The organism is Acinetobacter sp. V116_7, assembly GCF_056735735.1.
Genome location: NZ_JBWZIF010000018.1, coordinates 1 through 49,193, shown reverse-complemented (window position 1 = coordinate 49,193; position 49,193 = coordinate 1). Strand labels below are relative to the sequence as shown.

The window sequence follows — 49,193 nt, the reverse complement described above, 5'->3', positions numbered from 1 at the left end:
GAATCAGAGTCGCTGTCAGAGTCAGAATCGCTGTCAGAGTCAGAATCGCTGTCAGAGTCTGAGTCGCTATCAGAGTCTGAGTCGCTGTCGGAATCAGAGTCGCTGTCAGAATCAGAGTCGCTATCAGAGTCTGAGTCGCTGTCAGAATCAGAGTCACTGTCAGAGTCTGAATCGCTGTCACTGTCAGAATCGCTGTCGCTATCAGAGTCAGAGTCAGAGTCAGAGTCGCTGTCGGAATCAGAGTCGTTATTTAAATTATTATTTTTATCATCACTATTATGTGCCCACCACAGAATTCCTGCTGCAGTTAATGGTACAGATAACCATGCCCATGGAGATGCAGCCCCATCATGATAAAGCAGCGGTTCGATACTATCGATATAATTATAAGTAATATGCTCTAATAATGCGCCATTATTGTCAGTAAACTGTACCCACAACAACTTATGATTATCATCTTCAAAAACTAAACTACTGTCGCTTGAATAGTTACTACCATTAAAGAAATCAATTATTACTATTTGTTCACCATTTTTTAAAGTAATAATTGCATTTCTACCGTCTTGTCTAATTTCAGAAACATCATCTTTATTTACTTTTATTAAAATAACTGATGCTTCGGAAAGAGAGACTGTATCCTTAGTCGTAGTTTCTAAGGTTTCATGACTTTCCTTAGAAACTACCCTTATTTCAGACATATTTATTCCCCTTCTCAGGATTATTTAATTAAACCAATCCAATTTAGAGCTCTTAAATTTTATGAAATAAGAAGAGCCCAAATTAAGGAATAAATTAGATAAAACAAAGGTCAACCTCAACACACAAAACAATTGTGAACATGAAATGCATCACAAAAAAAATAGCAAAAATAAGTTTATTTATTAACCAAAACAAAACTTTCAATATTAATTATTATTTTTCAAAGCATTAGAACTCAATTTAAATAAAAATATGATTTTAATATTTTTATGTTTTAAAACATAACCAATAAAAACCACATATTTAAAACAAGATATTATCTTTATTAATATCTATATGGCTTTAAATATTTTAAAACCATATAGATATATTTTTATTATCTTTCTCGTAACGCCTCTTTGGCTTTATTAAATGGTTTAAGTAAGTAATCCAGTACTGTTTTTTCACCCGTACGAATATCTACTGTTGCCACCATACCCGGTGTAATTCCAAATGCTTTACCTTCTTTATTATAAAGCTTGTCAGAATCAGTACGGATATAAACACGATAATAGAATTGGTCTTGTTTCACTTCATCACGAATTGTATCTGGTGAAATAACCGTAACCTTACCTTTTAAACCACCATAAATTGAATAGTCATAGGCAGTAATCTTAACCAATGCTTCTTGTCCCGGACGAATAAATGCAATGTCACGCGGCAAAATACGCGCTTCAATCAGCAACTGCTCATCAATCGGTACAATCGTCATCAATTTACCGTTTTGGGGAATAACACCACCATGAGTCGTAACTGCAATTTCTTTTACAACACCACGTACCGGTGCTTTAAACACCGCACGATCTAAACTGTCACTACGACCCAGCACGATTTGTTGTTGCGTTTCACTATCCGTATTTGCTTTCGATAACTCTTCACGAGCCTTAACATAATACTGGTTCTGCGCATCGTTCATTTTATTTTGCAAATCGTTTGCTTCACGACGTAAACGTAAAACTTCAACTTCACTTGCCGCACCTTTAGCAACTAACGGTTCTGTCATTGCTAGCTCTTGTTGCACCAGTTGCAAAGCCTGTTTTAAACCCGCAAGTGTTTGCTCAAGATTAGCTCTACGGGATGCATATAATGCTGTTTCTTCTTGTACAAGTTTTGGTTCTTTCATCACAATATCAGGAAAAACCAATGGCGTGCCGTTCACCTCGGCACGTAAGCGTGCTGACGTTGCCTGAGCCGAAGTAAGTAAAGATTTTGATTCACCCACATTCGATGCCAAACGGGTTGGATCTAGTTGCGCAAGAATTTCGCCTTTTTGAACAATGTCGCCTTCTTGTACATTGAGCTTGGTTAAAATACCGCCTTCTAAAGACTGAATCACCTGTTCTTTAGACGATGGAATCACTTTACCCGTACCGGTAGAAACTTCTTCAAGTTTAAATACCCATGCCCAGATAAAGAAAATAACCAAACCAATCCCCACAATCCAGATCACTAAGCTGGCACGTGGTAAAGGTGGCTCACTATAAGAGACATTCATTGAACGGGTGAGTTGTTGTTCTTGTTGTTGTTCGCTCATGAATTACCCCCTTGCACTTGTTTTTGTTGGGCTGTTGATTGATTAAGGACCTGATCTCTTGGACCGTCCATCACGATTTTGCCATCGTTAACGACAATAATACGGTCCACCAGTTCTAAAACAGCTCGGCGGTGAGTCGCAACGACCAAAGTACGATGCGCCAGCCATCCTTTTAAATGATCAATCAGTTGTTTCTCTGCCACATCATCAATGGCTGCTGTTGGTTCGTCTAACAATAAAATGTTAGGTTGACGAATCAATAGACGAGCCAATAACAATGCTTGTTTCTGACCACCCGAGAAACCAACGCCACCCTCTAAAATCAGGTGATCCAATCCTTCTTTTTTCTCTTGAACAAAAGGTAATGCGCCCGTCACCACTAAAGCCCGAAGAATTTCTTCATCGGTTGCAAGCGGAGCACCCAAAGTAAGGTTTTCACGAATCGTACCGTAGAAAAGATACGCATTCTGGTTGAGTAATCCCATATCACGACGTACATCAGATGGGTCAATTAAAGACAGATCCAAACCATCTAAATGCACCGAACCTTGAGTTGGGACTTGCATGCCAGATAGAAGCTGAAGCAGTGTCGATTTACCCGCACCATTACGCCCCAGAATTGCAATTTTTTCACCAGCGCGAATTTTTAAATGACGGATTGCCAAACTTGGTCTTGGGTCTTCTTCTCCATATTGGAACAAAGCATTTTTTAGTTCGTAATCACCATTTAAAGCAGCCTTATGTACCAGATGTGAACGGTCAGCCTGATCGATTGGACGTTGCATAAGCTCATCTAAACTTTGTTTTGCAACTTTCGCCTGCTGTAAACGTCCTAGAACACCTGTAATTTGTGCAATCGGCGCCAACATTCGTGAAGATAAAATTGAACAGGCTACTAACGCACCTGTAGTCATTTCACCATCCATCACCGCAAAACATCCCACCAAAACGACAAGTGCGTAGGTCAAACCTTGAATCTTTTGAGTCCATGCCATTAAGGTACCAACGATTTTACGTTGTCTCATACCAATGTCGGCTGAAACTTCATTCATATGGTTCCACTGGTTTTGGAAGCGTGATTCAGCACGTAAAAGCTTGATATCTTCAATACCCTGCACTGCTTCAACAAGAATGGCATTACGAATTGAAGATTCTCTCATACCCTCTTGTGCGAGTTGTGCTAGTTTTTTCTGCACGAGAACACCCGGCAAAAGCATAAGGGGTACAACCAGCAACATCACCCAAAACAATTTCCCGCCAATAATCGCAAAGATGGTCAGGAACAAGAAAAAGAATGGGAAATCGGCAATTGCACTAATGGTGGTTGAAGTCACCAGTTCACGAACACCTTCAAGCTCACGAATTTGGGAAATAAAACTACCTGTAGACTTTGAACGGTCTTTATTTCTGATGCGCAAGGCATGACCAAATACACGGTCAGAAACCCGTAAATCCGCACGTTTACCAATAATATCGGATAAATAAACTCTGGCTACACGTAAGGTAAATTCGAAAAGTGCCGCAATGAGTACACCGCCTGCAAGAACCCATAAAGTTGGAACAGACTGTGATGGAACAACGCGGTCATAGACCTGCATTGAGAAAACAATGGTTGCCAGCGCCAAGACATTGGCAATCAGTGAGGCAAACATAATATCAACGTAGCGCTTCCAGTCTCTCAGTACAATTGACCAGAACCAGCTTGCTTCATACGGTTTGATATATTCGTCAATACGCGCATCGGGAATAGAACTCTCAGGACGCAAGATATAAATATTTTTGAGCGTATCTTTTAAAGCACCTAAAGACACGTTCTGTGAAAGTCCCTGATCCCCACTAAACTGAATACTGACATTTCCTTGAGTATCAGCTTTATCAACAACACCGACCTGCCCGTCGTTAAACTCGACCATAACAGGCAGGCGCCACGGATTCAGCACATCTAATGAAAACGGTACTTTACGTAAGTTTAGTCCAACCTGACGCGTCATTAATTGCAAAACATCATCAAGGTTTTGATTCTGGTTCCAGTCAAGTTGTAAACGGATTCTTTCTTCTGAAGGCTCAATTCGATAATGTTTAGCAATCGTTAAGACCGCCTGTAACCAGGGCTGGTAGTTTATTTTTGTCATCATGGTTGTACTTCGAACCCCTGAATTGAAATATTATTTAAGCCATAAGCTTGGCGGGAACGTCCTGTTGCCGAAATATACTGAACAATACTGTTGTAGATGTCGTAACGTGCTGACTCAAGTTCTGAGTTGGCACTATGAATGGCCTGCTCCGCGTTCAGTAAGTCAACCAATGAACGCGTACCAAGCTTGTATTGCTCTTGATAAAGTTCACGTGTACGGACTGTAGTGGCTTGGCGATTGGCTAAAACCAACATTTGACGTTGTTTATTTTCAATTTGTTCACGGCTCGTTCTAATTTGATCCAGCACATCCAGATATACTGAATTGACCTGAGATTTAGCAGCCTCTTCAGCATAACTTGCCATTTTTACCTGAGAAGAAACGGCTCCACCTTGATAAAACTGACTGCTTGCTTCAAGCATGACTGAACTATATAGACCGTCGTCTTCATTATTGTTTGGGTTTCTGCCATTGATAGCTTGGCTCAAGGAACCTTTAACCGACAACGTTGGATAACGTGTTAAACGTGTCTGTTCCTTTTGTGCTTTAGCCACTTCAACACTGGCTTGAGCCGCGATCATTTTTGGGATGGTATTAAACTCAGGTTCGCTGTAGAGACCCGACTGTTTCACCAGATCATCAGGGATAACCCATATCTTATTAAAAACATCTACACCGACCAGAGTTCTTAGATGTTGCTGGTACTGACGCAATAAAGATTGTTGAGCAATTAGCGTCGATTGTGCAGATTCTAAATATGTTTGTGCCTGAACTGGATCAGCTTGGCTGCTAATACCGGCATTTGCACGCAAATTGGCAATTTCCTGAATTCGCTGAATACCTGCAATTTGCTGCTCGGCAATCTTATTTAATTGAAGATAGCGCTGAATATTGATAATCGACTGTGCAACATCAAGTGCAATATCATCAATACTGACCAGCACATTGGCCTGCTCGACTAGTACTTTGGCACGCTGAACCGAGACACCTGATTTGACTTTGCCAAAATCAAAAAGCATTTGAGTTGCGGATAACGTGAGTAATTGTCTTCCCCGCTCACCACTACTCAAGTCACCTGTAGTGATACCACCTGAAAGCTGTGGATAATAACCAGCCTTGGCATAATCAATACCTGCGTTTTGGCTCGCTAAAATTGAAATAGCTTGAGAAATATCAGGGTTTCGTTGAACTGCATATTGAATTGCATCAATTAAACTGACTTGATTGTTCCACATCGCAGTGGAAGTCGGTAAATAGTTCCCATCATTTCCTAGCCGTTGAAATTGGTTTTGATCGAACCCTAAATTACTTAATTTCTGGAAATCGACAGATCGGTAGCTTTCATCTGGCGTGGGCTTAAAGAGTTGAGAAACTTTTTTTGTTAAGCTTTTTCCCGAATTAACAGACGCGGTCTCTGCCTTTGTGATTGATATTGATACACCAGAAGCAATACAAAAATATAAAAAAAACTTCGTACCTGATTTGATTATAAGTTGTAAATCATTGTGGGGAAGAGGCAATTTACTCATTAGAAGATCTAATCTCTTGAAATATTTTAAAACAATCAAAAACTCATTTAAAATTATTAATTCCCATATCTTAAATAAATAATTTTCAGAATAATTTTCTTTGAAAAAAAATAAAGTGAAAAATAATTAATTTTCAAAAAAAACAACTAACTACTTAATTTTATTAAAATTTAAATTATTGAAATAGATTTAAAACACATAAATTTAAAACTTACCAAAACGATAAAACTCAACAACCAGAACAAAATTTTAAAATAAAAAAAACCTACCCCTTGGGGAAGTGGTAGGCTATAAACTCTAAAAAATCATATTATTAAAGATATATTATTTATTTAAAATCATCAATAATGATTAATTTAAATAAAATTAAAACATATGATTAAAAACATATAGAATTAATAAAAACCTTCTCTATCTCTTTTATAAAAAGAATACTTATCTTGCAAAAAAAAGGTGCCAATAGCAGCCCTTTTTCATATATGTATTCATAAAATGATGAGCTTTAAGTCAGATAGAAATATTCAAATACGGCCTTTTCAACTCGATGCTGTATAAAAAATAGAATAAATTCAAGATTATTAACATCTAAATCAATTAGTTTAGAAACAAAAAAATAATGAATCTATATTGTTAAAGCGTATTTAACAATAATCGAGATTCCAGATAGCAGTACAATGACATTAATAATTTTCAAGAATTGTTGTTTAGACAATTTGACTGTAATTCGCTTGCCAATGAATGCACCTATCAACATTGATGGGATAAACAGAAGCGCAAGTGAAAATAAGTTATCCGAAAAGTACACACCCGCTGTAGTAAATAGAATGACTCGAAAAACCGTACTGCACCCAATTAATGTAGTTTGAGTGACACGGATTTTTTCTGGGGTTTCGATTCGTCCATTGAGGTAAATCGCATATAAAAACCCACCGCTACCAAACATGGCTCCTAAGAAACCACCAGATAACCCAAAAGGAAAAACAAATTTTTTCTCTAGTTTTTTCTGTGGTTTAAAGCCGCTTAATGAGTAAATAGCATATAAAAGCGTAAATATGCCAAATGCTAGAAGTGCGTAACTTGCATTCACTCTCATCAGCAGTATAAAACCAAGAAAACTACCGACAAACATAAGTGGTATTAGGAATTTTAATTCAGAAAAGTCTGCCTTCTTACCATCTTTAATAACATTCGAAATGGCAGCGAACATATCTAGTAAGGCTAAAAGGGGAATAATTTGAGAGAGAGGTAAAAAGTTAAGTAATACAGGACTCGCAATTAACGCAGTTCCAAAACCCACCATTCCAAAAATAATATAAGAAAAAACTATTGTTATTAACATTATTGAAATTTGCAGCACTGAAAAATATTCTAAAAGATACATTTAAAATTCCATTTCTAATTTTTAAAAAATTCAAACTATACTAAAATATAAATTATCACATGAATATTAGACAATTTGATCAAATATTAAAATGTTTAAAACTCTTTGTTTGATTATTTCTTTGTTATGAAAATTTCGCTGTAAAGATAAATTTTATTATAAAAGGAAATTCAAGCAGGCTCCTGAAGTTCCTTGTTATAACTTATGCTTTGCATTTCCTGTAATCGTGAGTAAGTTCTTTGAAATTCAAATTTAAGCCTCTCACCTTTATATAATTGATTTAGTGGCTGTGAGGCAACAAAGTAGAGTTTGATTTTTTGATCATAAAGCTCATCAATCAAATAAATAAAACGTCTCACGGTATCATAAATTCTATCTGTTAGATCACCAATTCCACTGATTAGAACATAGTCATATTGCGTAGCGATCTCAATATAATCAGCTGGGCTTCTGGCTTCTCGGCAAATGGCTTCAAAGTCGAACCAAATCACGTTCTCATGACAAGATTTAACATCTACTGATCTGTGGTTGATCGTGATGCTCGTCTTGAGTTCTTTCTGGTTATTTGTAAGTTGCTGGTAAACCGAATGAAGCCATTGTTCTGATTCTTCATTTAATGGAAATCTATAGAACTCATCATTGGAGTTGCTTTCTTTTATAGTTCTATAATCTAGCTGATTACCGATCTTCAAGACTGTGCAATTCTTATTGATATGATCTATGGTCTCTAAAAATCTATCGCGATTTAAACCATCTTTATAAAGATCTTTCGGATCAATATTCGAGGTAGCAACCAATATCACTTTCTTTGAAAATAGCAGATTAAATAGATTTGAAAGTATCATTGCGTCGGCAACATTTGATACAAAAAACTCATCGAAGCAAATTAGTTTATAGTTGCTTGCTATGTCATTAGCGATCAGCGTTAAAGGATCCTTATTTCCCCGATAACCAATAAGTTGTTTGTGAACATCTTTTAGGAAATGATGAAAATGCACTCTCATTTTCTTTTTAAAATTAAGAGAGTTATAGAATAAGTCCATAATCCATGTCTTGCCTGTTCCTACACTCCCCCACATATATAGACCTTTAATCTGGGGACTAAAGAAATGATTAGACTGGGTTTCAAGTTTATTCCAAATCTCATCCAATGTTTCAATAGCTTGTCGCTGAGATGGGTCTGCAAGAACATCGCCATTATCAATCATGGAATTGTATATCTCGATTGGACTTTGACCCTCATGCTTAAGCATCTTCATTCCCTACGGTAGACAAGATTGTTGTTGAGTGCTTAATCATAATATCATTCATTATTAAAATTGCTGGGGAAAATAAGAGAACCAACTAAAACGGCTTGGCCTGCAATGCTAACGTGTAATATTGAATCTGTTTTCTCAACTGTTACTAAAACTCGCCCCGGTCTTTGTATGGCTAGACCTTGATATCCCCAATAAGTTACTTTCTGGTCACATTCGATTAAATCGTGATGAACAAGGTACGCTCCCGCTGGACCATTTGCATTACCAGTTACAGGATCTTCATTAATACCGATCGCGGGTGCGAACATTCGACCATAAGTAATAGGTTCTTGCTTACTACCTTCCAAGACGAATGGAAAAAAACCATTGCAGCCTATTTCAGCACTGATAGCTTTCAATTTTTCATTGTTCGGAGTTAATCCATCAAGTGTACTTCTGCTCAGCATGGGCACCATCACCTTGGAATGCCCCGTCGTGACAACTTGTATTGGCAAGTCCGCAAAATCACTCTCACTCACACCCAATGCGCTTGCAAGTTCACTTCGTTGACTCGCATTAAAAGGTGGTAAAAACTCTACGCGACCTTGAGTCATTTTCACCAATAATGCTTCTGGACTTCCAAATATTGAAACGGGTAAATGACCTGCCCCCGTTTTTGCAATTAATGGGTAGTCTGATTGGTGGCCCGTAGTTGCAAGTAAAAAATGAGTAGCGATCGTCGCATGTCCACAAATCGGTACTTCATTTGTAGGGGTAAAATATCGAACATGTATGTCATGGCTTTGATCTTTTGGGGATAAAACAAAGGCAGTTTCTGAATACCCTGCGAATGCAGCAATATCTTGCATCTCTTGAGTTGTAAGATGATTAGCATCTAAAACAACTCCTGCTCGATTTCCTGTATTTGGTTGGGTGGTAAATGCATCAACCACATAAATGGTCGTCATGGCAGAACTCCTCTGTTGTTAATATTGTGATCTCAGAAATAGCTCCTGCCATAACCAGAAAATCTTATTTAATTGCAGTAATGCATGTCGTAGCTCTAAAAGGTTTATAGTCGCCTTATATAATGAGTTTTGAATTCCTGTAGTGATTGTTTGAATTGTATAAATCTAAACATCGGGGATACTATAGTTTTTATTGCAAACGCATTTTTTAAATATGGAAAGGTATGAACTGGGACGATACTAAAATTTTGTTAGCTATTGGGCGAACTGGCGGGTTGAGCCGCAGTGCAAAATTACTTGGTATTAGTGTTTCTACCGTACATCGCAGAGCTGTTGAACTAGAGAAAAGTCTCAATGCGATTCTTTTTTCTCGAGACAGTGATGGCTATACACTCACCCATGTTGGAAAACATTTTTTTTCTTTGGCTGAAAAAGCAGAAGAGCATTTAATAGCGATGGAACGTTACAACGATCAAGGGCAACAATCATTGTTTCGCATTGCTTTACCTGAGTTAATCGGGCAACAGTTGCTTCAGTCAAAGCTAACAGCATTGCAACTGAAGCATCCAGATTTACAATTAGAAATCTCAACAAGTGTCGTTCCTGTTGATTTTTCCCGACGGGAAGCCGACATTATTCTTCGACTTGTGCGTCCAGAAAGCGGGCGTTACATTATTCGACGCCTTGGCCAACTGGAGTATGGGCTTTATTGTAGTAAAGATTATCTTGCCAATTTCAGAGGGCATGCTGAAACGGCTGATGATTTACTGAATCATCGTATAATCGGTTGGGACCGCAGCCTTCAATATACGTTCTTAGCACAATGGATGCGTGAACTCACCCAAGATGCAGCCCCTGCTTTGTCTTTTGATAACATGCATTCGCAACTACGAGCAGTCATTGAAGGACAAGGAATTACAGCTCTGCCTTGTTTTGTTGCACAGGCTTCTGGTTTAGCACCCATACTACCTAAGCAAACTTTAAAACAAGATGTGTGGCTAATGCGTCATTTAGATACTAAGGATAGTGACTATTCAACGTTGATTAGCGAAACAATTGAAAAAGAACTTCAAGAATATCTGTTGTGATAAACATTAACTTTTATTCTAATTTTGAGTTCAAAAAGAAATTTTAAGTTAAACCGAGTTATGCCTCACTCAAGTTATACAGAGTGATTTTTAGTCAAAATGATTGGCGAGAACTATCAAATCTGCTCATAAAAAAGCCGACTTGTGTCAAAATCGGAATTTTGTTTTTTTGTGGTAGATAAATACTCTTATTTTAAAAATCTTTTTAAATATGGTTTTGTATAAGCGCCATTATGTTAAATAGGCGGGAGATTTCATGGTGTATGGAGTTCTCATAAGAGATTTTATGTTAAATAGCCCCTCGATCTAGGGCTATTTTTTGAGGTTCCATTTAGGTTGTATCATGTTAATTTTAGGAAAATCTAAAAACCTAATTTATTTCTGATAGTTCCAAAATTGGAAAGTCATTGTACTTTCCAATTTTTCAAAATGTTGCTCTATTTCTATATACTTTTCTTTTGATAATAATCCTTTAGATACTTTCTCTCTACAGGTTTTTAATAACTCTCTTCTTTCTTTATAACGACTTTGGTTTAGTTTAATACCATCGATTTGAAGCTTACACATAGAGTTAAATATAGCCTTATATTTTTGGCAAAATACTATAAAGTCACGAACATCATTCGTTACATCAATCCAATTATTTTCTTTATCTGCGAGTCGATCAAAATTGCATGGTTTTACAATAGTATTATTTGGTATTCCTGTATTTTTAATTTTTAAGTCTAAAAATATTTTTCTTGCTAATTCAGAACAGTACGAAAAATTTTTTCCTGGATTCTTTTTAGGTTTTATCTTATATGGCTGCATCAGATAGAAAGCGCATGCTTTTAAAATATTATCATAGTGGGTTTCATTAACTTCATTGAATCTAATAACCCTCCAATTGGGCTCAACATCGGCTAGTACATCCATAACAGATCTCATACTAACACCTACTTTCGGTATAGCATCTACGCATACAAGTTCCGATTGAACTATTGCTACGTGGCTTGATACTGCTTTGAAATAAACAGGTTTTTGGGATGCAACTAGTATTTTAGATTGGGTAGAGACACCCGTCATCAATATAATATCGCCAGGACGTAGAATTTTATTAACATTAAATTTGGCTAATTCTTGTGTTACTTCATTATCATTGCCTCTGACAAAATCTTTATAAACAGCAAGTTGCTCTTCAGGAATATTTGCAACTTTCGCTAAAAAATTTAATTCTTGATCTGAAGATCCTCTGATTTTATTTAATAAAGCTTCTGATTCAGTTTCCGAGTTCATTACTCTAAATATATCCGCAGCAGCGACATTTCTAGCATGTTCTGCTAACTGAGTATAAATATTGTTTGGCTTTCGGTTACTAGTATCAATCATAATAATTCCACATTTAAATAAATATAAATAGTTGAAAATTATATTTTTATTAATGATAAAATAATACAGTCATACTAATCTATATACAAAATTATGATTGAAAGTCAACCCACTCAACAAACTGAAGATGATTCTGAAAGAAATCATATACCCGATAACAAGAAAAGTTTTCTAGACAATCTTGGAAAAGTAATTCAAGCAACTTTTATAAATCCTCTCTCAACGAAACTTGGAGAGTTTTGGATTGTTACTTACATAGTAGCTCTAGCCCTTTCAGCCTTATTCGCATTATTTTCTTATATATTCTCTACATTACTAGGTCCTACACAGATACAAGCTATTGTTTCTTTAAGTCCTAGTACACTCGAATTCTTAAATAGATGTTTTAATTTAATTCTGTATATGGTTCCAGCATTTTTAATGTCTGCACTAGGATCATATACAAGAATTCTCTTATCAGATTACAGCATGAATGTTATCAAATGCTTCAAATTAATTGTGGGATCTGGTTTTTTTGGTATAGCTACTTTATTAGGTATACAAAGTGGAATATTTTTTGATCTATTAATAGGACATGGATCTAATATTTCTCAATTAGTAACAGTCAGTGAACAAGCAAATGAAAAAACTTTCTATAAGATAATTTTACTTTGTTTTTTAACAGGAATGTTTTCTACTGTAATTTTCATTACGATAGAAGAAAAACTTAGGTTACTTTCTAAAAAAGTAAATGAAGATAAATAATTTTCCGTACAATTCTTATCTATGTAAAATGATAGGCGTTATGCAAAATTAAAAAAGGGAGTTGATAACTCCCTTTTTTATCGATGATTTTTACGTTCATTTAGCATTGCTTCACGTAGAATTTTGTTCAAAAGTGAGATCCCTGACCTTAATGCTAATTCGCGATATTGATATGAAACAATCTATAGTTTGACCTGATATCTTTAGAATTAGATTTAAATAAGTTAAAATAATTCATAACCTTAAGCTAAATTTGTTATTTTTATATGAAATACATTATAGATATATCTAAATTAAAGAAATTTGATATTGTTCTTACACGCAGTAAGCATCTTCGCTCTAAAGCAATTCGTTATTTTAGTGAAGGCGATTATTCACATGCATTAATTTGTGTATCTGATTTCTCTTTAATCGAAGCTACCGTTAAAGGTCGAGTATTTTCAGAAAATCCTCAAAGATTGATATTTAAAAATATAGATGATTGTAAAGTTCTTCGTTATAACGGTACTTTGAATCAAGAAGATCAATCACAAATAGAACTTTTTTTGCGTTCACAAATTTCAACCTTATATTCTATTAAAGAGGCAGTTAGAACAAAAAAATATGAAACAACAGATGAGGAAGCTCAAGAAGCAGGACAGTTTTGTTCTCGTTTAGTTGCTCAAGCTTTTAATCACGTAGATATAAATTTGGTAACTAATCCTAATTATTGTTCACCTGAAAATTTAAATTCTTCAGAGCTGCTTGAAACCGTACCTGACATTATTCGTATAGCAACTGAAGAAGAAATTGCTTTTTCTAAGACAAAAAGCCAAATCAAAGAGAACCAAATCCAAAATTATTTATGGCTAGATAATGTCGTAAATTTAGCTAAAAAAGAGAAATTTATTATTTTAAATCAAGATGATGTTGGTTTGTTTTTAATAAAACATCCTCAATATGATAAACAAGTATGTAAGTTTATAAAAAATACTAATTATTTAGGACAATATAAACAAGATGAAGTTGTTAATCCCCCTCGATATAAATATTCTTCTAGTGCTTCTCTAGATATTTTGACTGAATTAAAAATTAATCATAATGTAATTAATAGACATTTAATAAGTTATGCACGATCGTGTGATAATTATCATAAGACTAAACTTAATTATTGTTTATTATTGAAAAACTTATATAAGAACTTATTGCAACAGGGTAATACGAGACTGAATGTTCTGATTCGTTATATAAATAGAGAGCTGCTTATAGGAAATGGAAATAAAGAGGAACTATCCGAACTTGTTGAAGAAATCCAAAGTCTACAAAAAAATATTAGAAAGATTTTCATGCAAGATGGCCATAAAGAATATCTGTAAAAGTTTAGATATTCTAAAATTAACATAATACGCCTTATGCGAAATGTAATTTTTTATCTGATATAAATCATAGTCTTATTTTTTAATAAAAAGCCCAATTCATAGTGTTTGGGCTTTTTTAATGATTTGTCACGTTTTGTGATTACTTATTAATCAATTTTCCATAATTTCATGTAATCTCTCTTAATTCTCAAGCACACAAATATTCAATTTTCTAAATAGTTATAAGATGACTCACTGCCCTTATCGTACACATAAGCTTAAGTAATTCGAGTATCTAATGCATCTTCCAAAAAGTTTATCACATCTATATGCTCTTCATAATGACGTAGGTTGTGACTTTTTTATTCTATAATCACACAGTTTATGTCGCAAAATAATGTCATTGAGAATCACAATGACGATTAACATATTGCTTTTACATATAGCAAAATGATAAGTGATGTGTCGTCTTATGATCAGACTCAAAAAAAAAGCCGCTTTACTAGAGCAGCTTTTTTATTTTTCTACAAATAATATCTTAAAGAGAAATCACTTAAATCTAGAAATTTCAAAATTCAATCGATATGTCATAAAATTTATTAAGCATGCTTCTCGAATTCTTTTTCTAAACAGTTCTTGAAAATAGGGGTTTGTTAAAAAAATACCCAAGGCAACAATTAAATATACAATAGACTTATTTTCGATCTGAAGTACCTTTAAAAGTTCAGAAAAGAACTCATCCACTAAGTTAAAATAAGTTGAAGTTATTAGAGAAACAAATAAATAAAAAAAAATACGATAAAAATTTCTTTTATACATAACTATTTCTCCCATAAATTATTCTAAGCGTATAAAAAATATAGCATAGTTAAAAAACATTACCCACAAAGATGAATAATATTTAAAAATTTTTCTATAACAGTGGCCTATGGCCGTTAGCTTAAACCCAAATAACCAAATACAGCTTTTTCAACTCGCTGTTGTAAATGGTTTAAATCACTTTCCCCTGCTATGCCTGCCGAGTTAATCATTCCTTTACTTAAAGCAATTACATCTTGTGCGGCTAACTGTGCATGTGAAATACCAGAGCGTATAAACAGGTCAGAAATTATGGTTTCAAGCTCGTGTTGAAGCTCACTTTCTTCAATGTCTTTTCCAATTATTTCGGAAGCAAATTCTAAAGTTCGTGCTAACTGTGGGCGGCTCAATTGATGCTGCACAGCAGCGTCTATGACGAGTTTTAATTTTTCTTTTAGGTCTGTAGCGTCATTTTGCTCTATGGCTTCAACAATACGATTTGAAAGTTTAGTGCGCTCACGTCGAATTAGCTCGACAATTAAGGCATCTTTAGATGGAAAGTATTGATATAGGCTACCAATGCTTACACCAGCAAGTTCAGCCACGGCATTTGTGTTAAATCCAGCAAAGCCTAAAGACTCCAAAATGCGAGCAGCCGCCTCTAAAATAGCTTCAAAGGTAGCCACTGAACGTGCTTGACGCGGACGTTTACGTGGGTCTGGAAGTGTTTCTGACATGAGCCGAAATGCGAGTATTTAATGTGAGTAATCACTCATATACTGACTGAGTCATATTGATATGACAAGCAAATACTGTCTTTTCAGTTGAGCTTCAACTCGACCCAGTCATGGAGTGGTTATGTCTAGAACCTATACTTTTTTTATTCATTTAAGAGCTTTGCCAGCTTGGTTGGCGTTACCTCGTGAAAAGCGGGCTGAGTTTAGTGCACAGAAGCTTGAACCTATTTTTGAGAAGTACCCGACTGTAAAAATTCGATGGTATGACGTTGAAGCGTTTAGTACTAAAGCCAGTGATATTGCTGTGTTTGAGACGACATCTCTGCAAGATTATTATTTTGTGATTGATGCGATTCGAGACTCTGAATTTTGTACAGTGCCCTACTTTGAGTTTGTAGAGATTATTCCTGCAATTGAAGATGGGTATGTGGAGTATGAAAAAACTTTATAGATGTTATTGGTATTCTATTTATATTCACACGACCAGATAGATAATCTGGTCTTAATTATTATTTCTAAATAAAAAATTTTATCTATTTTTAACAATTCGTAAAGAATCATCAGAGGAACACTTATACCGTATATCTACAGAAAAATCAGAATTAATATAAACAAATATTTCTGACATTAAATCTAAATTCAAATTAAAATTAAAGCTACCAACAACTTGTGCTTTCCTAGAAATTAAATATGTAATACTATCTATATTAAGCAACTTAATATTCGTAAACATATAATCCAATGGATCTATCTCTTTCCAATTAACATATATATTTCGAAGGATTCTATCTTCTTTTTCTAATAATGTATTCTTGATATTAGAAGCAAAATTTTTGAGTATCTGTGTATTTTCTTGACCAAAAGTATCAATAAAGCTATCAAAGTCAGCTTGATTCAACCACTTGAGTAATTTCCCAGCGCTTGGAAAGTTTATAAAGCGAGAAATTTCATTTGCTTTAACTCTAGATTTCAAACCTAATCCTATTAAAAATAAAGCATTCCTATCTAATACACCATATTCAAAAACTTGACTAATATAATCAAATGTAGACTGTTCAATTATATACTCAGAAAGTAAACTACATCTTGCCTTAAAGAATTCAATAGCCATTATAAAGTTGTAAGAAATATTTTTTTCAATAAAATCAACTGCCACATCAACATCAAAGCCTACTAAATAATTAAGACCATTCAACCAATTGTATAATATTTTATCCCAATGCTCTGGAATTTTCTTAGGAGTGAATTCAGATATAGAAAAAACTAACTCAGCAAGTTGAATTAATTTTTTACTCAAAATTGAGTAATTAAACTCATCCACAATTAGCAAAGTATCTATTTCATTAATTTTATTTAAAATATCATTAATAATTTTATCATTATTATTAATTGTATCTAAGCTTACTCCAGAAAAGTATAATTGTTGCCTTGAGCTATAAGTAGTAGTTTTCCATAAATATTCTGAACGTTTTTGTACAAATGATTTAATCAGCATTTGCTTTTCATTTGAAAGATGTCTAATTTGCTTATAAAGAAAGGAGTTCTTTAATAAAATATCAACAAATTCAGCCACATTTTCTATAGCAACCTCTTCATCTCCAACTAGATTTATTATTGAATAATCCAATAAACCCAGATATTCTTTCCATTTCACGTTAGCTTCCGTCACGGCATCCTGATTTTCAAAAGCGACTTGAGGGAAATCAAAGGCATAATTTGAATTAACAATATATTCATAAATAGTATAAATATTATTTTCTTTTAAACTATTAGCGATTCTCAAAATTAATTGAACTATTAATAATCCTAAGCCGCTATTTAATGTTAGTTTATCTTTATCACGTATTAATGAATTCCAATTTTTCGTTTTACTAAGGATATGTCCATAGTTCGGAAATAGAACAATTCCCTGTAAATCGACAAACGATCTTCCCGCTCGACCAATAACATTTCTGAATTCAGATGATGGAATAAGTTGCCCTGCACGAAAAATAGAATTAAACAATACAATATTTGCTTGTAAATTTAGTCCTTGTGCTAAAGTTGGAGATGAGATGATTAAGCTAACACGAGAGTGTTTAATTAAAAGCTCTATCGCTGTACGGTAATCTTTTGGTAGCCCTCCATGATGTATTACAATTCCAAGCTTTAAACACAGTATTGCTATATGATTTTCTCCTAATAGTTCTTCACCTTGGCTTAAGGCAGAAAAGTAATAGGGGCTTTGAATTTTACCAAGATCAAAATTTAAATAATTGAGATCATGAATTTTAATTAATCTTTTAGCTAAGGAATTTACTGATTTTTTTTCTGGGCAATAGATAAGGATACTTTGTTTATCATTAATATATTTATGTGCAGCCGTGAGAGTTAGGTCTTGAGAATTATTTGGAAAATTAACTCTTGATCTTACTAATCTTTTTTCAATAAATTTAGGGATAAATGGATTTTGCTCACCTATTGTAAAATCTAATCTATAGCTATTTGATTCATTAGTACCATATATTTCCCCAAAACGCAGATCTGTTGGTCTCCAATCTGAACTAATTGCTTTTCCTTCACTTGGATGGCTTATCCAATCAACGAAATCATCTAATTCAGATCCACTAGGTAAAATAGCAGATAAGCAGACGATTCTTCGTAAGTTAGAGTCAGGTCTATTAAGTAAGTTTTGCACTAAAACTTCAAATTTTATTTCCCTACCTCCAAGCCCTAACATATGGCCCTCATCTAAAACAACTAAGCCCACATCATTTAATAAAACAGGATCATTTTTTAAGATAAAGTCTAATTTTTCAGGTGTTCCTATTAAAATTTCACTATCTTCAAACTGGTTTTTCTGGAAACCATATAAGCTCTGCCCCCCATAAAGCGATGAAACCTTAATATCCATATCTTTAAATGTATTCATTAATGTAATTTCTGTTTGAACAGAAAGAGCTCTCAAAGGTGTAATAAAAATAACTTTTTTATTTTGTGATAATGCTCTTAAAATACATAACTCTGCAATCCTAGTTTTGCCAGAACTTGTTGGCAAAGATACAATTAAATTTTCTGAATCATTTATTGCACTTTTTGCTCCTTCAATTTGTGAAGGCCATAAATCTATCTCTGCATTCTTCTTTTTAAGTAAGTTTTTAATAAATTTATATCTTAATTTTGACCAATTCGTGTCATTATCCCTAATAGGTAGAATATGATGATATGTTTGAAACCATAAATCTCTCAATAGGTACTTAGTTATTCTAAAAATCCACCATTCTTCTAGAAAATTATATTCCTGACTAATTGAAATATTTAAACTAAGATTTTTTTCAATATTTTCAATGACTTTTCCCGACCCTACCTCTAAAGCATCTAAAAACTCATATAAGGATTCTAAATATATATTAATTAGACTGAGATTAATAAAATTCAAATTTGCAGAAATACTATCCATTGCTGAATCTTTTGAATCTACTTCAAGATTTGCCAATCTATCTAAATCTTTTTGATTCTCTTGTTTCCAAATTGGAATATTTTGTGTTAATTGTTTTAAATCTCTTGTAATAAGAAAACTTAGTGCTTTTTCTAAAATATTATGTGCATATAAATCATTATATTTTTTCAATAGACTATAAGCTTTAGCTGAATAGTGTGCTAAATGATATGCTGATGCAGAGAGAAGTATATGAAATGATCGCTGAGTATAATCTTCTTCCCCATTATTAACTACTACCATTAATGCAATAGCAGCTTTTTCAAAAGCCTGTAATCTCAATTCAACATCACCATTTTTCTCAGTGCTTTTTATAGCAAGAGATAAAAGTGCATACCCATATGTTAGTAAATCATAAGATAGATCTTCAGAAAAATGAGGAGCATTTTCTGGCAAGATACCATCCTTCCAAATCATAGATCTAGATAAACCTCGATCAAGTAATCTACCTTTAAAATCAGGTTCTAAATTTTGTTTAATTAGTAAATCAATTTGTTCATTATTCATAGTTTTTATTTAAACCAAAAAATATTTCATTTATTAACTCAGCATGTTTATCTACTTTAAGCCCAATAGAAATTTGAGGATAATTTCCCTTATAATTATCAAATGCTGTCTTTTGAAGAAGATTTGGATTAGATTTAGTTAAGACAAACAATAAGTGCTTAACATCACTATTTTTTATAGATTTTTTATAGATAAACGTTTCAAGTTGCTGTGCTATATCATCATTTCCGATTTCATATGAACGTTCAATTATAAAATCTATGGAATGAGGAGATGGTCTCCCATCAAATGAATCTAGTTCTTCACGTGCTTCCACTAAAGTAGCTGTGCTTAAACTTTTTGCAGATTTGGATTCGCATTTAATAAATTTAATATTATCTTCTTCAAATTTAAGAGCAATTACATCATCTCCTCTCATTGCCATATCTTTATGGTCACGCCATTGGAGTTTTCTGATAGGCAAAAAGTAATTTAAATGTTCTTCTATATATATACTTGAGATAACCTCACCTACATCTCCTGATCGAATTTGACGTGAATTAGGAAATTTCAATTTAAGCTTTTCGTAAGCTGCTGCTTGCCCTAGAAGATTCAGAGTTCTTTGGAATGATCGTGATGCTAAATAATACTCTGGTAATTTAGAAATTAATAAATCTCGCAACGTATTAAAATGAGAATCCTGTAAAACAAGTACTCTAAATATATGTTGATCAACAGTTGTTTCGGTTTTCTCACATAAGCTTTCAATCATAACCCACCCGAAAATAATTAATTTAATTAATAACTACCGAACACAACTAAAACTCAAAAATCCATTAAAATTAAATATATAAAATAATATAAATAGTCAAGCTAATAAGACTAAATACTTATCAAGTTTTAACCTATATTAGCTATATAAACAAAATTTCTCATTAAGGAAATTTCTCGAAATATAGGATCAAATTTAACTAAATAACTTTACCCCTTTATCCCTTCCCCCAAAACTTCTCCAACACCACATCCCGTTCATCCAAACTATTTGAACTCAACACTTGTAGCATCAAGCCATCAATCAGGTTTAAAACCATGTTGGCATCGGGATTAAATGCATTGGTTTCTAGACTAAAGACCAGATCAAAAAGCTCTCGAAGTAGCCATTTCCGATATTCAACAGCCATGCGGTAAGCCGTGGGATAAAGCTGTTTTATTTCAAAAATCGCTTTAAATAACAGGTGGTAAAGGCTATTTACATCGACATGTAAACGCACAATTTCTTTAAGTTTATCGCTTGGTTTTGAGTAGCGGTGTGAATAGACAATTGCCAGCACTTCTTCTTTCAGTCGGCTTTTTTGAAAGCTTATGCATGTTTCAACCAGCTTTTCTTTCGAGTGAAAGTAGTTATAAAGCGTGGCTTTTGGAATTTTAGTTTCTTTGGCAATCAGGTCTACGCCCGTGTTGTGAAATCCATAGATGTTAAATAGATCTATTGCACTATGAATAACTTTTAATTTTTTTGAAGCCGTTTCTAAAGTTGGCATAGTTTTACCATTATAAAAATAGGTTGTTATGTCTGGCTGAGATAAAAAGCCTGTGCCCTTTCTGGGAGAAAAAAAGGCACAGCAAAGCCGTAAGACGGTGCTTGGCACATCTCAAGTTTTATTGTTGATATAAGTTTTTAGCCGTAATGACTTAAAGTCTGAAAAGCGGTTAAGCCTTCAAACTGTTTAAAGATGAATTAAGTGGTGTCGTTATAGCTTTTGGCAATGAGTGCCAAAAAATGATGGATGTGCATAGCCAACTCCTGATTTTGGGAGTTCTGCCAAAGCATTCATTTGGAATTATGGTGGCAGAACGAAAGAGGGTTGACAGACTGGCCTTAAGAACCCAGCACACCCGAAGGTGTCCCCCTTCCGTCCTACCGCTACAAAAAGGGAGACGAACAGGTCTACATCAAAAAAATGACTTTTTTCAATGCTCTTAAGGACGGCCTGTCAAAGCCGGCTGGCAATGTGGCCAGCACGCAAAGCATAATCCGAGAGTTTAGAGGTGTCAATGTAGCTTTTATGACAAGTATTTAAATTTATTATTATTTTTCATTAGATTAACTTAATTATTATTTTAGATATTATATTTAATTATATTTTTAAGTTGAGTGAAGCGATCCATGCTTATTGATTTCTATCTTTTAACTTTTAGTGTAAGAGTGCACAGAGGAAAGTCAGTTTAGACAATTTCCGTCTGCCCTACTTGGTGATAAGCACGATTAAAATAAACCAAGCTTTGATCATGCTGGCTTTGTTTAATCGCAACAATCGGACAAATAAGAATGGTGTGTGTGCCGACTTGTTGAATTTGTTCAATCTCACAATCGAAACTGACCAAAGCATCGTCTAACACAGGTGAACCTGTTTCTAACTCAATCCATTCACCATGTTTAAAGCGCTCTTCTGGCGTGAGCTTAGATGAAAATGCTTTTGAAATATGTTCGTGGTGTGCGCCTAAAACATTCACAGTTAAGATTTTGTTATCTAGGAAATGTGCATGTGAACTCGCAGATTGGTTCATACACACCAATAATGTCGGAGGTGTGTCAGTCACACTACAAACAGCAGAGGCAGTAAATCCAAAACGGCCAGACATGCCTGCCGTAGTCACAACACTAACCGCACTTGTGAGTAAAGACATTGCATTTCTAAAGTCTGTTGCTTGAACCATGACATTATTCCTAAATTGAATCGTACCTTGTCCTGAGTGTTTGCTATACCGCCCAACTCCATCAGGAAGGTACTTTATCAACATGAGTCCTGATTAGAACGACATGTAGTAAGTAAAATGAGGGTTACTTGTTTGATTATCAACTGCCATCAAAAAAGTAACCCTTTATACCACTTATTGGTAAATATTAAGCAGTAAGATCATAACCAGTAAGTTCTCTGCGAACGATTTCTGCACCTGCCGTTAAAGCATTTAGCTTGCCACGTGCCACTTCACGAGAAAGAGGCGCCATACCGCAGTTTGTGCAAGGGTAAAGCTTGTCAGCATCTACAAACTGAAGCGCTTTACGAAGTGTGTTCGCCACTTCTTCCGGAGTTTCAATCTGGTTAGATGCAACATCAATTGCGCCGACCATCACTTTTTTACCACGAATGAGTTCGAGTAAATCGATAGGCACATGTGAGTTGTGACATTCTAACGAGATAATATCGATGTTAGATTTTTGCAGTTTCGGGAAAGCCTCTTCGTACTGGCGCCATTCTGAACCTAATGTCTTTTTCCAGTCAGTGTTAGCTTTAATGCCATAACCATAGCAAATGTGAACCGCAGTTTCACATTTAAGACCTTCAATTGCACGCTCTAAAGTCGCAACGCCCCAATCATTTACTTCGTCAAAGAAGACATTAAATGCAGGTTCGTCAAACTGAATGATGTCTACACCAGCAGCTTCTAACTCACGCGCTTCTTGGTTCAAAATTTTAGCAAATTCCCAAGCAAGTTTTTCACGGCTCTTGTAGTGACCATCGTAAAGCGTATCAATCATGGTCATTGGGCCAGGTAATGCCCACTTAATTGGTTGATCAGTTTGCTGACGTAAAAACTTAGCATCTTCAACAAACACAGGCTTTTGACGAGACACCGCACCTACGACAGACGGTACGCTTGCATCGTAACGGTCACGAATACGAACTGTTTCGCGCTTCTCAAAATCTACGCCATTTAAGTGTTCAATAAACGTGGTCACAAAGTGTTGGCGGGTTTGTTCACCATCGCTCACAATGTCGATGCCAGCAAGGCGCTGTTCGTGCAACGCTAAACGTAGCGCATCTTTTTTACCTTCAAGCAGACCTTCGTTTTCGAGTTTCCAAGGCGACCAAAGCTTTTCAGGTTCTGCAAGCCAAGATGGTTTAGGTAAGCTACCAGCAGTTGAAGTTGGTAATAATTTTTTCATGATCAATGACCTATATGTTGATTAGTTAAGAGCGTAATTAGCAGACCACTGCTCAAGAATCGCTTGGTATGGTTTGATAAATTGCTCTTCAACAAACTTCCCTTGCTCAATAGCGAGGCGGCTACGTTCTTCACGGTCATACACAATTCGAGTAAGTGAGTAATCTTGGTTCTTTAAGCTTGGCTGATAAGACTGTCCAGCCACTGAATTTGCGTTGTAAATTTCAGGGCGGTAAATCTTTTGGAACGATTCCATGGTGCTGATGGTGCTGATCAACTCAAGGTTGGTGTAATCACTCAGCAAATCACCCGTAAAATAGAACGCCAAAGGTGCAGCACTGTTTTTCGGCATGAAATAGCGAACTTTTAAGCCCATTTTTTGGAAATATTCATCAGTGAGTGAATAGTCTTCTTGCTTGTATTCAACACCTAAAACAGGATGTTCGTTTTCAGTACGGTGATACTCTTTAGTGGTTGAAACGCTTAAGCAAATCACAGGTGCCTTTTTAAAGTTGGCTTTGTAAGTTTCAGAGTTAATAAAGCTCTTAAACAAGTTACCGTGCAATTCACCAAACTTCTCTGGCGTGCTAAACGTAGACTTGTTTTTGTTATGATCTAACAACAGCACACTAAAGTCATAGTCACGTACATAAGACGAGAAGTTGTTACCTACAATGCCTTCAATACGTTCATTGGTCTTTTTATCAACAATATTGGTTTTCAATATTTCGATTAAAGGAAGCCCGCTTGCACGGTTTTCGGCATCAATATTCATTTCAACTGAAATGATTTCAAGTTCAACGCCGTAGCGGTCACCTTTAGGGTTGTCCCAATGAGCTAAGGCATTAAAACGATTGTCGATCATCTGTAAGGTGTTGCGCAGATTCTCTTCACGGCTCATCCCTCTCGCTAAGTTAGCAAAGTTGGTTGTAATACGCGTATTGTCTGCTGGACGATAGTTTTCATCGAAACAAATACTCTTAATCGTAAATGTAAATTCTTTACTCATTTTGATCAGTACCCTAATTTCTGAGATAAACCTAAAAATATTTCGAACTCTTTTTAAACTTTCCAGCCTTGTCAGATTTGTGCCTTATGGTCTTATCAAAAGTGAATGACTAGAACGCTTCAGAGCGTGAATAGATTTATACCGCAATCACAACATGAATAAAAATGATTTAGTCTCATTCAAAACTGAGTGAAATTCATGTTTAGGGTTTAATAAAGAAGTATGAAGTTAAATATTTTTCATCTTAGGGAATTTTAGACAGCAGAAATTCAATATACGGCGCTCATACAGCACCTTAACTATTTTTAAATATTTACTATTATTTTCAATAATTTAAACAATATAATTTTAAATAAAATGGCTAGGCTTAAAGTAATTTATGCTGACTCTCATTCATCTCTGCTTTTAGCCATTCTAAAAATATGGTTTTACGTGAATCTTCCTCAAAAGCACTATGAGAAAGTAAAAAATAGGCTGAACTATCTTGTACAACAGGTGAAATTTTTTGCAGTAAGTTCCACTCAAGCTCTTTTTCAATCATATAAATTGAGATGACTGTTGCACCGAGCCCAGCCAAGCATCCTTCTAAACATAGATAAAAATGTTCAAGTTCAACTTTGGTGTAGCCTTTCAAATTTTGCTTTAACTCAGCAATGCGGCTCATGTTTTTGAAAAAATTGGGTCTAGAGGTCGAAATGAGTACGTCCTTGGTTTCCAATAGTTTGGTTGCTTGAACTAGAGCAATATATTCATCGGCAATTTTTTCACTATAGATATGCTCTCCCCAATCAAAATCATTTCTGCGAATCGCGATATCGATATTATCTTTTTCAAAATCGACCACACCGCCTGCGGTGAGTAGCACAACCTCAAAATCATGACCAAGCTTTTTAAATTTTGATAACCGCGGTATGAGCCATTTCATGGAAAGAGTCGGTTCACACGACAAAACCAGTTGCTTGTTTTGGGTTTTAGGCTGGCTGAGTTCTATTAAACATTCATCGAGTTGACCAAACACCTGATGGCAACAACTCAGTAAAGTTTCACCCTGCTCAGTCATCACAAGTGTTTTATTTTTTCGGTCAAACAAAGTCGTATTTAAAGCTTCTTCTAAATTATAAATCTGTTTACTGACCGCACTTTGCGTCACAAATAATTTCTTTGCAGCTAAAGTGACGCTGCCATACTTCGCCACAAAATAGAAAAATTTTAATGAATTCAGCGATATTCTTTCAATCATTCCAAAAACTCATAAATGTGTAGTCGTTTTTATCGATTTTTATTTTTAGGTTTCTGTTCAAAATAAAAATCATCTTTATTAAACCCCATTTTAGATGATGAAAAACATATTGAATATCTATATCTATCTTCATAAATGTAGAGCCCCTATCTTTCTCACGAAAAGAATAACAGCTTTAAGCAAAACAGTTCTCCTCTCAAATACATTCCAAAAAGTACAGATGAATTCCCTCGTTTTCAGTGAGGGCACAAGATAATGGCAGAGTTTATTGCGGTTATTCTCATTACGATTTTGGCGGTGATTAGCCCCGGCGCTGACTTCGCGATTGTGACGAAAAATAGTTACTTGTACGGCAGAAAAATAGGTGTGTTCACTTCACTGGGAATATCGCTTGGCGTGTTGGTGCATGTCACCTACACATTAGTTGCCGTTGCCTTTGTGATGACTTATACGCCGCAAATTTTGAATATTGTTAAGTATATTGGCGCGCTTTACCTGATCTACATTGGCTATAAAACTTTTACGCAAAAACCAGTTTTAGACACTGCGGCTTTAACTTCTATAGGTACTTTTCAAGCCATAAAATACGGCTTTTTTACCAATGCCCTCAACCCTAAAACCACGCTATTTGTGATTAGCACCTATACACAAATTGTGAGTTTAACTACGCCTAAATCGATTCTTTTGGCTTATGGATTTTTTATGTCTTTTGCCCATTTTGCATGGTTTTCACTTGTGGCTGTGCTTTTCTCTTCCATGCTATTGAGACAGAAAATGTTGGCCAAGCAAGTACAGATTAATAAGGTGATTGGCTCAATTTTATGTGTATTAGGCGTGATTCTTCTTTTTACTCAGTTTCAGTAGAGCCACTTCATTTTTAAGAAACTGTAGAATGTGGACTGAACCCTGTGTACAGAACTCAGTCCATTCAAGCGAGTTAAGAATCTATTTGTTAAGTATTCGATTCAGATAAATTATTTACATTCCAACGATTTGCTCTTTTAAAGGTTCCGACATCGTTAAACCGCACTCCCATATCACGCATAACTTTATGGGCAACAGGCGCAGTCATTTGTCGAATGTAGAATGGTTCTTTCACCACAAAATGATGGATGGCATGTGTCGAACCAAAGTTAAAGCAAAAGAGTTGGAACGGCATCATCCACCACGGTGTTAATACTTGAGTTTGTTGAATGACATTACCCAATTCAACATCACCGTAGTAATGCATGTTGCTTGTCACAAAGTGCAGGCAGAAAGTACGCAGCACATTTGGCGCAATCCACACCACAGTCAAAATATTAATCACATGCATAACATTTAGCGTTGTAGCTGACCATGCGATCGGTGCATTTGCCAAGCTTGAAACCATATCAACTGCATGGAAGCCTAAGAAGATATACCAAAGAGACCAATGAATAATTCCAAGTGGAAAATAAGCTAAGAACGCACGTTTAAAAATAACTTTTCTAACAGTCCAATTGCTTGCAGCAATAATGCGTAGCAAAACTGCAAAACCATTGTCACCGATGGCGACGAGTCGGCGTATGCTCCACTGCTCTCCATTGGTGAGCGCTCTTTCTTCTAAATCAACTTCAGTGCCTGAATTTTTATGGTGATTAAAGTGAAGCTCACGGCGTTTCCATGGGTTAATGGTACTTGGGCGAGCTAACCACACTAAGCCCATCATAAGGTGATGTGCCCATGGCTTCTTTCTAAAATACATCCAGTGAATGAGGTCGTGTTCTAACTCATGGGTAAGAGATGCAAAAAACGCAATAATTGGAATTGCGAACCACGCTGAAAGCTGATGATTGATATAGAGTACAGCCGTAGCAATCATTCCAACGAGGGAAACAAATAGAATCATCGCTCCTATTGTGTTTTGATGGTTCAAAATGGGATGGCGCTTGCGTAAAGCCACACCTTCCGCTGTGACTACTTTTTTAATGTGTTCCGTTTTTTCGCTATCGCTCATTCCAGCAGGATTTTTATATATGTAGGTCATCCGTTATTCCTCAGTTTTCTCATATCCCTACTTTATTTATATCTACCTTTGTACGCTTAGCTCGAAACGCCAATCTATTGGCTATGGATGCCAAAATAGTAAGATTCAAAACAAACAAAAGATTTTTTAGTTTTGAATCTTTTATACTGCTCACAGGAATATGAGTCACAAGTTATAGGACATAACATGCCACAGACAGCAACGGCACTGGCTAGCTGGGTTAAAGCGATTCAAAAAGCGCTTGAGAAAGCAGGTGTGGATAGCCAACCTTTATTAAAACAAGCAGGTTTAGATGTTCAGGCCCTAAACGATCCAGATGCACGCTATTCATTAAAAAACACAGCAAATTTATGGAAATTAGCCGTTCAAGCGACTCAAGACTCGTGCTTTGGCCTTAAAGTTGCGAGCCAAGTCAACCAAAATACATTTCATGTGTTGGGCCATTCACTCATTACCAGCACCACACTAAAAGAAATGTTTTTAAGAATTATTCGTTACTTCCGCATAGTGACCGACATTCCCGAACTTGAATTTTATGGCGAGGGAAAAAATCATTATTTCGTTATTCATGTTCCCGACGAAGTTCAACCCGAATCTATCGATGCTTTTATCTCTGTTTTTATTCGTTCAAGTCGTGCGTTACAAGGTTCTGTTTTTTCGCCCTTACGCATTGAACTAAGACGCTCAGAGCCACAAGATTTAGAAACTTTTCAGAGTATTTTAAAAGCCCCGATTGTGTTTAATGCACCCAAAGACATGATTGTATTTGACACAGCAACCATAGAGCAGCCTTTAGATGGTGGGAATCCTAGCCTCACCCAAGAATATGATGAGATTATTAATCGTTATCTCGCACGGTTTGATAAAGAAAATATATTGGCTCGTGTGAAAGTAAAACTCATTGAAAAATTATCTACAGGTGACTTTCAACAGCAAGACGTTGCGAAAAGTTTAGGCTTAAGTATACGCAGTCTGCAACGCAAGCTTTCGGCAGAAAATACCTCTTATAGCGAGCTACTCGACAATACACGGCACGAACTCGCTTTGTCGTATATCAAAAATTCAAGCCACAATATTACCGAAATTGCCTATATTCTTGGCTTTACCGATGTGAGTAGTTTTACCCGTGCTTTTCGACGCTGGACAGATTTATCACCGCTACACTATCGGGAAAAACATCTGTCTTGTTCTTAAATTTTTAGAAATTTTAGATAAAAAAAGATGCCTCGATGTGCATCTTTTTTTATGAACATCTTATTTTTTATTTAATAGTTCGAGCATAGACACCGTGGTGACTTTAGCCCCGACAGGCAAGGCTTTTAAATCTACAACATAGTTCGGACTATGCGGAATATAAGGCACAGGTTTGCCTTGCTTGACTGCATTAGCAAACACAACCGGATCTGCCACGCCAATGAACATAAAGTTAAACGGAATGTCTTTTTGATCACCTAACAAATGGTGAACATCTTCAGAACCCATAACGGCGGGATATTCAGTTAGAACATGTTTGTCGCCTAGCAAAGCTTTTAGTGGTCCATTTAAACGCGCAGAGAATTCTTTATTATTGACTACAGGCGTACTTGAACCCTTAAAGGTAAAAGTAGGCAATTGATCTTTACCCATGCCCTGCATTTCGGCAGCACCTTCACTCATGAACTTAATGTTATTTAACATGGTTTCACGTACTTTTGGATCAAACCAACGTAAATTCATTTTGACCAGTGCAGTAGAAGGAATCACGTTATTCGAATTTCCGGCTTGGATCGAGCCAATCGATAAAACTGCTGCTTGTTGAGGGTCGACTGCGTTACCCATAATGGTTTGATATTGAGTTACTGCATTTGCCGCCATACTAATTGGATTTTTGGTTAGCATTGGTAATGACCCATGCCCACCCACGCCTTTAAATAAAACATCGAGCTGATCGGTTCCCGCCATGCGTGGCCCCGGCGCATTAATGACCACTCCAACAGGTGCAGGTGTGGTATGTACTGCAAAGAAATAATCAGGTTTTGGTAAGTTGTATTTTGTCCACAAACCGTCAGTCACCATAGCTTTAGCACCCGTTATAGGCTCTTCAGCAGGTTGTGCGACTAAAATAATAGTTCCGCTCCATTCCTTTTTTAAAGCGACTAAGGTTTTTGCCATACTGAGCATCCATGTCACATGTGCATCATGGCCACACATGTGTGCAACAGGCGTTTCGGTTCCATCGTCAAGTTTTACCCGCACTTTACTTGCATAAGGTAAGCCAGTCGCTTCTTGAACAGTATTGGCATCCATGTCGGCACGGTACATGACCGTTGGCCCATTACCATTTTTCAAAATGCCGACCACACCTGTCTTGGCTATGCCAGTTTTAACATCAAACCCTAATGACTTAAGCTCTTTGGCAACAATGGCAGAGGTACGCGTTTCCATAAACCCAAGTTCAGGGTGTTCATGAATATCTTTATAAACCTTACTTAACCATTCTGTTTGTCCATCAATAATCGTTAACGCTTTTTGTGAGACAGTAGGTAAATTAGATGGGTTTACTTCGGCATGGAGGACAGTTCCATAACCTGCCATCAAAGTCGATAACCCTAAAAATATGCCATTTTTGATGATTTTATTCATGTAATTAAAACCTTATAAATGAATGATTTAATTTTAAAATTTATATCCTATTTTTAAGCCATAGCTTATAGAGTGATTATCCTTAAACTCACCCACATAATAGTCACTGCCTGCCTGTGCGCCAAGCTGAGCTTTTGCATCGCCTAACCAGTAATATTTCACACCACCAGAAATAAAGTATTGCGATGTTGGACTGTATTGGGCTCCCACTCCTAAGTTGTAATATCCCTTGGTTGGGCCACCCGTTGAAACTTTATCGCCAGCTCCCGAGTCCCAGCCCACTGACACAGAACCTAGCCATTTAGGTGAAAAACGTTGCCCTAGTCCTAAATTTAAAGCCCACTGGTCATCATCATAACGAACCAAATTAAACCCTTCTGGACGGCTTGGTGTTGATAATCCCCCAATAACTTTTGAAATTTCACCAAAACGGTAAGGTTGTAGCGCCAAATCACTCCAATTTACCCAGCGCAAGCTCCCAAACAATAAAGTTCCTTGGCGTAAACCTGTTTGAAATTCTAAATTCACTGAGTTTGGAGATTTAAATTTGGTTGGGCCAGAGCCTTCGCTATTGGGTAACTCTGAAATAATATGATTTAAATAGTTTTTCTTTTGCTCGGTCATCTGCCCGATAGAAATCATATAGTCGAGATGTTGGCTAACTAAATCGCGTCCTTGCTGAGTCGTTAACATATCAATTAACGGCGCATTTTCAGTTGCGTTTACTTTGTGGGTAATGGCAGAACGATAGGTAAGTGAAACTTTAACGGCCTTTTCAGGAATTTGATAAGCCAGTCCAGCTAACCAGCCCCAATCACCCACAGTTTTAGTTTGAAAGTCATAGCCATTATAAAGACTAAATACATTGCCTCTTAAATTGACCTGACTTTTGAAAGTTTGATAAACCGGCCCTGCAAAAATATTCCAGTTTTTATTAGGCTGATATCCGGCAATGAAGCTGAAACTTTGAATATCAAATTCCGATTTTGCATTTCCTGTGGGAACTTGACCAGAAGTAGCATTTGCAAGGCTTGTAGTCGTAATACCGGGAAGCATAACTGTGTCTTTCGGCGTTGCGATAAAGCCATTTACACCAGAATATTCTGTGTCAGCACCAAAAGGCTGATCGTAAAGCAACCCAAATGAATACTGCGGTGCAAGCTGAAATTTTAAAGCCGCAGTCGGCCGATAATCTGTATTGGCAATGTCGGAAATTGACTGATGGGAAGGGTTAGTACCAGATTCCACTCCTTTTAAATCAGTATCTGTCACACCAAGACTTGCTTCAAAGTAATTTCCCGGTTGTAAAAATGCTGATACGGATTGGCCTGTTTTATCAAATGCAGCAGCCTGTAATGCACTTGTACAAATTGAAGCGATTCCCAATACTAATGTTCTATTTCTTACGACAAAAATCATGGATCCATCCTGGATTTTTTTATTTTGATTGTTCACTTTATTTAGATTTTGAGTGGTGCGCTTAGCTCCAAACGCCAATTCGTTGACTGTGGATGCCATATTTAAAAATTATACGATTGCCTCTCTGAAGTGAGATAATTTCCTTTGAACTCAAGATTAAAGACGACAAAGATTTAAAACTTTCAGATAATTTTTTAAGAAACTTTTGTATTTATTGCTGTTAATATTAAAGCACATGATAGATTTCCCAATCCTTCATATCTCTATAAATTAAGGATGATGAGCGAATACATTTATTATGGAAATCAAGCAAATAAAATATTTTTTGACGGTGGTTGAAGCAGGCAGTATTGGTAAAGCTGCTCAAAAACTCGATGTCGGTGCGTCAGCAATCAGTCAACAAATTAGCAAGCTAGAACAAGAGCTAAGCATTCGCCTATTACAGCGTAATGCTTTTGGTGTGACCCCAACTCCCGCAGGCCTCGCCTTTTTAAAACATTCTCAACTCATTTTACGTCAGATTAACTTTGCGGTAGATGCTGCCCATTCGGCACGGCTTTCAGGCCATGTGAGTCTTGGTTTTCCACCTACCATTACCGCTTTAATTGGCATCCCTTTAATGAAATTAATGTCTGAACGCTATCCAGACATTCGTCTAGAAATTGTGGAAACTCTGTCAGGCAACCTGATTCAGTCGATTAATTCGCGTCAGCTTGATATTGCCATTATTTTTACCAATGAAATTGATAAACAGTGGTCAATACAGCCTTTGGTCCGCGAACAAATGTATTTAATGGCACGCAAAGAAGTGCTTGAAAAATATGGTCTTGCCGATTGCATCAAAAGTGGAATTATTCAGTCCCAACAAATCGGTGATATTCCTTTAGTATTACCACGGCAGCGTCATAGCTTAAGAAAATTGCTTGAACACAAGATTGGGCAGCTTAATGTTGTCTATGAAATTGATGGTCTACACTTACTCATGGACAGCCTGATTCACCTTGACCTTGCAAGTGTTCGCCCCGGAAGTGCTTGTCTACAAGAATACAAACATAAGCTTCAATTACTAAAATTGATCGACCCTGAAGTTGAGCGAATCAATTACTTGGTGAGCCTTGCCGAAGAAGAATTATCACCTGCTGCACTGGCTGCAAAATCAGCAATTAAAGCCTGTGTAAAAGAGTTGATTCAAAACCAAATATGGCCGTGTTCTGAAATTATTTTATAAAGGGTCATTAATTTTATTAAATACCTAATTAATTTTGCCCTCTCACTCCCTCCTGCTGTTTGAGATTACATTTTCATCTGAATGATAAGTGAATTTCTGTTTATCGAATTATAGATGTGTAGTTTGAACTGGAAACAAGGCATCACATTTTCTACGAAGGACACCTTTAAATCTCATCTCTAACCCATTTGCTATTTAGGTTTATTGAATGAGTCGATTTAAGGCCCTCCATTGAAGATCGTGAATGTTTCCATTTTGTCAGGCCAAGGAGGTCTCCAATGGATGTCGTGAATAACCGTAGGGCTACTTTTAAAAAAATATTAAATGTAACGAGTGGCAACTTTTTAGAACAGTACGATTTTTTTCTTTTTGGTTTCTATGCCACTTATATCGCAGCAAAATTTTTCCACTCTGAAAATGAATATGTCTCTTTAATGATGACATTTACCGTATTTGCTGCGGGTTTTCTTATGCGTCCTCTCGGCGCTATTTTCTTAGGCGCTTATGTCGACAGAGTTGGTCGACGTAAAGGTCTTATTGTGACTTTAAGCCTTATGGCAATCGGAACCATCTTAATTACCTTTGTACCGGGTTATGAAACCATTGGTATTATTGCGCCAATTTTGGTGGTGATTGGACGTCTATTACAAGGCTTCTCGGCAGGTGTTGAATCTGGTGGTGTATCGATTTATCTAGCTGAAATTGCAACAGATAAAAACCGTGGATTTATCACAAGCTGGCAATCTGGCAGCCAACAAATTGCGGTTGTATTTGCAGCATTACTTGGCTACTGGCTCAACACCATTTTAACTACTGCTCAAGTGGGTGAATGGGGCTGGCGCATTCCGTTCTTAATTGGTTGTTTGATTATTCCTTTAATCTTCTTATTCCGCCGTACGTTAGAAGAAACTGAAGACTTTAAAGCGCAAAAAACTCATCCATCGACCAAAGAAATTTTCAGCACGCTTGCGAGCAACTGGCGCATCGTACTTGCAGGCATGATGATGAGTGCCATGACCACAACCACGTTCTATTTCATTACGGTTTACACCACTGTGTATGCAAAACGTACTCTAGAAATGTCGGTAACAGATAGCCTTTTAGCAACCGTATTTGTGGGTTTATCCAATTTCTTCTGGTTACCAATGGGTGGTTTACTTTCAGACAAAATTGGTCGTCGTCCAGTTTTAGTCGGCATTACCACGCTTGCTATCTTTACAACTTATCCAGTTTTAAGCTGGTTAGTGAGTGACATTAGTTTTACCAATCTCATTATTACGCTTGCTTACTTCTCGTTCTTCTTTGGTATGTACAACGGCACCATGGTAGCAACACTTGCCGAAGTAATGCCAAAACGTGTACGTACAGTTGGCTTCTCTTTAGCGTTCAGCCTTGCAGCCGCTATTTTTGGTGGTATGACTCCAATGGCTTGTACGTACCTTGTCGAAAACACAGGCAATGCAAGCACACCAGCATTCTGGCTGATGTTAGCAGCGGTATGTAGCTTAATCTCAAGCTTATATCTATGCCGTGGTTCTAAGCAGAAGAATGCAGACCCAATTGCTGAACCTGCGAAGGTTAGCGCTTAAAACAATAACTATTTAACCTGAAATTTTAATGAACAGTACGGCAGATCTTAAGTCTCCGTACTGTGCTCTCCTATCATTAAAGTGAGATACTATGAAAAAGTCCCCTATCTTCATGACCATTTGCCTAGCTGGTGCAGGCTTAGGCTCAACGCTTGCTAACGCAGATACACTCGAAGTGATTAGTTCAGGCGGTTTCTATTCATCTATGGAAAAACTCATTCCAATATTTGAAAAGCAAACTGGTCACACGGTTCACCTTTCGTCTGGTTCATCAATGGGCGCATCACCAACTGCAATTCCAAATCGACTCGATCGTGGTGAACATTTTGATGTGGTGGTGTTGGCTGCTCCTGAACTAAACAAGCTTGCAGAAAAAGGTTATGTAGACCCAAATTCACAAAGTGCTTTAGTCAATTCAAGCATTGGCATGGCTGTACCTAAAGGTGCACCAAAACCAGATATTAGCTCTGCGGCAAAATTCGAAAAAGTTTTATTAAATGCTAAGCACATTGGTTATTCAGCAAGTGCGAGCGGCACGCATCTTGAAAAAGATGTTTTTCCAAGCTTTCCACCTGTCGAGTACAAAGTGATTTCTGGTAAAGCAGAAAAAGTAGTCGGTGACCGTGTTGCAAAACGTATTGCTGAAGGTCAGTTCGATATTGGTTTCCAGCAAATTAGTGAAATCAAACCTTTTACTGGCCAATATGGTCAAGTTGATTTAGTCGGCCCAATTCCTGCGCCTTACCAGAAAGTCACTGTATTTGCAGCGGGCATTGGTAAAAACTCTGAACATGAAAAAGTCGCAAAAGAACTCATCAAATTTGTGAAGTCACCACAAGCAACACAAATTATTGAAGAACAGGGTCTTGAGCAGGTTAAACAATAAAAGCTCTAAAAGGCAACATCTTGAGGTGATGTTGCCTTTACTCTGTTGGTGGTTTACTCAGCGTAATAGAACAAAATGTATAGCGATAAACCAGTGTAGAATAACCAATAAAGGACAATGTAGTATTTGCCGTGGAACTCAAACAACTCAAGTATTTTATTGCGGTGATCGAGTCAGGAAGCTTGGGTAAAGCTGCAAAAAATCTCGATATTGGAACTTCTGCATTAAGTCAGCAAATCTCAAAATTAGAAAGCGAGCTTTCGATTCGCCTTTTACAACGTACTGCTTTGGGAACGGTTCCCACCCCTGCGGGTTTAGCTTTTTTTCAACAGGTTCAACTGGCGCTTAGACACTTAGACCATGCTGTAGATTCTGCTCATTCTTCACGCCTAAGTGGTCATGTCACCGTCGGTTTTTCGCCGAGTGTCGCGTCGGTTATAGGCACCCACTTTTTAAAACTCATGAGAAACCGCTATCCCGACATTAAAGTCCGTTTAATTGAAGGTTTATCGGGTGACCTCAAGGCATTAGTTAATGCAAGGCAGCTCGATGTTGCCATCATCTTTAGTGACGATGTCGACCCGCAGTGGGCCATACAGCCTTTAGTCAAAGAGCAAATGTTTTTAATCTCGCCTAAAGAAGTGCTAAGTCAGTACCATCTTGAAAGCTGCATAGACACTCAAACCATTACTCACTCACAGCTTAAAGAACTTCCGCTGATTTTACCGAGCCAACGACATGGACTACGTTTGTTGCTCGAACAGAAAATTCATCAACTTAAAGTGACCTATGAAATTGATGGGCTGCATTTGTTAATGGAAAGCATTAGCCAACTCGAAATGGCAACCATCCAACCTGCTGGTGCCTCATTAAACTCACGGCAAGACCTATGTTTACTGCGCATTGTAGAACCTGCCATTGAACGCATTAACTATTTAATTAGTCTGTCTGAAGAAGAACTCTCGCCTGCTACTTTAGCCACGAAAGTAGTGATTCGTGCTTGTGTGACCAACCTGATTAATGAAAAGCGCTGGCCCGGTGCGAAAATCATAAACACTTAAGCGCTTAGTGTTTATTTTTACTAAACACCCATTCAAGTTTAGCCTCTCACTTCACCGCCCCTTTTAAAGCTACATTAGCCTTAGCTGAGAAAGGGAGAAATCCATGCATGATGTGATTGTAATTGGTGGTGGGAATGCCGCACTGTGTGCCGCGCTCACGGCAAAAGAAAGTGGCGCGTCTGTGCTGGTCATAGAGGCAGCACCTAAAGAATGGCGTGGTGGTAACTCACAACACACTCGTAACCTCCGTTGCATGCATGATGCTCCTCAAGATGTATTGGTCGATGCCTACCCCGAAGAAGAATATTGGCAAGACCTACTTAAAGTCACTGCGGGCAAAACCAATGAGCACTTAGCTCGTCTGGTCATTCGTAGCACGGCAACATGTCGCGACTGGATGCGTAAACATGGTGTGAATTTTCAGCCGCCACTATCGGGTGCTTTGCATGTTGCACGTACCAATGCCTTTTTTATGGGTGGAGGTAAAGCCCTCATTAATGCGTATTACCGTAGTGCCCAAGAACTTGGCATTGAGATTTTATACAACACAAAAATTAAAGATCTAAAGTTAAACCAAGGACATTTTGAAGCTGCAATTGCTGAGGATGGCCGTGTATTTAAGGCGAAAAGCTGTGTATTGGCCGCAGGTGGTTTTGAGTCAAATCTGGAATGGTTAAGAGAAGCATGGGGACAAAATGAAAACGGCGAGTGGCCTGCCGATAATTTCATTATTCGCGGAACCCGCTTTAATCAGGGCAACTTACTTAAATTTATGATAGATCAAGGCGCCGATATTATTGGTGACCCATCGCAATCACATTGCGTCGCTGTAGATGCACGAGCACCATTATATGACGGCGGCATCTGCACTCGTATTGACTGCGTTTCATTAGGAATTGTGGTCAATAACAAAGCCGAACGTTTTTACGATGAAGGCGAAGACTTCTGGCCAAAACGTTATGCGATTTGGGGACGTCTTGTTGCCAAACAGCCTCAGCAAATCGCCTATTCGATTATCGACTCAAAAGCCATTGGTCGCTTTATGCCACCTGTGTTTGCGGGTGTGAAAGCAAATAGCATTCAAGAATTGGCCGAAAAAATCGGGCTAGATGCAAAAACCTTCTGTCACACTGTAGAAGAATTTAACCAAGCCTGCGTACAAGGCACCTTTAACCATACGGTTTTAGATGATTGCACTACCCAAAATATTGTTCCCAACAAAACCCATTGGGCGGTTCCTCTCGATCGTCCACCGTTCTATGCCTATGCGCTTAAACCCGGCATTACCTTTACCTATTTAGGCTTAAAAGTTGAAGACGATGCTGCGGTACGTTTTAACAATAAAGCTAGCCGCAATCTGTTTGTCGCTGGTGAAATGATGGCAGGTAACGTACTCGGTCAGGGTTATACCGCAGGGGTCGGCATGTCGATTGGCACGACCTTTGGACGCATTGCCGGAAAAAATGCAGCCCACTATGCACTTTCACAAGGAGTTGAACATGAATGCTAGTACTAAAGCCCTAATTCCAGTTGTTCAGCTCTCTGACCATGAGCAGGAAGTTCAAAGAGCCCTACAGATTTGTAATGCTTGTCGTTACTGTGAGTCATTTTGTGCTGTATTTGCGGCCATGACCAAGCGCCTTGAGTTTAATCAAGCCGATATTCATTACCTCGCAAACCTGTGCCATAACTGTGGTGCTTGTCTACACGCTTGCCAATATGCCCCACCGCATGAGTTTGGTGTAAACATTCCAAAAGCGATGGCACAAGTACGTTTGGAAACTTACCAAGAGTTTGCGACCCCTCAACCGCTAGGCCGACTTTATAAGTCTGTTGGGATTCCATTTGTTTCGGCGTTATCAGTGATTTTCTTTTTATGCATGTTAGCTGTGGTTTGGTACAAAGGCACCGACCTATTTGCAGGCTATCAAGGTAATTTCTATGCGATTTTCCCGCATAACTTTTTAGCTCTATTGTTTGGAGCGACCTTTACAGTTGCGATTGTTTTGCTCGGCATTGGGATTAGTAAATTTTGGAGACAGACGTCTAAAGTTATTCACGGCAAAGTTGAGAAACCAGACCTTATTCAAGCCTCTCAAAATGTGTTAACGCTTAAATATTTAGATGGTGGACATGGCAAAGGCTGTAATGAGCAAGATGACCGTTACACACAAATTCGCCGCGTGTTCCATCACCTGACGTTTTATGGTTTTATGCTTTGCTTTGCAGCCACAGGTGTAGCAACTTTATATCACTATTTCCTTAACCTACATGCGCCTTACCCTATCTTTAGCTTGCCTGTTATTTTGGGTACTTTGGGTGGGTTTGGCTTAGTGATTGGACCATCGGGCTTGCTTTATTTAAATCTTAAACGTCATCCATTACATGGTGACCGCGAGCAAAAACCTGTAGATCGAGGCTTTATTTTCCTTTTAATTTTAGTCAGTGCTTCAGGCTTAGCTCTCATGGCATTTCGTAATACCCCTTACATGGCACTTTTACTGATTTTCCATTTAGCTACGGTCATGACATTCTTTATAACGATGCCATTTGGAAAGTTCGCACACGGTTTTTACCGCAGCGCTTCTTTACTCAAATTTGCCACCGAAGAACGTATTTCTAAGAAGTCATAATTTCATTCAAAAGTATTCACTATCTTGGCGTAGTGAATACTTTCATTTTTTTAAACTCAAAATACTTCATAGCTTGCCTATTTTTTACTATTTAAAATTCCCAAGCCATACATTGGCCACTTGGTACTCGCTTTAATATTATTAATCAGCATCGCCACCAAAACTAAAGACACTGCGCCGACCAAAACAGGAAAAATTAAGAAACTCCACTGGTAATGTATGCTGCTTGCGGTGAGTAAAATAACCAAAGGATTGGCCCCAGCAGGTGGATGAACGCATTTAAACACTTGCATAAGCGCAATGGCACAACCTACTGATAAAGCAATTGTAAAAATGGAAACACCGACAAATTTTAGAAAAAACAAACCCACAAAAGCCGAGATAAGATGCCCAAATATAATATTTCTCGGCTGTGCCAAAGGTGACTGCGACACGGTATAGAGCAATACACAGGTCGCACCAAACGGCGCCATGATAAAGATATTATGAGTGAGCTTGCTCAACCACAGAAGTATAAAAATACTGACTGTCCCCCCAACAAGGCTTCTTAAAACATCAACTTTAGTGGGCGATGGAGCTAGTTTTTCTTTGCCATAAAAGATCGAGAACATGGTTTTTTCCTCAAACAGACATTGCTTTTTAAAAAGCATATAGATAAAATTTCAAATAGTACAGATCTGTACTATTTTATTTTTTGGAAAAGTTTTATGTCAAAATCTGCCTTAAAAATATTAGATACAGCCGAGAAGTTATTTAATGAAAATAGTTTTGTCGGGGTGGGTGTCGACCTGATTCGCGATGAATCTGGCTGCTCTAAAACCACCATGTACACGTACTATAAAAATAAAAATCAACTGGTTAAGTCTGTACTCGTTGCTCGTGATGAACGGTTTAAGCAAAGCCTTTTGGGCTATGTGGGAGATGCAACAGGGTTGGAAGCCATCAATAAAGTTCTGGATTGGCACACCAACTGGTTTAGACAAGATTTTTTTAAAGGCTGTTTATTTGTAAGAGCGGTCGCAGAATCTAACCAAGATGATCAAGACATTATTTCTATTTCTAAAGCTCATAAACAATGGATTAAAGTATTGATTGCGCAAAACTGCAATATACCGAATGGTGAAGCTTTATCTGAGCTGATCTATACGGTGATTGAAGGCTTAATTAGCCGCTTTTTAGTTGATGGTTTCGATGAAATACTTGCGATAAACATGAAAAACTCTATTAATCAATTATTTAATATTCATCAACATTAGTATGAGAACTTAAAATGGAAGTGGACCATATTTTTATTTGTGTACAATCAGGCGCTCCCGAAGCTGAAACTTTAAAAAAATTCGGTCTAACAGAAGGTTCATCCAATAAGCACCCGGGTCAAGGTACAGAAAACAGACGCTTTTTCTTTAAAAATAGCTTTATCGAATTAATCTTTTTAAATAACCCCGAAGAAGCCTCAAGTGATCTCACAAAACCGACTCTGCTTTTTGAACGACTAAGTACTCAAAATAATATCGCGTCCCCTTTTGGTATTTGTTTTCGCCCTAAAAATAAAGATGATAAGGGTGCAAAATTTCCTAATTGGGTTTACAAGCCAAGCTATTTACCAGCCAGCTTAGAAGTAAATGTTGCCAAAGATTCTGTGGTATCTGAACCGATGTGGTTCTTCCTTTCATTTGCTTCACGACCAGACCTTGCTGCGAAAGACAAACAACAACCACTTGTGCATAGCAAAGATTTATCAGAAATCACCGCGATTAAAGTTTCTATTCCGAACCTTGAAGAGCACCCTACTTCGTTACTGTTCAATACGCTTGATAGTTTTGAAGTGATTGATGGATCGGAGCATTTAATGGAAATTAGTTTTGATCATGAACCTCAAGGAATGATTCATGATTTCAGACCAGAACTGCCGCTTATTTTTAAATATTAAAATGCTTATTTTCTAATAATAAAAAACTGTGATTTATTGCAAATCACAGTTTTATTTAAATTGAATCACATTAAAAACGACAACAGCTTAAGCAATTTTTCCATCAATAATACCTTTCTCTTTTAGCGCAGCCAGTTCTTCTGCTGTTTTAAATCTCGATAAGATTTGAGCCGTATGTTCACCTAGCTCTGGCGGTGCATGATGATATTCAACTGGAGTATCAGAGAGTTTGATTGGTGAACCAATCGTTTGGAAGTTTTCATTTAAACGATGAGGAATATTCACCACCAAATTGCGATGTACGATTTGTGGTTCAGCTAAAGCATCTTCAATAGAGTTGATAACACCTACGGGTACTTTTAAGGCATGAATCATGTCGACCCACTCTTTGGCAGTTTTCTGCAAAAAGTGCTTCGACAATAAAGGAATTAGTTCATCTCGATATTTGACGCGGTCTTGGTTACGGACAAACTTTTCATTTTCGAGTAACTCTGGATAATCAATTGCAATACATAAATCTTTAAACTGCTTGTCATTACCACAAGCAATAATAAATTCTTTATCTTTAGCCTTAAAAGTTTGATACGGCACAATACTCGGGTGTTGATTACCCATGCGCTGCGGGGCTTTACCTGAAGCTAAATAGTTCATTCCCTGATTTGCCAGTGCCGCGACCTGCACATCAAGCAAGGACATATCAATATACTGACCGCGTCCCGTGTGTGAGCGTGCAATCAAGGCCGCTTGAATGGCAATGGTTGAATACAACCCAGTTTGAATATCGACCACAGCCACACCAACCTTTTGTGCACCACCACCTGCCACATCATCAGGCTCGCCAGTAATGCTCATTAAGCCAGACATACCCTGAATAATAAAATCATAACCGGGTTCTTCTGCACGTGGACCATCTTGCCCAAAACCGGTAATCGAGCAATACACAATATTTGGGTTCAGCTCACTTAAGGAAGCATAGTCCAAACCATATTTAGCCAAAGACCCTGTCTTATAATTTTCAATGACCACGTCAGCAGTCTTGGCAATTTCATAAATTAAGGCCTGACCTTCAGGTGTGGTAATGTCCACCGCAACTGAATATTTATTGCGGTTGGTACACTGAAAATAGCCAGATTCACGGGTCATGTTTCCGTCTTGATCGGGCATCCATGGCGGTCCCCACATACGGGTGTCATCACCTACTCGAGGGCGTTCAATTTTAATGACTTCCGCGCCAAGGTCTGCCAAGATTTGTCCACACCAAGGCCCTGCAAGCACACGACTTAAATCTAAAACCCGAATTCCTTGTAATGCACCCATAACGATACCCTTATCTTTTTAGAAGGTACTCAACGCACCTTCTTGTCATTGTTTATGATTATTTTTGCGGATCGTACTGACGATCTTTAATAAATAAGCCCGGCAATACACCCGCAACAAAATACGCAGCACCCATCACAATAAAGGCCATGGTAAACGTACCACCCGATGCCAAGAAACCAATGGTGGCTGGTGCAATCGCAGCCCCGACACGACCAATGTTATAGGCACCGCCAATGGCTGTTCCGCGCACATCGGTTGAAAAACTTTCAGCCATATAAGTCGCATTTACACCATATGGAATGCCATATAAGAAGCCAAAAGTGATTAATAAATACAAAATATTATCAGGGGTATTAAAGAAAATAATGATTGGTAAGAACACGGCGCTGGCAATTGTTCCAAACACAAAAACAGCACGGCGGTTAAATTTATCAGCAAGATAACCCGCTAAAATTTTGCCTAAAATCATTGCGGTATATGAACCCACCATATAACTGGTTAAGTTTTTAAAGTTCATATGCACTTCTGTTTCTAAATAACTTGGCATCCAGTTGTTAATGCCGTAATAACCAAACTGTAAGAAGAATGCTGTGGTCATCCACAACAAAAACATTTTACGGTGCTTAAAGTTATTAAAAATTTGCTTATAGATACTGCCACTTTTTGGCTTTTCAGCCACCACTCTTTCTTTAGGTTGTCCGTTGCCTTGCAAGCTTTCAATTTTGGTAAGCTGCCAAGATTTTGGCTCTGGTACAAATCGTTGCAGAAAAATATTAACAAAAGCAGGTACTACGGTCAGGAAGAACAAAACGCGCCAGCCATGATCTGGAATAATTGCGCCAGCTAAGAGTGTCGCTGCAATATACCCCACCGTTTGCCCCGTTTGTAATGTACCCAATACCGTTGTACGGTAAGTGGTTGGCACATATTCAGCCATTAAGGTATTACAGGCCATATAGAGTGCTCCAATTCCCAAAGCACCAATAAAACGTAAAGCCATAAATTGCTCAAAGCTTTGCGTAAAGCCCAATAAACAGGTCGCTACTGAAAAGAAGGTTACTGAGTTGGCAATGGTTCGTACACGACCAAACTTGTCACATGCCCAGCCACCCAAAATACCGCCAATACCCATCCCAGCCAAAGAAGCACTACCTAAGGCACCTGCTTGAAAGGTACTTAAACCAAACTCTGCCTTTAAACTGGTCAAGCTATAAGACAGCAGCATAATATCAATGCCATCGACCACCATCGCAAAATAGGCAAATAACAACGCCCATTTCCATGTATGAGGGCCAATTCTTTCATATGTTCCAAGGTTGCTTGGAAATGTATTTCTTAATTCTTTCGATATTACTTGAACGTCATTGTTCATCTTTAGTTCCTCATTTTCCCAAATGAGTCATCGATAGCTTACTTATGTTTTCTGTATGACTTAATCTTCTATATTTTCACCATCTTACATTTGGTTTTAAGTACACAGAGGCACATCTTCACATGAGTATCCTTACGATGAATCTTGTCATTTTCCATAAATTTTTGCGTAAAAATCCCTAAAGGTGCTCTCGAAAGAACACCTCTATCTTAAAAAAATTAATGAGTTAGTTACTAAATGCTGCGATGCCTGTTTGTGCACGACCTAAAATCAAGGCATGGACATCATGTGTACCTTCATAGGTATTCACAACTTCAAGGTTAACCAAATGACGTGCTACGCCAAACTCATCACTAATACCGTTTCCACCCATCATGTCACGCGCCATGCGGGCAATATCAAGTGCTTTCCCACAGTTATTACGCTTAATGAGAGATGTACCTTCAACTGATGCAATACCTTCATCTTTCATACGACCAAAACGTAAAGCCACTTGCAAACCCAACGCAATTTCAGTTTGCATATCTGCCAGTTTCTTTTGAATCAACTGATTTGCAGCCAATGGACGACCAAATTGTTTACGGTCCATGGTGTATTGATGTGCGGTATGCCAACAGAACTCGGCAGCACCCATTGCCCCCCATGCAATGCCATAGCGGGCGCTATTTAGACAGGTAAATGGGCCTTTCAAACCTCGAATTTCAGGGAACGCATTCTCTTCAGGTACAAAAACGTTATCCATTACGATTTCACCTGTAATCGAGGCACGTAAACCGACTTTGCCATGAATGGCAGGTGCAGATAGACCTTCCCAACCCTTTTCTAAAATGAAGCCACGAATGTCACCCACATTACCTTCAGCAGAAACTTCTTTTGCCCAAACCACAAATACATCAGCAATTGGACTATTGGTAATCCACATTTTTGCGCCAGTTAAACGATAACCACCATCAACTTTTTTAGCACGCGTAATCATACTGCCTGGGTCTGAGCCATGATCAGGTTCAGTCAAACCAAAACAGCCAATGTATTCACCAGTAGCTAGTTTAGGTAAGTACTTCTGCTTTTGTTCTTCCGTACCAAATTCATGAATCGGAACCATCACCAATGAGCTTTGCACGCTCGCCATAGAGCGGTAGCCTGAGTCAACATATTCAATTTCGCGTGCAACCAAACCATAACTCACATAGTTCAAACCAGCACCGCCATATTGCTCAGGAATAGTTGGACCCAGTAAGCCAAGCTCTCCCATTTCACGGAAAATAGATGGATCTGTTGTTTCATGACGGAATTGTTCAAGTACACGTGGTTGCAAACGTTCTTGGCAATAGGCATGAGCCGCATCACGAATCATGCGCTCATCTTCGGTAAGCTGTTGTTCAATTAAAAATGGGTCTTGCCAGTTAAATTGAACTTTTGCTTTTTTTGTTGTCACCATGTGATTCATCGCATCCTCTGCTTGATTTGATCTTCTTTATTTAACTCGATGTTATGCGTGAAAAATGCAGTAATCAAACGATAAATGTTCATGCAGATATGCGACTTACGCATATTTAAAACAAGACGCATTAAATTTAGATATTTAATTGGTTGTATTTCATTAAAAATGGCTTATTTTTATACTAAACTCCGATATCTGCATTTAGGTCATATGCCATTTTGAAATATGACGACAAATAAAAGGATTTATTTATGCGACGAAGTATCCCGTCCATTCAGGGCCTGATTTGCTTTGAAAGTGCAGCAAAACATCTAAGTTATACCTATGCTGCGCAAGAGTTATGTATTACCCAAAGCGCTGTCTCTCGCCAAATTCAGCAGTTAGAAGACTTCTTGGGCGTTGAACTCTTTATACGTACTCGGCATGGTGTTGAACTCACCATTGCTGGTCAGCAGTATTTTAAAAGCATTAAACCCTACTTGTTAGGGCTAGAGAAATGTACGGCCGATGTGATTTCTCATAAGGGTTTAGGTGGAACATTAAAGTTAGGTGTGGTTCCTACCTTTGCAACGCGATGGTTATTACCCAAGCTCCATCTTTTAAATCAAAAACACCCTGAAATTACGGTTCATTTAGAAACCAGTACCAAGCCCTTTTTATTTAATGACAATATTTTTGACGCTGCGATTTTTGCAGGTACGCAGCAGCAAATTGACCACTGGCCCGGCATACAAGCGCATTATTTAATGGATGAAGAAATTGTACCTGTATGCTCGCCAAGTCTAATCGAAAAGTATTTTCCAGATGCTGTGATGATTAATGAAAATACCTATGATTTAAGCTCAGAAGATTTGCTAAAAATTCCCCTGCTACAACAAACCACTCGGCCAAGCATTTGGCAAGAATGGTTTCTCACTCATCATATGCAACACCCGAAACCTTTTGATGGACAACGCCATGAGTTATTTTCGATGCTTGCGGTTGCTGCCAGTCATAACATGGGAATGGCTTTAATTCCACAAATGTTGATTGAGTCTGAACTACAAAAAAAAGAACTGGTGATTGTTTCCAATAAAAAATTAAAAGGCAGCCGAAAGTACTATCTCATCCATTCGAGCCAAGACATAACCCCAACCATTCAAAAATTTGTTGAGTGGATTTATCAAGAGTTAGAGCAACTAAAGATCAATACGCATTAGCTCAGCAGCTTTGTGCGATCTATACGCATAAAAAAGATTGTGATTGATGAGATCACAATCTTTTAGTTATGCATAAATGACTTTGAGTTAATGACTCATCAATTGAATATCTGAACCGCTACGTTTAGGGTCAATCAAGATTTTGGCGTGCTGTTCAGGATCACGTAATGCTTCAAATGCACTGGTAACACCTTCTAGTCCAACAACACCGGTAATAAGGGGCGAACAGTTCACTTTACCTTCTGCAATCATGTGTAGTGCATCTCGAAACTCAAGTGGTGTATATCCCAATACAAACTGAATTTCTAACTCTTTATTAATTGCAAGTGCGGGTTCAATTTTGTCGCTTTGCATGCAGACGCCCACCCCGACAATTCGAGAAAACAAAGGTGCACCTTCAATAATTTGCTGTAAAACACCCGGTACGCCCACACACTCAAAAATAACAGGACGCTTTGGCAGAGCACCTAACTTATCAATCATGCGCCATCCGTGCCACCACGGTAAGCGAGTTGCTTGCAACTTATCAAACAGTCCCATACCCATGTTAATTGCGTCAGAAACATTGCCAAGCAAACCAAACTCTTTCCAGTTAGCAAATGGCGATGTCTCTTTAGGGTCTACCACAATATCCGCACCGCATTGCTCGGCAAGCTTACGACGGTTTGGAGAAAAGTCACTGGCAACTACGGTTTTAACTCCAGCTGCTTTAAGCATTAATATGACACCTAGCCCGACGGGACCACAGCCAATCACAATCGCAGGTTCACTAGTTTTCACACGGCTACGACGAACAGCATGCAATGCAACCGCCATAGGTTCAGTCATGGCAGCACTATCCGCATCTAGACCATTCGGTACTTCAAACATCAAGCTCGATTGAGCCAATACTTGCTCGGCATAACCGCCCGAAGCATTCGGTGAAAGCCCTGTAGACAAATAACCATACTGATCTACATTTAAAAGAGGCATTGCACAGACAAGTGTATCGGCTTTAAATTTATGACGTGTTTTTGGGCCGTAGTCTAAAACCTTGCCGCAGAATTCATGTCCTAGTACAAACGGGTCTGTGGACTTCGCTAAACCATTAAACCCGACACGTGCAGCTAAATCATGCATGTGGTCGCAATGATGCTGCATATGTAAATCAGAGCCACAGATCCCACATCGCACCACTTCCAATAACACCTGTCCTTTTGCAGGCGTTAATTTCGGTTGGTCTACCACTTGTAATTTTGCTTGATGACAAAGTACCGACTTCATTTGAGCGCTTCCTATTTCTTCTTTTTCATTTACTTGCCAGAAATAGATTTCTACAGATAAATTAATCGCTTTATCAGTTTGGTCTTTAGCAAGCCTTTATTCATCTTTACAAGTAAAAGGCAAAATACCAATGACCATTCTTCAGCCAATCTATTGTTGAAGAGTCAACAAAAACAGGCGCAGCGAAATTAAAAACAATAAAAATCTTGGTGCTTGTATCTTACACAGACTGCGTTGTCTTCTTAGGCCAGAACAATGTCATCAAAATTAAAACTTATACAAATATAGTAAGTTCAAAAAACTCAACTCAACGCTTTTCACAAAAACATAGCAAATCCAAACTTTTATCAGTGCATCTAAACAGGCATGATAAATTAAGATGAACAGATAAGAAGAAATCTATGATTACAAAAACACTCCCCCTTACAGATATACACCGCCACCTTGATGGCAACATCCGCATTCAAACTATTTTAGAGTTGGGGCAACAATACAATTTAGATTTACCCGCCTACGACATTGAATCTTTACGACCACACGTACAAGTTATAGATAACCAACCTGACTTATTAAGTTTTTTATCTAAGCTAGATTGGGGCGTAAAAGTATTAGCCAGTTTAGATGCCTGTAAGCGTATTGCATTTGAAAACATGCAGGATGCTGCCCAACAAGGCCTAGATTATGTAGAGCTGCGTTTTTCACCAGGTTATATGGGAATGACACATCAACTTCCACTTGAAGGCGTTGTTGAAGCAGTTATTGCGGGTGTAAAAGAAGGCAGTCAAGCTTACGGGGTAAAAGCGAATTTAATCGGCATTATGAGCCGTACTTTTGGTCAGGAAGCTTGCGAAAAAGAATTAAATGCCCTACTCGCCCATAAAAATGATATTAAAGCACTGGATCTTGCTGGAGATGAGCTTGGTTTTCCGGGCAATTTATTTATTGATCACTTTAAAAAAGCGCGTGATGCAGGTTGGCACATTACAGTACATGCAGGTGAAGCTGCTGGCCCAGAAAGTATTTGGCAAGCTATTGAAGAATTAGGGGCCGAACGAATTGGACATGGCGTTAAAGCAGTTCAAGATTTAAAACTTTTAGATTATTTGGCTAAACATGAGATTGGTATTGAATCTTGTCTCACCTCAAACATTCAAACCAATACAGTATCCTCACTAGCAGAACATCCATTAAAAACTTTTTTAGAACATGGTGTACTTGCCACTATTAATACGGATGACCCTACAGTAGAAGGCATTGAGATACAACATGAATATTTAACTGCTGCCCCATTGGCAGGTTTAAGTCCTGAGCAAATTTATACAGCTCAAGAAAATGGACTTAAAATCGCATTTTTATCAGATCAAGAAAAAGATGAGTTAAGACAGAAATATCAATAACAGAGAACAGAGAACAGAGAACAGAGAACAGAGAACAGAGAACAGAGATCAGAGAACAGAGAACAGAGA

General features: G+C 37.6%; 41 protein-coding genes. 16 read left to right on the top strand and 25 right to left on the bottom strand.

The window, feature by feature from the left end; translation table 11 throughout:
* The 7 genes from AC1PJP_RS08250 to AC1PJP_RS08220 form a co-directional block, all read right to left on the bottom strand.
* Nucleotides 1-698 (bottom strand): BapA/Bap/LapF family prefix-like domain-containing protein (locus AC1PJP_RS08250; protein ID WP_479766803.1); only part of this gene is annotated, 698 nt, incomplete at its 3' end.
* A gap of 377 nt (nt 699-1,075) precedes the next feature.
* Nucleotides 1,076-2,272, bottom strand: coding sequence for a beta-barrel domain-containing protein (locus AC1PJP_RS08245; RefSeq protein ID WP_479766802.1), 1,197 nt, complete (start codon nt 2,270-2,272; stop codon nt 1,076-1,078).
* Nucleotides 2,269-4,407 (bottom strand): type I secretion system permease/ATPase, encoded by a 2,139-nt coding sequence (locus AC1PJP_RS08240; RefSeq protein WP_479766801.1) that lies wholly within the window; start codon nt 4,405-4,407, stop codon nt 2,269-2,271. Before AC1PJP_RS08240 ends, AC1PJP_RS08245 begins: the two co-directional genes overlap by 4 nt.
* On the bottom strand, nt 4,404-5,936 hold the full coding sequence (locus tag AC1PJP_RS08235; RefSeq protein ID WP_479766800.1) for a TolC family outer membrane protein: 1,533 nt from the start codon (nt 5,934-5,936) through the stop codon (nt 4,404-4,406). Before AC1PJP_RS08235 ends, AC1PJP_RS08240 begins: the two co-directional genes overlap by 4 nt.
* Nucleotides 5,937-6,558: 622 nt before the next feature.
* Complete coding sequence (locus AC1PJP_RS08230; protein WP_479766799.1) at nt 6,559-7,317, bottom strand: sulfite exporter TauE/SafE family protein; 759 nt, start codon at nt 7,315-7,317, stop codon at nt 6,559-6,561.
* 170 nt (nt 7,318-7,487) lie between these two features.
* The gene (gene zapE, locus AC1PJP_RS08225; protein ID WP_479766798.1) at nt 7,488-8,570 is read right to left on the bottom strand and encodes a cell division protein ZapE; all 1,083 of its coding nucleotides are present in this window, start codon (nt 8,568-8,570) and stop codon (nt 7,488-7,490) included.
* 50 nt (nt 8,571-8,620) lie between these two features.
* Nucleotides 8,621-9,523 (bottom strand): PhzF family isomerase, encoded by a 903-nt coding sequence (locus tag AC1PJP_RS08220; RefSeq protein WP_479766797.1) that lies wholly within the window; start codon nt 9,521-9,523, stop codon nt 8,621-8,623.
* Between the two features lie 224 nt (nt 9,524-9,747).
* Here AC1PJP_RS08220 and AC1PJP_RS08215 point away from each other — a divergent pair, with 224 nt between their 5' ends.
* Nucleotides 9,748-10,611, top strand: a complete 864-nt coding sequence (locus AC1PJP_RS08215; protein WP_479766796.1) for a LysR family transcriptional regulator — start codon at nt 9,748-9,750, stop codon at nt 10,609-10,611.
* Nucleotides 10,612-10,986: 375 nt separating this feature from the next.
* Here AC1PJP_RS08215 and AC1PJP_RS08210 read toward each other — a convergent pair whose 3' ends face one another.
* Nucleotides 10,987-11,979 carry a hypothetical protein gene (locus tag AC1PJP_RS08210; protein WP_479766795.1) on the bottom strand — a complete coding sequence of 331 codons (993 nt, stop codon included), beginning with the start codon at nt 11,977-11,979 and terminating at the stop codon, nt 10,987-10,989.
* Nucleotides 11,980-12,072: 93 nt separating this feature from the next.
* Here AC1PJP_RS08210 and AC1PJP_RS08205 point away from each other — a divergent pair, with 93 nt between their 5' ends.
* Together AC1PJP_RS08205 and AC1PJP_RS08200 are read left to right on the top strand one after the other, a co-directional pair.
* Nucleotides 12,073-12,723, top strand: coding sequence for a hypothetical protein (locus AC1PJP_RS08205; RefSeq protein WP_479766794.1), 651 nt, complete (start codon nt 12,073-12,075; stop codon nt 12,721-12,723).
* A gap of 266 nt (nt 12,724-12,989) precedes the next feature.
* Nucleotides 12,990-14,078 carry a hypothetical protein gene (locus tag AC1PJP_RS08200; protein WP_479766793.1) on the top strand — a complete coding sequence of 363 codons (1,089 nt, stop codon included), beginning with the start codon at nt 12,990-12,992 and terminating at the stop codon, nt 14,076-14,078.
* Between the two features lie 531 nt (nt 14,079-14,609).
* Here the strand turns inward: AC1PJP_RS08200 and AC1PJP_RS08195 are convergent.
* Entirely contained in the window at nt 14,610-14,879 is a 270-nt protein-coding gene (locus tag AC1PJP_RS08195; protein WP_479766792.1) for a hypothetical protein, read from the bottom strand.
* A 116-nt stretch (nt 14,880-14,995) separates the two neighbouring features.
* A complete protein-coding gene (locus tag AC1PJP_RS08190) occupies nt 14,996-15,595 on the bottom strand; it encodes a TetR/AcrR family transcriptional regulator (RefSeq protein WP_479766791.1) in 600 nt (199 codons plus the stop codon).
* Nucleotides 15,596-15,716: 121 nt separating this feature from the next.
* Here AC1PJP_RS08190 and AC1PJP_RS08185 point away from each other — a divergent pair, with 121 nt between their 5' ends.
* Entirely contained in the window at nt 15,717-16,046 is a 330-nt protein-coding gene (locus AC1PJP_RS08185) for a darcynin family protein (RefSeq protein ID WP_479766790.1), read from the top strand.
* A 78-nt stretch (nt 16,047-16,124) separates the two neighbouring features.
* On the opposite strand, the gene AC1PJP_RS08180 is transcribed toward AC1PJP_RS08185, so the two are convergent.
* The 7 genes from AC1PJP_RS08180 to AC1PJP_RS08150 all read right to left on the bottom strand — a co-directional run bounded on the left by AC1PJP_RS08180 (nt 16,125) and on the right by AC1PJP_RS08150 (nt 25,756).
* Nucleotides 16,125-19,580 (bottom strand): DEAD/DEAH box helicase, encoded by a 3,456-nt coding sequence (locus tag AC1PJP_RS08180; protein ID WP_479766789.1) that lies wholly within the window; start codon nt 19,578-19,580, stop codon nt 16,125-16,127.
* Nucleotides 19,573-20,331 (bottom strand): Hachiman antiphage defense system protein HamA, encoded by a 759-nt coding sequence (locus AC1PJP_RS08175; protein ID WP_005302946.1) that lies wholly within the window; start codon nt 20,329-20,331, stop codon nt 19,573-19,575. The genes AC1PJP_RS08180 and AC1PJP_RS08175 overlap by 8 nt, the downstream gene beginning before the upstream one ends.
* A gap of 217 nt (nt 20,332-20,548) precedes the next feature.
* On the bottom strand, nt 20,549-21,100 hold the full coding sequence (locus AC1PJP_RS08170) for a TetR/AcrR family transcriptional regulator (RefSeq protein WP_479766788.1): 552 nt from the start codon (nt 21,098-21,100) through the stop codon (nt 20,549-20,551).
* Nucleotides 21,101-21,785: 685 nt separating this feature from the next.
* Nucleotides 21,786-22,277, bottom strand: a complete 492-nt coding sequence (locus tag AC1PJP_RS08165; RefSeq protein WP_004794389.1) for a flavin reductase — start codon at nt 22,275-22,277, stop codon at nt 21,786-21,788.
* A 187-nt stretch (nt 22,278-22,464) separates the two neighbouring features.
* Nucleotides 22,465-23,508 (bottom strand): methionine synthase, encoded by a 1,044-nt coding sequence (locus tag AC1PJP_RS08160; protein WP_009390634.1) that lies wholly within the window; start codon nt 23,506-23,508, stop codon nt 22,465-22,467.
* 21 nt (nt 23,509-23,529) lie between these two features.
* A complete protein-coding gene (locus tag AC1PJP_RS08155) occupies nt 23,530-24,516 on the bottom strand; it encodes a DUF1852 domain-containing protein (RefSeq protein ID WP_005302940.1) in 987 nt (328 codons plus the stop codon).
* Between the two features lie 367 nt (nt 24,517-24,883).
* Nucleotides 24,884-25,756: a LysR family transcriptional regulator gene (locus AC1PJP_RS08150; protein ID WP_479766787.1), complete on the bottom strand. Its 873-nt coding sequence runs from the start codon at nt 25,754-25,756 to the stop codon at nt 24,884-24,886.
* Between the two features lie 255 nt (nt 25,757-26,011).
* Here AC1PJP_RS08150 and AC1PJP_RS08145 point away from each other — a divergent pair, with 255 nt between their 5' ends.
* Entirely contained in the window at nt 26,012-26,620 is a 609-nt protein-coding gene (locus tag AC1PJP_RS08145; RefSeq protein WP_479766786.1) for a LysE family translocator, read from the top strand.
* An 88-nt stretch (nt 26,621-26,708) separates the two neighbouring features.
* On the opposite strand, the gene AC1PJP_RS08140 is transcribed toward AC1PJP_RS08145, so the two are convergent.
* Nucleotides 26,709-27,734 carry a fatty acid desaturase gene (locus AC1PJP_RS08140; protein ID WP_322006051.1) on the bottom strand — a complete coding sequence of 342 codons (1,026 nt, stop codon included), beginning with the start codon at nt 27,732-27,734 and terminating at the stop codon, nt 26,709-26,711.
* Between the two features lie 216 nt (nt 27,735-27,950).
* On the opposite strand from AC1PJP_RS08140, the gene AC1PJP_RS08135 reads away from it, so the two are divergent.
* Nucleotides 27,951-28,958, top strand: a complete 1,008-nt coding sequence (locus AC1PJP_RS08135; protein ID WP_045437616.1) for an AraC family transcriptional regulator — start codon at nt 27,951-27,953, stop codon at nt 28,956-28,958.
* A gap of 60 nt (nt 28,959-29,018) precedes the next feature.
* Here AC1PJP_RS08135 and AC1PJP_RS08130 read toward each other — a convergent pair whose 3' ends face one another.
* Nucleotides 29,019-30,386 (bottom strand): amidohydrolase, encoded by a 1,368-nt coding sequence (locus AC1PJP_RS08130; RefSeq protein ID WP_151826907.1) that lies wholly within the window; start codon nt 30,384-30,386, stop codon nt 29,019-29,021.
* Between the two features lie 33 nt (nt 30,387-30,419).
* A complete protein-coding gene (locus AC1PJP_RS08125; RefSeq protein WP_151826908.1) occupies nt 30,420-31,805 on the bottom strand; it encodes a long-chain fatty acid transporter in 1,386 nt (461 codons plus the stop codon).
* A 298-nt stretch (nt 31,806-32,103) separates the two neighbouring features.
* Between AC1PJP_RS08125 and AC1PJP_RS08120 the strand changes: the two genes are divergently transcribed.
* The 6 genes from AC1PJP_RS08120 (at nt 32,104) to tcuB (ending at nt 39,202) form a co-directional block, all read left to right on the top strand.
* Nucleotides 32,104-33,033: a LysR family transcriptional regulator gene (locus tag AC1PJP_RS08120; protein ID WP_151989068.1), complete on the top strand. Its 930-nt coding sequence runs from the start codon at nt 32,104-32,106 to the stop codon at nt 33,031-33,033.
* A gap of 278 nt (nt 33,034-33,311) precedes the next feature.
* The gene (gene tcuC, locus AC1PJP_RS08115) at nt 33,312-34,622 is read left to right on the top strand and encodes an MFS transporter (protein ID WP_009390595.1); all 1,311 of its coding nucleotides are present in this window, start codon (nt 33,312-33,314) and stop codon (nt 34,620-34,622) included.
* A gap of 91 nt (nt 34,623-34,713) precedes the next feature.
* Nucleotides 34,714-35,508 carry a substrate-binding domain-containing protein gene (locus AC1PJP_RS08110; protein WP_004773588.1) on the top strand — a complete coding sequence of 265 codons (795 nt, stop codon included), beginning with the start codon at nt 34,714-34,716 and terminating at the stop codon, nt 35,506-35,508.
* 131 nt (nt 35,509-35,639) lie between these two features.
* Nucleotides 35,640-36,569 carry a LysR family transcriptional regulator gene (locus tag AC1PJP_RS08105; protein WP_151989067.1) on the top strand — a complete coding sequence of 310 codons (930 nt, stop codon included), beginning with the start codon at nt 35,640-35,642 and terminating at the stop codon, nt 36,567-36,569.
* A gap of 103 nt (nt 36,570-36,672) precedes the next feature.
* On the top strand, nt 36,673-38,079 hold the full coding sequence (gene tcuA, locus AC1PJP_RS08100; RefSeq protein ID WP_151826910.1) for an FAD-dependent tricarballylate dehydrogenase TcuA: 1,407 nt from the start codon (nt 36,673-36,675) through the stop codon (nt 38,077-38,079).
* A complete protein-coding gene (gene tcuB / locus AC1PJP_RS08095; protein ID WP_151989066.1) occupies nt 38,069-39,202 on the top strand; it encodes a tricarballylate utilization 4Fe-4S protein TcuB in 1,134 nt (377 codons plus the stop codon). Before tcuA ends, tcuB begins: the two co-directional genes overlap by 11 nt.
* Nucleotides 39,203-39,279: 77 nt before the next feature.
* Here tcuB and AC1PJP_RS08090 read toward each other — a convergent pair whose 3' ends face one another.
* The gene (locus AC1PJP_RS08090; protein ID WP_151989065.1) at nt 39,280-39,813 is read right to left on the bottom strand and encodes an HPP family protein; all 534 of its coding nucleotides are present in this window, start codon (nt 39,811-39,813) and stop codon (nt 39,280-39,282) included.
* Between the two features lie 96 nt (nt 39,814-39,909).
* Between AC1PJP_RS08090 and AC1PJP_RS08085 the strand changes: the two genes are divergently transcribed.
* The gene (locus AC1PJP_RS08085) at nt 39,910-40,458 is read left to right on the top strand and encodes a TetR/AcrR family transcriptional regulator (RefSeq protein WP_322006038.1); all 549 of its coding nucleotides are present in this window, start codon (nt 39,910-39,912) and stop codon (nt 40,456-40,458) included.
* 14 nt (nt 40,459-40,472) lie between these two features.
* A complete protein-coding gene (locus AC1PJP_RS08080) occupies nt 40,473-41,132 on the top strand; it encodes a VOC family protein (RefSeq protein ID WP_479752808.1) in 660 nt (219 codons plus the stop codon).
* Between the two features lie 87 nt (nt 41,133-41,219).
* Here the strand turns inward: AC1PJP_RS08080 and AC1PJP_RS08075 are convergent, their stop codons facing one another.
* The 3 genes from AC1PJP_RS08075 to AC1PJP_RS08065 all read right to left on the bottom strand — a co-directional run bounded on the left by AC1PJP_RS08075 (nt 41,220) and on the right by AC1PJP_RS08065 (nt 45,271).
* A complete protein-coding gene (locus AC1PJP_RS08075; protein ID WP_322006035.1) occupies nt 41,220-42,449 on the bottom strand; it encodes a CaiB/BaiF CoA transferase family protein in 1,230 nt (409 codons plus the stop codon).
* Between the two features lie 58 nt (nt 42,450-42,507).
* Nucleotides 42,508-43,824: an MFS transporter gene (locus AC1PJP_RS08070; protein WP_479766785.1), complete on the bottom strand. Its 1,317-nt coding sequence runs from the start codon at nt 43,822-43,824 to the stop codon at nt 42,508-42,510.
* 226 nt (nt 43,825-44,050) lie between these two features.
* Nucleotides 44,051-45,271, bottom strand: coding sequence for an acyl-CoA dehydrogenase (locus tag AC1PJP_RS08065; RefSeq protein WP_002055095.1), 1,221 nt, complete (start codon nt 45,269-45,271; stop codon nt 44,051-44,053).
* 245 nt (nt 45,272-45,516) lie between these two features.
* On the opposite strand from AC1PJP_RS08065, the gene AC1PJP_RS08060 reads away from it, so the two are divergent.
* Nucleotides 45,517-46,464: a LysR substrate-binding domain-containing protein gene (locus AC1PJP_RS08060; protein WP_322006031.1), complete on the top strand. Its 948-nt coding sequence runs from the start codon at nt 45,517-45,519 to the stop codon at nt 46,462-46,464.
* 87 nt (nt 46,465-46,551) lie between these two features.
* Here the strand turns inward: AC1PJP_RS08060 and AC1PJP_RS08055 are convergent, their stop codons facing one another.
* Nucleotides 46,552-47,727 carry a zinc-binding dehydrogenase gene (locus AC1PJP_RS08055; protein WP_322006029.1) on the bottom strand — a complete coding sequence of 392 codons (1,176 nt, stop codon included), beginning with the start codon at nt 47,725-47,727 and terminating at the stop codon, nt 46,552-46,554.
* Between the two features lie 401 nt (nt 47,728-48,128).
* On the opposite strand from AC1PJP_RS08055, the gene add reads away from it, so the two are divergent.
* On the top strand, nt 48,129-49,124 hold the full coding sequence (add, locus tag AC1PJP_RS08050) for an adenosine deaminase (RefSeq protein WP_479766784.1): 996 nt from the start codon (nt 48,129-48,131) through the stop codon (nt 49,122-49,124).
* Nucleotides 49,125-49,193: the final 69 nt, after the last annotated feature.

Coding starts and splice junctions, on each gene's coding strand:
- AC1PJP_RS08070 (WP_479766785.1), bottom strand. CDS start 43,824: ATGAACAATGACGTTCAAGTAATATCGAAAGAATTAAGAAATACATTT.
- AC1PJP_RS08245 (WP_479766802.1), bottom strand. CDS start 2,272: ATGAGCGAACAACAACAAGAACAACAACTCACCCGTTCAATGAATGTC.
- AC1PJP_RS08120 (WP_151989068.1), top strand. CDS start 32,104: ATGGAAATCAAGCAAATAAAATATTTTTTGACGGTGGTTGAAGCAGGC.
- AC1PJP_RS08055 (WP_322006029.1), bottom strand. CDS start 47,727: ATGAAGTCGGTACTTTGTCATCAAGCAAAATTACAAGTGGTAGACCAA.
- AC1PJP_RS08155 (WP_005302940.1), bottom strand. CDS start 24,516: ATGAGTAAAGAATTTACATTTACGATTAAGAGTATTTGTTTCGATGAA.
- AC1PJP_RS08125 (WP_151826908.1), bottom strand. CDS start 31,805: ATGATTTTTGTCGTAAGAAATAGAACATTAGTATTGGGAATCGCTTCA.
- AC1PJP_RS08180 (WP_479766789.1), bottom strand. CDS start 19,580: ATGAATAATGAACAAATTGATTTACTAATTAAACAAAATTTAGAACCT.
- AC1PJP_RS08230 (WP_479766799.1), bottom strand. CDS start 7,317: ATGTATCTTTTAGAATATTTTTCAGTGCTGCAAATTTCAATAATGTTA.
- AC1PJP_RS08240 (WP_479766801.1), bottom strand. CDS start 4,407: ATGATGACAAAAATAAACTACCAGCCCTGGTTACAGGCGGTCTTAACG.
- AC1PJP_RS08195 (WP_479766792.1), bottom strand. CDS start 14,879: ATGTATAAAAGAAATTTTTATCGTATTTTTTTTTATTTATTTGTTTCT.
- tcuB (WP_151989066.1), top strand. CDS start 38,069: ATGAATGCTAGTACTAAAGCCCTAATTCCAGTTGTTCAGCTCTCTGAC.
- AC1PJP_RS08085 (WP_322006038.1), top strand. CDS start 39,910: ATGTCAAAATCTGCCTTAAAAATATTAGATACAGCCGAGAAGTTATTT.
- AC1PJP_RS08220 (WP_479766797.1), bottom strand. CDS start 9,523: ATGACGACCATTTATGTGGTTGATGCATTTACCACCCAACCAAATACA.
- tcuC (WP_009390595.1), top strand. CDS start 33,312: ATGGATGTCGTGAATAACCGTAGGGCTACTTTTAAAAAAATATTAAAT.
- AC1PJP_RS08190 (WP_479766791.1), bottom strand. CDS start 15,595: ATGTCAGAAACACTTCCAGACCCACGTAAACGTCCGCGTCAAGCACGT.
- AC1PJP_RS08075 (WP_322006035.1), bottom strand. CDS start 42,449: ATGGGTGCATTACAAGGAATTCGGGTTTTAGATTTAAGTCGTGTGCTT.
- tcuA (WP_151826910.1), top strand. CDS start 36,673: ATGCATGATGTGATTGTAATTGGTGGTGGGAATGCCGCACTGTGTGCC.
- AC1PJP_RS08165 (WP_004794389.1), bottom strand. CDS start 22,277: ATGGTTCAAGCAACAGACTTTAGAAATGCAATGTCTTTACTCACAAGT.
- AC1PJP_RS08060 (WP_322006031.1), top strand. CDS start 45,517: ATGCGACGAAGTATCCCGTCCATTCAGGGCCTGATTTGCTTTGAAAGT.
- AC1PJP_RS08110 (WP_004773588.1), top strand. CDS start 34,714: ATGAAAAAGTCCCCTATCTTCATGACCATTTGCCTAGCTGGTGCAGGC.
- AC1PJP_RS08175 (WP_005302946.1), bottom strand. CDS start 20,331: ATGATTGAAAGCTTATGTGAGAAAACCGAAACAACTGTTGATCAACAT.
- AC1PJP_RS08135 (WP_045437616.1), top strand. CDS start 27,951: ATGCCACAGACAGCAACGGCACTGGCTAGCTGGGTTAAAGCGATTCAA.
- AC1PJP_RS08150 (WP_479766787.1), bottom strand. CDS start 25,756: ATGATTGAAAGAATATCGCTGAATTCATTAAAATTTTTCTATTTTGTG.
- AC1PJP_RS08205 (WP_479766794.1), top strand. CDS start 12,073: ATGATTGAAAGTCAACCCACTCAACAAACTGAAGATGATTCTGAAAGA.
- AC1PJP_RS08130 (WP_151826907.1), bottom strand. CDS start 30,386: ATGAATAAAATCATCAAAAATGGCATATTTTTAGGGTTATCGACTTTG.
- AC1PJP_RS08145 (WP_479766786.1), top strand. CDS start 26,012: ATGGCAGAGTTTATTGCGGTTATTCTCATTACGATTTTGGCGGTGATT.
- AC1PJP_RS08215 (WP_479766796.1), top strand. CDS start 9,748: ATGAACTGGGACGATACTAAAATTTTGTTAGCTATTGGGCGAACTGGC.
- AC1PJP_RS08210 (WP_479766795.1), bottom strand. CDS start 11,979: ATGATTGATACTAGTAACCGAAAGCCAAACAATATTTATACTCAGTTA.
- AC1PJP_RS08200 (WP_479766793.1), top strand. CDS start 12,990: ATGAAATACATTATAGATATATCTAAATTAAAGAAATTTGATATTGTT.
- add (WP_479766784.1), top strand. CDS start 48,129: ATGATTACAAAAACACTCCCCCTTACAGATATACACCGCCACCTTGAT.
- AC1PJP_RS08090 (WP_151989065.1), bottom strand. CDS start 39,813: ATGTTCTCGATCTTTTATGGCAAAGAAAAACTAGCTCCATCGCCCACT.
- AC1PJP_RS08080 (WP_479752808.1), top strand. CDS start 40,473: ATGGAAGTGGACCATATTTTTATTTGTGTACAATCAGGCGCTCCCGAA.
- AC1PJP_RS08065 (WP_002055095.1), bottom strand. CDS start 45,271: ATGAATCACATGGTGACAACAAAAAAAGCAAAAGTTCAATTTAACTGG.
- AC1PJP_RS08140 (WP_322006051.1), bottom strand. CDS start 27,734: ATGAGCGATAGCGAAAAAACGGAACACATTAAAAAAGTAGTCACAGCG.
- AC1PJP_RS08160 (WP_009390634.1), bottom strand. CDS start 23,508: ATGAAAAAATTATTACCAACTTCAACTGCTGGTAGCTTACCTAAACCA.
- AC1PJP_RS08170 (WP_479766788.1), bottom strand. CDS start 21,100: ATGCCAACTTTAGAAACGGCTTCAAAAAAATTAAAAGTTATTCATAGT.
- AC1PJP_RS08235 (WP_479766800.1), bottom strand. CDS start 5,936: ATGAGTAAATTGCCTCTTCCCCACAATGATTTACAACTTATAATCAAA.
- AC1PJP_RS08185 (WP_479766790.1), top strand. CDS start 15,717: ATGTCTAGAACCTATACTTTTTTTATTCATTTAAGAGCTTTGCCAGCT.
- zapE (WP_479766798.1), bottom strand. CDS start 8,570: ATGCTTAAGCATGAGGGTCAAAGTCCAATCGAGATATACAATTCCATG.